This window comes from Brevundimonas sp. 2YAF1 (assembly GCF_052114745.1).
Lineage (GTDB): Bacteria > Pseudomonadota > Alphaproteobacteria > Caulobacterales > Caulobacteraceae > Brevundimonas.
This window is the reverse complement of the sequence record NZ_JBFRFI010000004.1, coordinates 56,270-111,053: the sequence shown is the minus strand read 5'-3', so window position 1 is coordinate 111,053 and position 54,784 is coordinate 56,270. Positions and strand designations below refer to the sequence as shown.

The 54,784-nt window shown below is 65.0% G+C and carries 57 protein-coding genes and 3 pseudogenes (2 of these 60 cut by a window edge); 35 read left to right on the top strand and 25 right to left on the bottom strand.

Annotated features, from left to right (window positions below; genetic code table 11):
• From AB4Y68_RS07395 to AB4Y68_RS07370, 6 genes and pseudogenes are all read right to left on the bottom strand, one after another.
• On the bottom strand, positions 1 to 1,073 hold the 5' portion of the coding sequence (locus AB4Y68_RS07395) for a hypothetical protein (protein WP_441454869.1). Its footprint begins 217 nt before the window's first position; 1,073 of the gene's 1,290 nt are visible here — the first part of the coding sequence; it begins with the start codon at positions 1,071 to 1,073; its stop codon lies off the left edge, out of view.
• 4 nt (positions 1,074 to 1,077) lie between these two features.
• Positions 1,078 to 2,013, bottom strand: a complete 936-nt coding sequence (locus AB4Y68_RS07390; RefSeq protein ID WP_441454868.1) for an ATP-binding protein — start codon at positions 2,011 to 2,013, stop codon at positions 1,078 to 1,080.
• Between the two features lie 361 nt (positions 2,014 to 2,374).
• Entirely contained in the window at positions 2,375 to 2,785 is a 411-nt protein-coding gene (locus tag AB4Y68_RS07385) for a response regulator (RefSeq protein ID WP_441454867.1), read from the bottom strand.
• Between the two features lie 77 nt (positions 2,786 to 2,862).
• Positions 2,863 to 3,915, bottom strand: a pseudogene (locus AB4Y68_RS07380) (ATP-binding protein); the annotation flags it as partial.
• A pseudogene (locus tag AB4Y68_RS07375) lies at positions 3,912 to 4,002 on the bottom strand (hypothetical protein); the annotation flags it as partial. The pseudogenes AB4Y68_RS07375 and AB4Y68_RS07380, both read right to left, overlap by 4 nt.
• Before the next feature lie 51 nt (positions 4,003 to 4,053).
• Positions 4,054 to 5,502 (bottom strand): annotated as a pseudogene (locus AB4Y68_RS07370) (PAS domain-containing protein); the annotation flags it as partial.
• A 227-nt stretch (positions 5,503 to 5,729) separates the two neighbouring features.
• Between AB4Y68_RS07370 and AB4Y68_RS07365 the strand changes: the two are divergent.
• From AB4Y68_RS07365 to AB4Y68_RS07355, 3 genes are all read left to right on the top strand, one after another.
• Positions 5,730 to 5,972: a hypothetical protein gene (locus tag AB4Y68_RS07365; protein ID WP_441454866.1), complete on the top strand. Its 243-nt coding sequence runs from the start codon at positions 5,730 to 5,732 to the stop codon at positions 5,970 to 5,972.
• Between the two features lie 268 nt (positions 5,973 to 6,240).
• Complete coding sequence (locus tag AB4Y68_RS07360; RefSeq protein WP_441454865.1) at positions 6,241 to 6,858, top strand: DJ-1/PfpI family protein; 618 nt, start codon at positions 6,241 to 6,243, stop codon at positions 6,856 to 6,858.
• A gap of 438 nt (positions 6,859 to 7,296) precedes the next feature.
• On the top strand, positions 7,297 to 7,923 hold the full coding sequence (locus tag AB4Y68_RS07355) for a DUF2200 domain-containing protein (RefSeq protein WP_441454864.1): 627 nt from the start codon (positions 7,297 to 7,299) through the stop codon (positions 7,921 to 7,923).
• A gap of 165 nt (positions 7,924 to 8,088) precedes the next feature.
• Here AB4Y68_RS07355 and AB4Y68_RS07350 read toward each other — a convergent pair whose 3' ends face one another.
• The 3 genes from AB4Y68_RS07350 to AB4Y68_RS07340 all read right to left on the bottom strand — a co-directional run bounded on the left by AB4Y68_RS07350 (position 8,089) and on the right by AB4Y68_RS07340 (position 10,833).
• Entirely contained in the window at positions 8,089 to 8,559 is a 471-nt protein-coding gene (locus AB4Y68_RS07350) for a hypothetical protein (RefSeq protein WP_441454863.1), read from the bottom strand.
• Positions 8,560 to 8,828: 269 nt separating this feature from the next.
• A complete protein-coding gene (locus AB4Y68_RS07345) occupies positions 8,829 to 9,461 on the bottom strand; it encodes a hypothetical protein (RefSeq protein ID WP_441454862.1) in 633 nt (210 codons plus the stop codon).
• Positions 9,462 to 9,552: 91 nt separating this feature from the next.
• Positions 9,553 to 10,833 carry a S8 family serine peptidase gene (locus tag AB4Y68_RS07340; RefSeq protein ID WP_441454861.1) on the bottom strand — a complete coding sequence of 427 codons (1,281 nt, stop codon included), beginning with the start codon at positions 10,831 to 10,833 and terminating at the stop codon, positions 9,553 to 9,555.
• A gap of 140 nt (positions 10,834 to 10,973) precedes the next feature.
• Between AB4Y68_RS07340 and AB4Y68_RS07335 the strand changes: the two genes are divergently transcribed.
• From AB4Y68_RS07335 to AB4Y68_RS07305, 7 genes are all read left to right on the top strand, one after another.
• Positions 10,974 to 11,477 carry an RNA polymerase sigma factor gene (locus AB4Y68_RS07335; RefSeq protein WP_441454860.1) on the top strand — a complete coding sequence of 168 codons (504 nt, stop codon included), beginning with the start codon at positions 10,974 to 10,976 and terminating at the stop codon, positions 11,475 to 11,477.
• A complete protein-coding gene (locus AB4Y68_RS07330; protein WP_441454859.1) occupies positions 11,474 to 12,202 on the top strand; it encodes a hypothetical protein in 729 nt (242 codons plus the stop codon). Before AB4Y68_RS07335 ends, AB4Y68_RS07330 begins: the two co-directional genes overlap by 4 nt.
• Before the next feature lie 1,027 nt (positions 12,203 to 13,229).
• Entirely contained in the window at positions 13,230 to 13,445 is a 216-nt protein-coding gene (locus AB4Y68_RS07325) for a hypothetical protein (protein ID WP_441454858.1), read from the top strand.
• A gap of 172 nt (positions 13,446 to 13,617) precedes the next feature.
• Positions 13,618 to 14,268: an IPTL-CTERM sorting domain-containing protein gene (locus AB4Y68_RS07320; protein WP_441454857.1), complete on the top strand. Its 651-nt coding sequence runs from the start codon at positions 13,618 to 13,620 to the stop codon at positions 14,266 to 14,268.
• A 1,246-nt stretch (positions 14,269 to 15,514) separates the two neighbouring features.
• On the top strand, positions 15,515 to 15,820 hold the full coding sequence (locus AB4Y68_RS07315) for an IPTL-CTERM sorting domain-containing protein (RefSeq protein WP_441454856.1): 306 nt from the start codon (positions 15,515 to 15,517) through the stop codon (positions 15,818 to 15,820).
• 1,040 nt (positions 15,821 to 16,860) lie between these two features.
• Entirely contained in the window at positions 16,861 to 17,106 is a 246-nt protein-coding gene (locus AB4Y68_RS07310; protein WP_441454855.1) for a hypothetical protein, read from the top strand.
• A 104-nt stretch (positions 17,107 to 17,210) separates the two neighbouring features.
• Positions 17,211 to 18,410, top strand: coding sequence for a tyrosine-type recombinase/integrase (locus AB4Y68_RS07305; protein WP_441454854.1), 1,200 nt, complete (start codon positions 17,211 to 17,213; stop codon positions 18,408 to 18,410).
• 890 nt (positions 18,411 to 19,300) lie between these two features.
• Here the strand turns inward: AB4Y68_RS07305 and AB4Y68_RS07300 are convergent.
• The 4 genes from AB4Y68_RS07300 to AB4Y68_RS07285 are packed head-to-tail and all read right to left on the bottom strand — an operon-like array spanning position 19,301 to position 22,865.
• Positions 19,301 to 20,233, bottom strand: coding sequence for a class I fructose-bisphosphate aldolase (locus tag AB4Y68_RS07300; protein WP_441454853.1), 933 nt, complete (start codon positions 20,231 to 20,233; stop codon positions 19,301 to 19,303).
• Complete coding sequence (locus tag AB4Y68_RS07295; protein WP_441454852.1) at positions 20,230 to 21,066, bottom strand: Cof-type HAD-IIB family hydrolase; 837 nt, start codon at positions 21,064 to 21,066, stop codon at positions 20,230 to 20,232. Before AB4Y68_RS07295 ends, AB4Y68_RS07300 begins: the two co-directional genes overlap by 4 nt.
• On the bottom strand, positions 21,063 to 22,658 hold the full coding sequence (gene zwf / locus AB4Y68_RS07290; protein ID WP_441454851.1) for a glucose-6-phosphate dehydrogenase: 1,596 nt from the start codon (positions 22,656 to 22,658) through the stop codon (positions 21,063 to 21,065). Before zwf ends, AB4Y68_RS07295 begins: the two co-directional genes overlap by 4 nt.
• A 3-nt stretch (positions 22,659 to 22,661) precedes the next feature.
• The gene (locus AB4Y68_RS07285) at positions 22,662 to 22,865 is read right to left on the bottom strand and encodes a hypothetical protein (RefSeq protein ID WP_441455008.1); all 204 of its coding nucleotides are present in this window, start codon (positions 22,863 to 22,865) and stop codon (positions 22,662 to 22,664) included.
• Here AB4Y68_RS07285 and AB4Y68_RS07280 point away from each other — a divergent pair.
• Entirely contained in the window at positions 22,776 to 25,109 is a 2,334-nt protein-coding gene (locus tag AB4Y68_RS07280; protein ID WP_441454850.1) for a glycoside hydrolase family 15 protein, read from the top strand. The genes AB4Y68_RS07285 and AB4Y68_RS07280 overlap by 90 nt on opposite strands.
• A 243-nt stretch (positions 25,110 to 25,352) precedes the next feature.
• On the opposite strand, the gene AB4Y68_RS07275 is transcribed toward AB4Y68_RS07280, so the two are convergent.
• The gene (locus tag AB4Y68_RS07275; protein ID WP_441454849.1) at positions 25,353 to 26,252 is read right to left on the bottom strand and encodes a S1/P1 nuclease; all 900 of its coding nucleotides are present in this window, start codon (positions 26,250 to 26,252) and stop codon (positions 25,353 to 25,355) included.
• 421 nt (positions 26,253 to 26,673) lie between these two features.
• Between AB4Y68_RS07275 and AB4Y68_RS07270 the strand changes: the two genes are divergently transcribed.
• From AB4Y68_RS07270 to AB4Y68_RS07255, 4 genes are read left to right on the top strand one after another with little or no spacing between them, the layout of a single operon-like run.
• A complete protein-coding gene (locus tag AB4Y68_RS07270) occupies positions 26,674 to 27,147 on the top strand; it encodes a helix-turn-helix transcriptional regulator (protein ID WP_441454848.1) in 474 nt (157 codons plus the stop codon).
• Positions 27,148 to 27,163: 16 nt separating this feature from the next.
• Complete coding sequence (locus AB4Y68_RS07265) at positions 27,164 to 27,337, top strand: hypothetical protein (protein ID WP_441454847.1); 174 nt, start codon at positions 27,164 to 27,166, stop codon at positions 27,335 to 27,337.
• Positions 27,310 to 27,687 carry a JAB domain-containing protein gene (locus AB4Y68_RS07260; protein WP_441455007.1) on the top strand — a complete coding sequence of 126 codons (378 nt, stop codon included), beginning with the start codon at positions 27,310 to 27,312 and terminating at the stop codon, positions 27,685 to 27,687. The genes AB4Y68_RS07265 and AB4Y68_RS07260 overlap by 28 nt, the downstream gene beginning before the upstream one ends.
• Before the next feature lie 23 nt (positions 27,688 to 27,710).
• A complete protein-coding gene (locus AB4Y68_RS07255) occupies positions 27,711 to 28,088 on the top strand; it encodes a hypothetical protein (RefSeq protein WP_441454846.1) in 378 nt (125 codons plus the stop codon).
• A 16-nt stretch (positions 28,089 to 28,104) separates the two neighbouring features.
• On the opposite strand, the gene AB4Y68_RS07250 is transcribed toward AB4Y68_RS07255, so the two are convergent.
• The 3 genes from AB4Y68_RS07250 to AB4Y68_RS07240 form a co-directional block, all read right to left on the bottom strand.
• Positions 28,105 to 28,404 (bottom strand): hypothetical protein, encoded by a 300-nt coding sequence (locus tag AB4Y68_RS07250; protein WP_441454845.1) that lies wholly within the window; start codon positions 28,402 to 28,404, stop codon positions 28,105 to 28,107.
• Between the two features lie 797 nt (positions 28,405 to 29,201).
• Positions 29,202 to 30,047 carry an SDR family oxidoreductase gene (locus AB4Y68_RS07245; protein WP_441454844.1) on the bottom strand — a complete coding sequence of 282 codons (846 nt, stop codon included), beginning with the start codon at positions 30,045 to 30,047 and terminating at the stop codon, positions 29,202 to 29,204.
• Between the two features lie 20 nt (positions 30,048 to 30,067).
• Complete coding sequence (locus tag AB4Y68_RS07240; RefSeq protein ID WP_441454843.1) at positions 30,068 to 30,856, bottom strand: DODA-type extradiol aromatic ring-opening family dioxygenase; 789 nt, start codon at positions 30,854 to 30,856, stop codon at positions 30,068 to 30,070.
• A 94-nt stretch (positions 30,857 to 30,950) separates the two neighbouring features.
• On the opposite strand from AB4Y68_RS07240, the gene AB4Y68_RS07235 reads away from it, so the two are divergent.
• The 6 genes from AB4Y68_RS07235 to AB4Y68_RS07210 all read left to right on the top strand — a co-directional run bounded on the left by AB4Y68_RS07235 (position 30,951) and on the right by AB4Y68_RS07210 (position 36,426).
• Positions 30,951 to 31,859 carry a LysR family transcriptional regulator gene (locus AB4Y68_RS07235; RefSeq protein WP_441454842.1) on the top strand — a complete coding sequence of 303 codons (909 nt, stop codon included), beginning with the start codon at positions 30,951 to 30,953 and terminating at the stop codon, positions 31,857 to 31,859.
• Positions 31,860 to 32,199: 340 nt separating this feature from the next.
• Positions 32,200 to 32,637, top strand: coding sequence for a DUF2231 domain-containing protein (locus AB4Y68_RS07230; RefSeq protein ID WP_441454841.1), 438 nt, complete (start codon positions 32,200 to 32,202; stop codon positions 32,635 to 32,637).
• On the top strand, positions 32,634 to 33,929 hold the full coding sequence (locus tag AB4Y68_RS07225; protein ID WP_441454840.1) for a PQQ-dependent sugar dehydrogenase: 1,296 nt from the start codon (positions 32,634 to 32,636) through the stop codon (positions 33,927 to 33,929). The genes AB4Y68_RS07230 and AB4Y68_RS07225 overlap by 4 nt, the downstream gene beginning before the upstream one ends.
• Positions 33,930 to 34,053: 124 nt before the next feature.
• Positions 34,054 to 34,686, top strand: coding sequence for an alpha/beta hydrolase (locus AB4Y68_RS07220; protein ID WP_441454839.1), 633 nt, complete (start codon positions 34,054 to 34,056; stop codon positions 34,684 to 34,686).
• A 79-nt stretch (positions 34,687 to 34,765) separates the two neighbouring features.
• A complete protein-coding gene (gene dinB, locus AB4Y68_RS07215; protein ID WP_441454838.1) occupies positions 34,766 to 35,845 on the top strand; it encodes a DNA polymerase IV in 1,080 nt (359 codons plus the stop codon).
• Entirely contained in the window at positions 35,842 to 36,426 is a 585-nt protein-coding gene (locus AB4Y68_RS07210) for an alpha-ketoglutarate-dependent dioxygenase AlkB (protein ID WP_441454837.1), read from the top strand. Before dinB ends, AB4Y68_RS07210 begins: the two co-directional genes overlap by 4 nt.
• 12 nt (positions 36,427 to 36,438) lie before the next feature.
• On the opposite strand, the gene AB4Y68_RS07205 is transcribed toward AB4Y68_RS07210, so the two are convergent.
• Positions 36,439 to 37,635, bottom strand: coding sequence for a DUF6880 family protein (locus AB4Y68_RS07205; protein WP_441454836.1), 1,197 nt, complete (start codon positions 37,633 to 37,635; stop codon positions 36,439 to 36,441).
• A 140-nt stretch (positions 37,636 to 37,775) separates the two neighbouring features.
• Positions 37,776 to 38,231 carry a thermonuclease family protein gene (locus AB4Y68_RS07200; RefSeq protein WP_441454835.1) on the bottom strand — a complete coding sequence of 152 codons (456 nt, stop codon included), beginning with the start codon at positions 38,229 to 38,231 and terminating at the stop codon, positions 37,776 to 37,778.
• Positions 38,232 to 38,428: 197 nt separating this feature from the next.
• Here AB4Y68_RS07200 and AB4Y68_RS07195 point away from each other — a divergent pair, with 197 nt between their 5' ends.
• From AB4Y68_RS07195 to AB4Y68_RS07170, 6 genes are all read left to right on the top strand, one after another.
• The gene (locus AB4Y68_RS07195; RefSeq protein ID WP_441454834.1) at positions 38,429 to 39,037 is read left to right on the top strand and encodes a JAB domain-containing protein; all 609 of its coding nucleotides are present in this window, start codon (positions 38,429 to 38,431) and stop codon (positions 39,035 to 39,037) included.
• Positions 39,034 to 39,315 carry a hypothetical protein gene (locus tag AB4Y68_RS07190; protein WP_441454833.1) on the top strand — a complete coding sequence of 94 codons (282 nt, stop codon included), beginning with the start codon at positions 39,034 to 39,036 and terminating at the stop codon, positions 39,313 to 39,315. The genes AB4Y68_RS07195 and AB4Y68_RS07190 overlap by 4 nt, the downstream gene beginning before the upstream one ends.
• A complete protein-coding gene (locus tag AB4Y68_RS07185; protein ID WP_441454832.1) occupies positions 39,308 to 39,499 on the top strand; it encodes a hypothetical protein in 192 nt (63 codons plus the stop codon). Before AB4Y68_RS07190 ends, AB4Y68_RS07185 begins: the two co-directional genes overlap by 8 nt.
• Positions 39,496 to 39,915, top strand: coding sequence for a helix-turn-helix transcriptional regulator (locus AB4Y68_RS07180; RefSeq protein WP_441454831.1), 420 nt, complete (start codon positions 39,496 to 39,498; stop codon positions 39,913 to 39,915). Before AB4Y68_RS07185 ends, AB4Y68_RS07180 begins: the two co-directional genes overlap by 4 nt.
• Positions 39,916 to 40,078: 163 nt before the next feature.
• Complete coding sequence (locus AB4Y68_RS07175) at positions 40,079 to 40,456, top strand: hypothetical protein (RefSeq protein ID WP_441454830.1); 378 nt, start codon at positions 40,079 to 40,081, stop codon at positions 40,454 to 40,456.
• Between the two features lie 160 nt (positions 40,457 to 40,616).
• Complete coding sequence (locus tag AB4Y68_RS07170; protein WP_441454829.1) at positions 40,617 to 40,913, top strand: hypothetical protein; 297 nt, start codon at positions 40,617 to 40,619, stop codon at positions 40,911 to 40,913.
• Positions 40,914 to 41,420: 507 nt separating this feature from the next.
• Here AB4Y68_RS07170 and AB4Y68_RS07165 read toward each other — a convergent pair.
• Positions 41,421 to 41,957 (bottom strand): hypothetical protein, encoded by a 537-nt coding sequence (locus AB4Y68_RS07165; RefSeq protein WP_441454828.1) that lies wholly within the window; start codon positions 41,955 to 41,957, stop codon positions 41,421 to 41,423.
• A gap of 227 nt (positions 41,958 to 42,184) precedes the next feature.
• Between AB4Y68_RS07165 and AB4Y68_RS07160 the strand changes: the two genes are divergently transcribed.
• A complete protein-coding gene (locus AB4Y68_RS07160) occupies positions 42,185 to 43,561 on the top strand; it encodes a transposase (protein WP_441454827.1) in 1,377 nt (458 codons plus the stop codon).
• Positions 43,562 to 43,683: 122 nt separating this feature from the next.
• Here AB4Y68_RS07160 and AB4Y68_RS07155 read toward each other — a convergent pair whose 3' ends face one another.
• The gene (locus AB4Y68_RS07155; protein ID WP_441454826.1) at positions 43,684 to 44,358 is read right to left on the bottom strand and encodes an ArsR/SmtB family transcription factor; all 675 of its coding nucleotides are present in this window, start codon (positions 44,356 to 44,358) and stop codon (positions 43,684 to 43,686) included.
• A 128-nt stretch (positions 44,359 to 44,486) separates the two neighbouring features.
• Between AB4Y68_RS07155 and AB4Y68_RS07150 the strand changes: the two genes are divergently transcribed.
• The 3 genes from AB4Y68_RS07150 to AB4Y68_RS07140 all read left to right on the top strand — a co-directional run bounded on the left by AB4Y68_RS07150 (position 44,487) and on the right by AB4Y68_RS07140 (position 45,743).
• A complete protein-coding gene (locus tag AB4Y68_RS07150) occupies positions 44,487 to 44,816 on the top strand; it encodes an NIPSNAP family protein (protein WP_441454825.1) in 330 nt (109 codons plus the stop codon).
• Positions 44,813 to 45,193 (top strand): antibiotic biosynthesis monooxygenase family protein, encoded by a 381-nt coding sequence (locus tag AB4Y68_RS07145; RefSeq protein WP_441454824.1) that lies wholly within the window; start codon positions 44,813 to 44,815, stop codon positions 45,191 to 45,193. The genes AB4Y68_RS07150 and AB4Y68_RS07145 overlap by 4 nt, the downstream gene beginning before the upstream one ends.
• Positions 45,194 to 45,302: 109 nt before the next feature.
• Positions 45,303 to 45,743: a hypothetical protein gene (locus AB4Y68_RS07140; RefSeq protein ID WP_441454823.1), complete on the top strand. Its 441-nt coding sequence runs from the start codon at positions 45,303 to 45,305 to the stop codon at positions 45,741 to 45,743.
• A gap of 98 nt (positions 45,744 to 45,841) precedes the next feature.
• Here the strand turns inward: AB4Y68_RS07140 and AB4Y68_RS07135 are convergent, their stop codons facing one another.
• Both AB4Y68_RS07135 and AB4Y68_RS07130 read right to left on the bottom strand, forming a co-directional pair.
• On the bottom strand, positions 45,842 to 46,264 hold the full coding sequence (locus AB4Y68_RS07135; RefSeq protein WP_441454822.1) for a hypothetical protein: 423 nt from the start codon (positions 46,262 to 46,264) through the stop codon (positions 45,842 to 45,844).
• A 31-nt stretch (positions 46,265 to 46,295) separates the two neighbouring features.
• Positions 46,296 to 47,888 carry a Fic family protein gene (locus tag AB4Y68_RS07130; protein WP_441454821.1) on the bottom strand — a complete coding sequence of 531 codons (1,593 nt, stop codon included), beginning with the start codon at positions 47,886 to 47,888 and terminating at the stop codon, positions 46,296 to 46,298.
• 543 nt (positions 47,889 to 48,431) lie between these two features.
• Here AB4Y68_RS07130 and AB4Y68_RS07125 point away from each other — a divergent pair.
• From AB4Y68_RS07125 to AB4Y68_RS07110, 4 genes are all read left to right on the top strand, one after another.
• Positions 48,432 to 50,993 carry a M1 family metallopeptidase gene (locus AB4Y68_RS07125; RefSeq protein WP_441454820.1) on the top strand — a complete coding sequence of 854 codons (2,562 nt, stop codon included), beginning with the start codon at positions 48,432 to 48,434 and terminating at the stop codon, positions 50,991 to 50,993.
• Between the two features lie 352 nt (positions 50,994 to 51,345).
• The gene (locus AB4Y68_RS07120; RefSeq protein ID WP_441454819.1) at positions 51,346 to 52,329 is read left to right on the top strand and encodes a proline iminopeptidase-family hydrolase; all 984 of its coding nucleotides are present in this window, start codon (positions 51,346 to 51,348) and stop codon (positions 52,327 to 52,329) included.
• A 175-nt stretch (positions 52,330 to 52,504) separates the two neighbouring features.
• Positions 52,505 to 52,765 carry a hypothetical protein gene (locus AB4Y68_RS07115; RefSeq protein ID WP_441454818.1) on the top strand — a complete coding sequence of 87 codons (261 nt, stop codon included), beginning with the start codon at positions 52,505 to 52,507 and terminating at the stop codon, positions 52,763 to 52,765.
• Positions 52,762 to 52,968 (top strand): hypothetical protein, encoded by a 207-nt coding sequence (locus tag AB4Y68_RS07110; protein ID WP_441454817.1) that lies wholly within the window; start codon positions 52,762 to 52,764, stop codon positions 52,966 to 52,968. The genes AB4Y68_RS07115 and AB4Y68_RS07110 overlap by 4 nt, the downstream gene beginning before the upstream one ends.
• A gap of 117 nt (positions 52,969 to 53,085) precedes the next feature.
• On the opposite strand, the gene AB4Y68_RS07105 is transcribed toward AB4Y68_RS07110, so the two are convergent.
• Both AB4Y68_RS07105 and AB4Y68_RS07100 read right to left on the bottom strand, forming a co-directional pair.
• A complete protein-coding gene (locus tag AB4Y68_RS07105) occupies positions 53,086 to 54,618 on the bottom strand; it encodes a nitrilase-related carbon-nitrogen hydrolase (RefSeq protein ID WP_441454816.1) in 1,533 nt (510 codons plus the stop codon).
• Between the two features lie 165 nt (positions 54,619 to 54,783).
• On the bottom strand, position 54,784 holds a 1-nt sliver of the coding sequence (locus AB4Y68_RS07100; RefSeq protein WP_441454815.1) for an SOS response-associated peptidase family protein. The gene runs 563 nt beyond the window's last position; only 1 of the gene's 564 nt is visible here; its start codon lies beyond the right edge, outside the window; its stop codon straddles the right edge of the window (only 1 of its three bases is visible, at position 54,784).

Here is a 54,784-nt window from a genome sequence, read left to right as displayed (position 1 = left end):
TCCAGTCGCGCAAGCGTCTCTCGCTCGGGTTGGGAGGAAAGGGCGGTGTAGATGACGCCCACGGCGCCGCAACGATTCCACTGGACCACGTCCCCGTTCCCCGGATCGACGCGGATATGGACGCCTCGGCAGAACGGCCGAAGCTGCCCGACAATCTCGGCCAGGCGGGCCTGAGGGATCGCCGGCGGGGTGTCGGTCAGTTCAATGAACAGGCGCTCGCGCCAGATCGCCGACACCTTCTTGAGCTCGGAGAGAATCTCGGTGCGCGTGCCGGTAAAGGACAGGCCGTTGATCGAAAGCGGCATGTGGATGGCGACGCGCGGGCCTTCGTGTCCGGCTTCGACGATTTCACGTACGAACTGCAAGCGTTTACAGGCGATGACGGTGTGAGTCCGCGGCGTGAGGTCGCGACGATCGATAGCCTCAAACTCGCCATTTGAGCCGGTCTGAACCGCGATGGTCCGCGCGACGAACGAGACGACCGCGCCCTGGGTCACATTCCAGATGGGTTCCAGGTAGAAGACGGCCTGGATGTCAGCGCCGCCAGGCCGGCGAATGCTGACGACCTTGCCTGCAGCGCGCGCGACCCCGAACCGCTCCCAGGGCGGCGAGCCGTCGATGCTGTGGGACATGTCTCGCCCGCGCTGGGCTGCGGCGGCTTCCAGATCCGCCTCGCTCAGACGCGTGGCCTCGATGCCGTCGTCGCTGAGCCGATCGACAATCGAGACGTTGATGTTCTCGCTCTTCACGGCGCCGAGGAAATAGCTGAGCGTTTCCCGCATCAGCTGGGACGCCCGGCTCAGAGCGCCCATGGGCTCCCGGCTGGGCTGGATCAGCATGAAGTCGGTTTCGTTCACCCTGACGATGAAGTCGTCTTCCCGACCGCCGCGCCGAAAGGAGCGGATCACGAAATCTTCGACCAGCGGATCATGCCGCGTCCATCTTTCCCCGACGGCGTCACGCACGGCGTTCACGCTGATGATGTGCACCTGGCCGCGAGCGGCCGCATCCGCGGCGCCGGCGTGACGGAGCATATCGGTCACCGAGGTGGAGACCGTCGCGGAATGCGTCATGGCCTCATGCCCGCATCGACCGCTGCGCCGTGGGCGCGCGCCTCAGGTGAAGAGTGACGGTCATTCCTTTGCCTGGCGGAGACGAAAGGGTCAGGGTCCCGCCGAAGCGAGCCATCAGGCTGCGGGCCATGGTCAGGCCCAGGCCCGAAGCCTCGTCCGTCGGACGGGTGGTGAAGAAGGGGGAGGCGGCGCGAACCAATGTATCGGAGGACATTCCCGGCCCGTCGTCCTCGACCTGGATCAGGACGGCCTCCTTTTCCGGGGAGGGGGGTTGAGAAATCATGACCTGCGCCGCCCCGGCCCGTCGTGCGTTCGCTTCGAGTTCGTAAAGAACAGCGCGGAACAGATCAGCATCGACCATCACGCGCCCGCCGGTCACATCGACAATGCGTATTGATTCGTCGGCTGATCGCGCGTCCCGCCACTGGGCGATCAAGTCGCCCAAATCCACCGCCTCGACGGTCGCGATCGATGTGTCGGCATAGGTCGCCAGCCGACGTACCACGTCGGCCGCCCCTTCGGCTTCCGTGATCAGCGCCTCCGCTCCAGCTTCGACCTCGGGCGCTGCGCCGGGGGCCTGCAGATTCTCGGCACGGCAGATGATGCGGGCAAGGAGGTTGATGAGGTCATGGGCCACGCTTCCGGAAACCTGGGCGACGGCTGCGGCGTGTTTGGCCCGGGCGCGTTCCTGTTCGGCGGCGCGCTGCGCCGTGACGTCGAGAAAAGTCCAGAGAACGCCCGGTCGGTTCCTGGGGAGCGGCCTTGCGGAAGAGGTGAAGCGACGGTCCCCGATCCGCAGGTCGCCTCTGGGGCGATCGCCCTTGACGACTTCTTCGAGACGGAACGGAATTCCGGCCGCATCGACCCCCCCAAGGATAGCCTTCGCCGCCGCCCCCTCGGGGATGCCGAAGAGGTCGCGTGCAGCGGCGTTGGCGACCATCTCCTTTTCGTTCTCGAACAGGAAGAGCAGCGGCGTCGGCAGTTCGTCGATAATCTCGCCCAGCGCCTCGGCGCCGGTGCGGCGCCAGAAGTCGTGCAGGCGGGGAAGGGCGCTGTGGGATGCAGGCCTCATCATGCCGTTTCCACCCACACGGCGTCGGGAGCGGAAGTCGCGCGGGCGAACGCAGCGACGAGCGCCATGGAACCGGCGAGGTCCGGTCGATGCTGGTCGGAGCAGGTCGCCGCGTCATGTCCGGGAGGCCGCAGGAGCGCAAAAGACGCGCGCGCGCGGCGCCCGGCTCTGGTCGCGTCCAGGGCGGACCTGAATCTCCCGCTGTCCCCGCCGTCGAGCGACCGCGCCCTCACGACCTGCATGCCTCGCTGTCGAGAAGCCTGATCGCCCGGTTCAGGATTTCCTGCGATCGGAACGGCTTCGCCATCACATCCGTGGCGCCCAGCCGTCTCGCCAGGTCAAGGAAAGCGCCGGCCTGGATCCGGCCGCCGCCCGAGATCGCCAGCACCGGAAGTTCGGGGGCCAGGACCCTGATCTCGCAGATGGTCTCGATGCCTTCCTTGTCCGGCATGATGATGTCCGTGATGACAAGATCAGGACGCTGCTTTCGAAACTGGCGCATGCCGGCTGCGCCTTCGCTCGCCACCGTGACGGCTGCGCCTGCGGCAGCGAAACGCTCAGCCAGCGTCTTAAGCAGGACGAGGTTATCTTCTATGATTAATACGCATTTACCATGAAGTGGTCGTTCTAGTTCAGACATTGTCTGTAATTTCCTCCGTGCTCTCAATATCTCTTGAAGCAGAAAAAGGAAACGCCAGAGCATACGTGCCCCAATTATTATGGACCAAGCAGGATTTCGCGGACTCTTGTTATCAGTTCCTGTCGGCGATAGGGCTTGCAGAGCCATTGGCCGGCGGGGATCCTGGAGGCAGCGTCGAGGGGCCCGATGAATCCGGAAGTGAAAAGCACCCGAAGATCCGGCGCGATAGCCCTGGCCTGGCGAGCCAACTCTTGTCCGTCCATGCCGCCAGGCATGACGACATCGGTGAACATGAGGTCGAACCCGGGTTCCTCCTGAAGGCAGGCGAGCGCCTCTGGGCCGTCCGCCGCCAGGACGATGCAATAGCCGACGGCGCGCAGTTGACGTACGACGTGATCGCGGACCAGGGGATCATCCTCAACGACGAGGATGCGTTCCCCTGTCCGTGGCGGCGACGTCGGTTCGGGTCGAGTTTCCGCCGGTGAAGTCGCCGCTTCCTCAGTGCAGGGCAAGAGCATGCGAACGGTGGTGCCGGCGCCGGGATGCGACGCGATGTGGACCGATCCCTCCGACTGCGCTGCAAATCCATAGACCGTGCTCAGTCCCAGCCCGGTGCCTTTGCCCACCGCCTTTGTGGTGAAGAAGGGGTCGAAGGCCTGACGTTGAACGTCCGGCGTCATGCCTTCTCCGGTGTCCGAGACGGATATTTCGAGCCAGGCTTTCGCAGCAACGTCGAAGGCGGGGCCGCGTCGACCTTCGGAGGCGCGCGCATCGGCTACACGCGCCCGAACCGTCACCTGGCCGCCTTTGGGCATGGCGTCGCGGGCGTTGACGACAAGATTGAGCAGGGCGGATTCAAGTTGAGACACGTCCGCGAGCACCGGCGGTAGGTCAGGCGCCGACTCTATTGCGAGAAGGATGTCGGCGTTGATCGTGCGCCGCAGCAGAGGTTCGAGCCCGACAAGAAGTTCTCGGACGTCGACGGGGCGCGGCGTCAGCGGCTGGCGCCGCGAGAAGGCCAGGAGCCGACCGATGAGATCGGCGCCCTTGGCGGCGGCGGTTACGTTCAACTGGGCCAGTTCGCGACTTTCGCTATCTATAGCGCTTTCCATCAGGGTCTCGGAATTGCCCATGATGACGGTCAGCAGATTGTTGAAGTCGTGGGCGATCCCGCCGGTCAGGCGACCGAGCGCCTCGATCTTCTGGGACTCCAGCAGCCGGGTTTCCATCTCGAGGCGTTCGCTGACGTCGGTCATGCTGCCGAGCATGCGTTGTGCGCAACCGTCCGGGCCCCGGACGATGGCGGCGCGGTCAATGACGTGGGCGATCGCCCCGTCGCCCTTGATGATGCGGTAGGCGCTGCTCCAGCCATCGGCGCCGTCGCTCACCGCCGCCTCCACCGTTTCCCGTACGCGCGATCTGTCCTCGGGGTGTACATTGCGCAGCCAGAAGTCAGGACGGTCTGCGGCGGCCTCGACCGGATGCCCGAACTGATGCGCCATGGGCTCGTTCCACCACATCCGGCCGGCGGCCAAGTCCAGATCCCAGAAGACGTCGTTGGTCACGCTGGCGATCAGGCGGAAACGTTCCTCGCTGGCTTCAAGATCCGCCTGGATCCGCTTGCGCTCGGTGATGTTCTGGAAATGGACGGCGAGTCCTCCCGCGGAGGGATAGGCGCGAATGTCGAACCAACCGAGATCGGGATAGAATTCCTCAAACGCCACGCTGTGACGACCGGCGACGGCGCCACGATATTTGGCTTCGAAGGGGCCGCCGAGCGCTTGCGGGAATTCCTCCCACATGTTGCGTCCCTGCAGGGAGCGCGGAGACCGTCCCAACATTCGTCCTGCAGCCTTGTTCACAAAAACGAAGCGCCAGTGCTCATCCAGCACTACGAACCCCTCGCGGCTGGCGTTGAGGGTCTCGGTAAGCTGACGTTCGACGGCTTCGGACTTGAGGCGGGTGCGTACGAGCTCATCGATGTCCTGGAAGCCGCCGCGCAGACCGGTGACCTGGAGGTTCGCGTCCCGCTCGGCCTCTCCGGTCGCGCGGACCCAACGACGTCGCTGGTCTGCCGTGACGATCTGCAGCACCTCGTCGAACGGCTCGCCGTCGCTCAAGCAGCGCTCCAGCATGGCTTCAACCGTCTCCCGGTGTTCGGGGAGATAATAGGCCAGGCAACGCTCTGGCGTGACCTGAGTGCCAGGGGTTTCGCCGTGGATGGCGGCGGTTTCGTCGCTCCATGTCAGGACGCGGGAGGGAAGTTCCAGTCGCCAGCCGCCGAAGCGGGCCACGCGTCCGGCCATGGCGAGGAGGTCGAGCGCGGCCTTCTGGGCTCGTCGGGCTTCCTCCTCGGCGATCTCTAAGCGGGCCAATTCGGTGATGTCGCGCACCGCGACGATTTTCGACGGTCGGCCCATGTAGATCATGCCGAACGACCGCACTTCGACGGTCATGATCTCGCCGTTGCGGGCGCGATGCCTCCAGGGACCGGAAATCTCGGGGCCTGCAGGAGAGCCTGCGACCGCCGCAAGCAACCGCGCCTGATCTTCCTGGGGGCGGATGTCCTCGATCGTCATGGCGAGGAACTCGGCTTCGCTGAAGCCGTATCGCCTTGTCGCCGCTTCGTTGACGACCTTGAAAGCGAGCGTCTCCCGATCATAGATCCACATCGGATCGGGACTGCAGCGAAACAGGAAATCTTGATTGTCCGGCATGAGGTCCGCTCGCGATGTTCGGACTGACTCTTCCCTGCAAGCCTCAATGATGTGTTGCTGGAACGGGGTTTCGGAATGATTCAGAGTAAAATGGGCTTGAGGGCGTGTTGGAAACCCCCTTCAAGAGGAGCCCCCAACGTTGAGTGGAGGGGGCAGAGGCCTGCCTTGGAGCGATGCGGAACCAAAGGCTCCCGCCAGACATGAATCCACCTGATCAGGAGGCGCTCATGTCGACAGTGACGAAGAAGCTGATCCGGGCTCAGGCCGGAGTGAAGCTGGAACGGATCGAACACCTGGCGGCCAGACAGCGAAGGGAGGTCTGCTTCAAGCTATCGAGCCACCGAGCCACGCCGGAGCGGATTATCGCTGACGAGGCCGAGGCGCAGAAAGCTTTCTCTCGTGAAGTGGGCGCCTCGCTGGAAGACGCCTTCGTGAAAGGCCTGATTAAGCAGGGCGGGCTCGACCACTGACTGCTGGTCTGGTTGCAAACCCAACGCTTGCGATTCTCATCGCCGATGCGCTGGCTATTAGGATTTGTTTGAATCCTAGTGCCGGCGTGCGCCAACACCGGACATGCCCGTCGGAGTAGAAAGGCGGCATTCGCGATCAAGGGAATGTCCGCTTGCCGGCGAGGTGCCATAGTCGCAATCCGACCCGTTTAAGACGTTGGCAAAGTCGGCTTGCGGCGCTGCCTGGCATCAGCAACCATGCTGCTTTCCCCTCTAGATTTCGAATAGCATGCAAATCGCCATCCTGACCCTCGACGGCTTCAACGAGCTCGATTCCTTTATTGCGGCCGGCATCCTGAACCGGATGAAGGGTCAGGGCTGGAAGGCATACATCACCTGCTCCACGCCCGAGGTTACCTCTATGGCTGGGGTGACTATCCAGCGCCAAAAGCCGCTGGAGTTTCTCACCGAGGCTGACGCGGTCCTGATCGGTAGCGGGATCAAGACCCGCGAGTACGCCGCTGATCCCTACTTCCTGGCGCGCATCACGCTTGATCCTTCGCGCCAGTTGATCGGTGCTCAATGCTCCGGCACGCTGCTACTGGCCAAGCTGGGCCTGATCGGCGAGCTGCCCGCCTGCACCGACCTGACTACAAAGCCCTGGGTCGTTGAGGCCGGCGTCAATGTCGTGGACCGACCCTTTGTCGCCCACGGCAATGTCGCAACGGCCGGCGGCTGCCTGGCCTCTCAATATCTTGCCGCCTGGATGATCGCCCGCCTAGCGACGCCGCAGGATGCCCAAGAAGCCGTCCACTATGTAGCGCCCGTGGGCGAGAAGGTCGAATACGTCGAGCGCGCCATGGCGGCGGTGACCCCGTTTCTCAACGTCTCGATGGCTGCTGCGTAAGGCGGCGTCATCCGCCTTCCGCCCTGAGCTGACGTTTGCGACGTCCGCTTCCAGCGCGGCCGGATTCTTCGGCAGGGTGTAAGCCAACAAGCAAAAGCCCGCCTGCCACATTGGGACTCAGACGGGCTCAATGAGCAGATTGCAAGCGTCGAGCCATCGGGCTCCGCTATCAGGCCCGCTCGGGTTCGCCGGGGCAGGCTTTCGTCGTTTCGGATGTCTTGTGTGGATGGCTCCCGCGTTGCAAGTGTCGATAGAACTTCTGACAATTTGGTCGGGTGCGGTCTTGTGTCCGGCCTGTTGATGCGGTCGTTTAAAGACCGCGGTTGGCGCGGCCGGCTCTGCTCTCTCAGCCTAGCCATCTTGGCCGCTCTCGGCGTCAGCATCTATCGAGCGCTGTTTCTGTGAGCCGGGCTGGATTCGCTATTGGGCGCAGCTTTGATGGTCGCCGGCAGCGAACGATCGGTGAAGATCTGCTCGCAACCGCAAAGCTGGACCGATCCTGTCTCTCCCAGCGTGGAGATTTCCATTCGGGGCAGAAAGGGAGAGGAGCGCCGTTGTGTTGGTCTTGAGTGGCGGCCTTTCAGCATGTTGGTCCAGAAAGCGGTTCCCTGCCGCCAGATGCTGGAAACGCGGCCGCTTGGAGCCATCATCGGATCCAGGCCCAGGGAGAATGACGCCGGAGCCCTTGCGACACGCCACGCGGAAACGATCATCATGACCAAGCACCGCATCTACACAACCAGCTTCGCTAGCGTCTATCCGCACTACGTCGCCAAGGCGGAGAAGAAGGGGCGCACGAAGGCCGAGGTCGATCAGATCATATGTTGGCTGACCGGCTTCAGCGAGGGCGAAATGAACGCTCACCTGGAGAAGAGAACGGACTTCGAGACGTTCTTCGCAGAGGCCTCCGAACCAAACCCTGCAAGGGCCAAGATCATGGGCGTGATCTGCGGGGTTCGCGTCGAGAACATCGATGAGCCGCTCATGCGAGAGATCCGCTATCTCGACAAGCTGATCGACGAACTCGCCAAGGGGAAAGCGATCGAGAAGATCCTGCGGGAATAGGGCGCCCGTCGCCGTTGAAGACGTCGATCCGCTCAGCCGCAAGCATAGTTTCGGCGCTGATGCGCGGCGTGCGGTTAGCGGAAAACCCCCATTTGTTAACGAGCCTGACAGCCCGCCTGCGGCCGACGCTGGCGGCCAGGCGACAGGCGACAGGAGCTGGGAGCGCTAGGGTTGCGGCGTCGTGGTGGTCACGACAGCAGCGTCGCTCGGGGGCGGCGGGACGGCCGTCGGGCGCTCAGGGATCACCGGCTCCGTAGCGCGCGCTTCGGCGGCGCGGGCCTCGGCGGTGGCGCGGATCGCCTCAGCGCGCGCCGTCGCTGTCTGGGCCTGGGCGAGGGCGACGCTGTCGCGAACACCGCTCATCTGGTTCTGCAGCATCGCCGCCTCGGCGGTCCGCCGAGCGTTCTCGGCGGCCGCTTCAGCTTGGGCGACCCGCAGATCCGCATCCGCAGCCTGTTCGGGGGGGCGCGTGAGGAACCACAAGAGCGCTACTACGGCCAGGACAGCCAAAACGCCGACGGCCCACCAGGCAGCGCTGCTGCTCTCTCTCTTAATGATCACCGTCTCTTCGACGCGGCGTTCCGCGCCTGTCAGGGGCGGAATGGCGTTCGGATCGTTTGGTTTGAAGTCGTCCACGGAGTCATCTCCTCGGTTTCGGGGTCAAACAGCGCCTCTTGGGCAATGGTTCCGCTTCGGGTGTGACGGCGGCGCTGATGACGGCGCGCCGGTGTCCTCGGCTCGGGGGTCGGCCTGTTCGATACGGCCTTCGGCGAGGGTAGGGACCTCGGGGCGGGTGTCGATAAAGGCCGTCGGCCGGACCTGGAAAGGCGGTTCCAGGCGTCGCCTCCCGACCCCGTCGACGAGGCTGACGGGGCCGGGAGATTACGCCGCGAGCATGAGTTCAGTCAGTGGTCGTGACCCAGGTTTCCGCTGGCGTTGGCGCCGATGTAGACCGAGGCGCCTTTGCGATCCGCCGAAGACGAGCGGCTCGCATCTACGGCCGAGGTCGGGGGAGAAGAAGCGGGTTGAGCGGGGGTTTGACCACGCCCTGCGGCCGAACCCGAGGCTGAACCCGACGCCGTACCGTTTTTCGCCGAGGCCGCGCTGTTCAACATGCCGGACGAATCGACCTGCAGGGAGCCGGTTGCGGCGTCGGCCGCGCTGCTGACGGCGCCTCGGGCGCTGGCGGCGGTCGCGGTCGCCGTGTCGCGCGTGTTGGAAGCGACCTCGCTTGCCCGTTGACGATTGCGCTCAGCCACAGCGGCGGCGCGCGTCTGGGTTTGCCGGGCGCGGCGCTCCGCGCGCGACAGAACGTCGGCGGTCCGTTCGCGCAGCATCGAGCCGTTGACCGTGCCGCCCAGACCGCCGGTCAGGGAGCCGGAACCGCCGACGGAACCCGTCAGGCCGCCGACCTGGCCGCCCAGGTTGCCGCCAAGGCCGCCCGTCAGTCCGCCCGAACCGCCCAGCACCTGGCCCTGGGACGCTCCAGCGATCGCCAGGGCGAAGCCGACGGTCGCCATCATCAGGGTCTTCTTCATGGTCGTGTCTCCTGCATGTCGTGGGCGAATTGCGCCCTCGCAGGGTCCAACGACCCGGTCTGCGGCTTTCATCCCTGGGACGAGATTATTTTCAGCGCCTCAGCCGGCCGCGCGCGCCCATCTCCTGCGGCGGCGTCCGCGACGCCGTGCCGACCAGCCCTGCTCCGTATACCGGATCCGGCCCCCGCGCCCCGAGGTCCCGCGCCGAACGGGACAGGGCCTCGATAGCGTCCGGGCCGCCCCCTCCGCGCGCCAGCAGGCCCGCGACGATAGGGGAGGCGAAGGAGGCGCCCCGAACCCCGGTCCAGGTTCCGCCTTGCGCAGCCGCCGCCATGTCCGCGCCCGGCGCGGCGAAATCGACCTGCGGACCGCGCCCGCCTTCCGGCAGGGCCCTGTCGCGCGCGCTCACCCCCGTCACGCCCACCACCCCTTCATAGGCGGCCGGATAGAGGGGCGGCGCGGCCGGACCGTCGTTGCCGACGGCCGCCACCACGGTGACGCCCCGCGCCTGGGCGCGCGCCACGGCCCGCTCGACCAGGAGGTTGCGCGGACCGACAAGGCTGATGTTCACCACGGTCGTCCGTTGCTCCACCATCCAGGCGAGCGCCTGGGCGAGGCCCGTCGACGATCCGCCCGCCGCCTGACCGCCGTAGATGTCGGCCACCAGCAAGGCCGCGTCAGGGAAACCGCCCGAGAAGGCTCCGCTGCGCCCGACCATCAGCGAGGCGACCGCCAAACCATGCGCGCCCATGCGCGGCGGCCCGGCGAAGCCGCGCTGGGTGATGCGCGATCCCGCCAGCGCCGGGTGGGCGGCGTCCACGCCCGTGTCGATCAGGCCGAGCCGCGCGTCGGGTTTCTCAAGGCCGGGCCGGGCCGGGCCGCCGTCCGCAATAGCCTCTTCCGCGCCCGCCGGCGCATGAACATGGTTGAAGGTGATCTCCGCCTCAGGATCCAGGTCGCGCAGCCGCTCCATGGCTTGCGACAACGACAGGCGGCGTGGGGGAGCCAGCACCGTCGTCGTCAGGTCCAGTGTTTCAAGCCGCTCTTCGCGCACCACGGTGAAGCCGGCGTCCAGGGCGCGGTCGCGCGCCGGCCTCGACAGATCGATGGCCACGATCTCGCCCGCCACGACCGGCCAGCCGAGGGGGTCCGCCTCCAGAACCCCGCCGGAGCTTCGGATCAGCCCGTGGAGCCGCGACGGCGCCTGCAGCGCACGGTTCACGACGCGGGCGCCCAGGCGGTCAATGTCGCCGACCGCCGGCAGGCGGTCGGCGACGCCCAAGCTGGGCAGCCCGAGCGGCGGCAGAGGCCCGATTTGCGCCCAGGCAGGCCCTGCGACGAGCAGCGCCGCCGCTCCGACCCATTCCGCCATCCGCCTCCCCATCCGCTGTCGTCGCGCCACGCCTCGTCCTTTCATATGCGCCCTTGCCTCAGGCGCGGTTTCACCCGTGATATGCCATGGATGAAACGCCTGGGTCCGGTCGTTTCATCCATTATGGACGAGGAAGGCGCTTGGACGATTTTCAAACCGGGCTGGTGGAGCTCCTTCCGCGCCTTCGCCGTTTTGCGGGGGTGCTTCGGACCCGCGACGCGGACGCGCAGGACCTCGTCCAGCAGACCGTCGAGCGTGCGCTGGCGGCGCGATCGAAATTCCGAGCCGGGACGCGGCTCGACAGCTGGGCCTTCACCATCATGAGACGGATCGCCATCGACGAGGGACGCTCGATCCTGCGATGGAGCCGCGTCGTGTCGCCGGAAAACGCGACCTCCGCCGGCGTGGCCGACGCAGCCCAGGCTGACGAAGACCTGCGCGCGGACGCCCTGGCGGTGCGCGACGCGATCCACGCCCTGCCGGAGCACCAGCGCCACGCAGTGGCGCTGGTGCTGGTCGAGGGGCTGTCCTATGCCGAGGCTGCCCAGGTGCTGGGCGTGCCGGCCGGCACCCTGACCAGCCGCCTGGTGCGGGGCCGTCAGTCCCTGATGCAGACCCTCGCCGCCCAAGGAGTGACGGGATGAGCCGGATCGACGACGATACCCTGATGCGGCGCATCGACGGCGAACTGTCGCCCCGGGAGGCGGAGCAGGTCGACGCGGCGGCCCTGGCCTATCCCGAAGTCGCGGCGCGGCTGGAAGACATGCGCCGGCTCCGCGCGACGGCTAGGGAGGCCTTTCCGGTCGCCGCCGATCCACGTGATCAGGCCCTCGCCCGCCTGATCGCGGCGGGAGCGGCGCAGTCCCGCTCTCCGCTCGCCGGCCTGGGTCGGGCCTTGGCCGACGCCTCCACGCCCCGACGGGCGGCGTTGTGGGGCGGCCTGGCGACAGCGGCGTTTGCCGGAGGCGTGCTGCTTGGTCCCTACTTAGGGCAGGCGGATCGCGGCTTTGCGGTCGGCGCCGGCGGCGCGCTGAAGAATGCGGGCCTTGTCCGCGTCCTGGATACCCGCCTGGCCGCCGATGGCGCGGACGCAGACGGCCGATCGGTCGGCCTGACCTTCCGTGACGACGAGGGACGATGGTGCCGGACCTTCCGGGCGGACGAGGCGAGGCTGGCGGGCCTGGCGTGCCGGGGGCATGACGGCTGGGCGATGCAGGCGCTGGCGGCGACCGATGGCGCTGCGAGCGAGGTCCGTACGGCCGCCGCCGACACGCCCGACGCGGTTCTGGCGGCCGTTGACGCCGTCATCTCGGGCGAGACCCTGGACGCTCCCGCCGAAGCCCGCGCGCGCGACGCCGGTTGGCGCTGAACGCCGCGGATCGGACGTGCAAACTTTCTCGGCGAATGACCGCTTGCCGCGCTAATGCGAACTTCCTCTGTTGGCGCGTTCCGGGCTTTCCGCCAGCGCAAAGATACGGCGAGGCGGAGCGTGCAGGACAAGTAACGATGGCGCCTTAAGATCGGGGCGAGTGCAGGGATCGGTCCAAGGCCCAGGGAGCGCCTTGAATCGCCAGGCGGCCGGTTTCAGTCAGTCGGTAGCCCGTTTCGGAGTCTCCCTCTGCGAACCCCCGACGCACCATCTCGTCAGAATGGCCCTGATGGATGATCCCTTCTCCAGGCCTGGTTTCCTCAACGTCGATCTCTCGCAACGTTTCCAGGTCGTCCATCGTCAGATGATCTCGCATGGCGTCCTCCTTCGTGGTCGCGCCTTAGTGAACAATGGTTTCGAAAAAGGCGACGCCCGGCCACAGCCACCGGGTTCATCCGACGCCTCGAGGGAATAGGAAAAGCCCCCGCCACGAGGGCGAGGGTTTGAGCAGCACGCAAAGAGAATGGAACTGATCAGGCTCCTTCAGCGGAATGGTCGGCCGCGGCTCAGGTTCCTTTGACCGGCTCGATTTCCGGTCGCCGGCTGGGCCGCAGCGCCAACTCGGTCCGGTTCGGATAATGCCCGTCGACGTCTTCTGATCAATGCATCGCTTTTGAACCCGCCGCAGATTGCCGGCCGTCGTATCCGCCTTTCAGGCGGTCGTGGTTCTTCCTTCTTGTCGTCGCCGCCTGCGCGGAGGAACGGCGCTGGCCAGAACAGGACCAGGGCTGACGCCCATGGCCCATGCGTCGCTATCGGCTTTCCAGCGCAGCCGTCCAGTAGCCTTCATCGACGCGTTGGCCGATCCGGAACGCCGCTCAAGAGTGGGACGCCTGGGGGGCGCAAAAAAGAAGCCCCCGCCGGCAAGGGCGAGGGGCATAGTCAATAGGAGGGGAAACCTAGAGAGCGGCGAATGTGTTCGGGCCGCCGCTGAACGCCCGGTACGACTCCACAATGAGAGAATGGCGTGTCAGGTTCCGCCCATGTGCAACAACTACCGCCTGCACGTCCCCGCCAATCAACGTCCGTACCGTTCCGCGACGCCGGCCAGGCCCTGGCCTTTCCCGGCGGCTTGCCAAACCTCGCGCCTGCCGACTACCGCATCGGCGACTGCGCTCCGGTCGTCACCCTGGTCGACGGCGCCCCCCAGCTGGTCATGTCGCCCTGGCGCCCGAGGCTCTGATCCTCACGCCCTCGGCGCCGGGGCAGCTCAACGTCACGCGTGTCTCGCCGGAATGACGAAAGCCGGCCCTTCGGAAAGGGCGTGAGGGCTGCTTGACCGTCGTTATAGCTGCCGACTAAGTGGGGCGCGCATGGAGACCATCCCATGATCGTGAATGGGCTGGGGGATTTCTATGTATCAACGTTTTCGTGCAGCGGTCGGCGCCTGCATCGCCTCTGCTGTCATAGGGCTCGCGGTGCTGGCGCCTGGCTACGCGTCGGCTCAGACGACGACGGTCTCAGTGTCAGGTCCGGATGCCAGTCAGTCAGGTGTGGGCTACGGAAATATCGTGGGTCAGATCGTGACCGTGCCGGCTGGCGTGACCACTTTGAACAGTTTCTCTCTGCGGGCCGCGGGCGGAGCCACGCCTTCCACCGTTCGTCCGGCTATTTATGTTTGGGATGGTGCTGACGTCGGCGCGCAACTTTTTGGCGCGGCGGCCCCGAGCCAGGTTGTGGCGCCATTTGCCTATCAGACACTTACTTTTGCCGTCGGCTTGGCCGTTTCTCCAGGGCAGCAGATCGTGATCGCAGCGCCCGTCGAGAACGCTGGCGAAGTCTACAACCTAGTTTTGGTGACGACTGATTCTTACGCGGGCGGCTCTCGCGTGGTTAAGCTGGGCGCTGCTCCAGCTAGCCCCAATCCCACTCAAGACTACGTCTTCTCAGCAGTGTTCCAAAACGCCACTCCAGTCCCCACGATGTCGGAATGGGCTCTGATCCTGCTGGGCGTCATGTTGGCGGGCGGCGCGGCGCTGACAATTCAGCGGCGGCGGACGGCCTGAAACGACGAAGTCCGCCCCGGAGAACCGGAGCGGGCTTTACGGTAGGTAGATCAGATACAGCGCGCGCGCTGCACTTGCATCTTTATGCTCACGAAGTCCCCGTGGTTCATGGGAATCCTGGCCTCGTTGTATTGGCCGTTGCTGTTGAACTCGCCGACCGCGACCACAGTCGGGCGACGGGCCTGCCATACCGTATGCCGCCTTCATCGTGATGCAAGTAAACGCCGCAACTGTTGAGGTCGGGATTGCCCGGCGGCGGCGCGACGGGAACCGGCGTAGCGCTAGACGCTAGGGCGGCTAGCGCGATGAGAGGTGCGACTATTCGTTTCATGACGGAGCGAACCCGACAATCGGACGAGAAACGATAACCGCCGTTCGGCCAAACAAGAAGGCCCGCCGCCCCGAAGGATGACGGGCCTTGATGCGGAGCCTGCCTATGGGCTCTACGCAATGATCAGTCCCGAACTAGCGCAAGACCGGGGGCCGATCACCAGCCGGTAGAACGGCGATAGCACGAGATGGTTGCTCTGACGTCATCTCCCACCTCCCATGATGAGAGCTTGGACGAGCGACCAGATGGCTCGACGCCCCCAGGATTTCGCATCAATCAGCGATGATGGCGCCCCGTCCTCGCGTGCGAGGGCCGGACGATGGTGAGCATGGGCGAGGTTCAAGCCAGGACGGTGATTGAACTTCTCGGCCGTCTAGAAGCTGAACTGAGCCAAAGCTGACGCTGGGATGCTGAGCACACCGCCACAAAGGGTAACCCAACAGGCAAGGGCAGAGGTTCGTTCATCGCGGTCTCCAATTTTTAAGGAATGGTCTGCTGCATGTCCCGCAGGATCACGGATCGCCGAAGGAGGTTCCGAAGCCAGTGCACCCGAAGTTCCGGGTTGTTTTGGCTTCAGATCGGCCGGATCGATATTGGATATTCAAGATCGAGGTGAACCATGAGGGCGACTGGTACCGTTTCGAGGATCGGGCATTCACGAGTGAGGCGGATGCTTTGGCTGCCATTCCCGATCTTCAAGCAAACGGCCGACTACCCACCAATATTGAACTGAACTCCTAGCCGGGAGCGAAGTCTGCGGCGCGCAGCCTCTCTTACACGATGCGGATGCTCGTCGCGGTCTCCAGTTCAGATTGGGCGTGAGGGAGGGCTCCCTCACGGCGAACCAGGCTCTCAAATTTTGAGACGCACAGATATCGCCCCGTTCTCACGTTGTGGGTAGGGGCCGCAGTTCGAATGGAGGGGGAAACCAATGAGAATGCAGTTTGGCCGACTGGCGCGCGCGGTTGCGGCGTCGGCCGGTGTTGCGGTTCTGAGCTTTTCGGCGGGGGCCTGCTGCAGCCCAGGCCGTCCAGCCGGTTCACTAGCGGGGCGACACCTGTCACACCTGTGCTGGTGTCCTTTACGCCCGCTCCCATCCCGACCATGACTGAATGGGCGATGGTCCTGTTCGGGGTCATGCTGGCGGGCGGCGCAGCTCTGACGATCCAGCGGAGACGAACTTCGATCCCACCGCGCAGCTTCTCATGTACAATGCGCTGATCATCGCGGGCGCTTGTTTGTAGGGGGGCAGCGCCATGCGGCAAAATGCATCGACAGCTTAACTTTACCGGGCGACCGCATCGCCTAGGCTGCAGCGTCTAGACAGGAGGCCGGATTGCAAATCGAGAGCGCCGAGAATCTTGCACCCCTGGACGCCCTTCGTCTGCGAGCAAGGACCGAACCCGGTCTCTTCCTGCAGGAGGCATGGCGGCTTGAGATGCTGGCGGCTATTGCAGCGGCGCGAGCCAATGGCGTGAGCTCATACGCCCTTGAGCCCTACGAGCAGTTGCTGGGAGAGGGCGCGGCGTAGCGCACGACGTGCGTCTTATTTCGGCGCCGGAACGGCGGAACAAAGTTCTTTTGGCCGGGTTCTCCGAAAGCGTCCCTCCCGGGGCGTTTTACGTGAGCCAGCCCTCTCTTGACTCATTTGCGCTCGATTGCGCTGCAGGGATCATTGCAATCGAGAGGCCGCATAGGCACGGCCAGACGGCCCGTTCGCATCAGTCCCCTGCGGCGCACCGGGCCGTCAAAAACCGCCGTTGTTCGGAAGTCGCCTCAATTGTTAAAGACTCTTGGCCGCGCTCTATGGCTTGGTGATTCGCGTGGCGTCCTTGGGATATGGACCGCGTGCTGAACGCGATGTGGCTTAGCCTTCACGTCCGCTAACGGCACATGCCGGATTAGCCCTCAAGATCATCCTGGAGAGCGAGACCCTCAATGAATGTGAAGACACGCCGACGCCGTCCAGCTTGGTCGCTCTCCGTATTTGAAGCGACGCTGCTCGCATTCTCGCTTGCCTGTTTCGCGGGATCAGTTTGGTCGTCGACGTTGCTCTAGGGGATAGCCGCCTTAGGCTTGGCCGCTGCCGTCCACCGGAGCTGTCGGTTGCGCTGCGGCGGCCGCATCAATCGCGCGGTTCGCCATGTCGCGATGGCCGGCGTTGACCACCTTGGCTGCGCCAGAATTGGTCGCAGACAATCCTTTTCCCGCCTTGCCCTGCGGCGAAACCGGTGGGACATCCCGGCCATGAGGAGAGCCGCATGTTCCTGACCAGGTCAGCCGTCGCCGCCATGATGATCGCACTCGTGGCGGGGGCCGGGACGGCGCGCGCCGGCGACGCCGAGATCCACACCTTCCACTGCCTTCATGGCTGTCCGATGGGGGCGTCCGCGACGAACGACCTGATCGTCCGGGAAATCTACACCCTGTCGACCAATGACCGGACGAAGTTCGCAGACTGGGTGTCAGCGGGAATGCTGTTTCAGGCCTTTTCACCCCATTGCTGACTACTGTTCAAACCCAGCGGTGGCTTGCTTATGATGGCTTCAGGCCATTTCGTGGAGTACCATCCAAGCGCAAATTTTAAGATGGGTCGGTTGATGGGTGTAGGATGCCGCGAAAGGCTCTAGAACTCGGTCCGCTCGCAGTGTCGAGATTGCGCCATCCCGGACTTCATTTTGTTGGGGGCGTAGCCGGGCTCGCCTTACAGGTTCTTCCAACAGGAGGAAGGACTTGGATACTTCGGGCGACCATAGGCGCGAAGCGGCGTGAGATGGGCCTCGGCGGCTATCCTGACGTGACCCTTGCCAGGGCTCGCGAGGCGGCGCGCGAGGCGCGCGACCAGATCCGTCGAGGCATTGATCCTATAGAGGAGGCACGAGAGGCGCGTAGCGCGCTTAAAGCATCCTCCCCAACCATCACCTTCAGGGCGGCGGCTGAAGCCTACATGGCGGCGCATGCAGCCAGTTGGAAGAATCCCAAGCATCGTGCGCAATGGGCGGCGACGCTTGAGGCCTATGTCTATGGCGTCATCGGCGATCTGGGCGTCGACGAAGTCGTCTTGCCCCATATCATGCAAATCCTGGAACCCATCTGGACCACCAAGACCGAGACCGCCAGTCGTCTGAGGGGGCGGTTGGAAATGGTGCTCGATTGGGCGACGGCGCGTGAGTATCGGGCCGGGCCCAACCCCGCTCGCTGGCGTGGACATCTCGACAAGCTTCTGGCGAAACCGTCAAAGGTCGCGAAAATCACCCATCACAAGGCGCTTCCGATCGACGACATGCCGGCCTTCATGGTGAAGCTGGGCGGCGTTTCCGGAGTGGGAGCGCGCGCCCTGGAGTTTGCGATCCTCACCGCCGCCCGATCCGGGGAAGTGCGCGGCGCGACCTGGAGCGAGATGGATCTTGATGCGGGCCTGTGGGTGGTCGCGGGCGAGCGGATGAAGGCTGGCAGGCAACATAGGGTGCCGCTTTCGCCAGCAGCCATCTTGCTCCTCAAGAAGATGTCTCGGCAGGCAGGAACGGATATTGTCTTTCCTGCCGAAAAGGGCGTTCCGCTTTCAGATATGACCTTATCTGCCGTGCTCAGGCGAATGAAGGTGGGCGCCGTGCCCCACGGCTTCCGTTCTACCTTCCGGGATTGGGTGTCTGAACGCACGTCTCACCCTCAGGAGGCCGCGGAAATGGCCTTGGCGCATACGGTCAGTAATAAGGTCGAGGCGGCCTACCGTCGCGGGGACATGATGGCCAAGCGTTTCCGTCTGATGGACGACTGGGCCGCGTTCTGCATGGGGGATCGCGACGCGTGAAGGTTCTCCCTCACCTGACCAGGATTGGCTCTCGAGAGCAAGACGAACCGCGACGGGGACACGGTCAGTCGCGCTCGGTTCAAGGTCCAGCATCGGGCATGGCCCTTGGCTGGTAAGCGGATGTCGACAACGTCAGCTATGGGGGGGTAGCGCTGATCGCCTGATCCATGATCTGCACAGGCGAGGGAACTCAAATGCTGCACGGTCAAGATTGGTGAGCCGCGCCAGCGGCCAAGGCGGAAGTGCTCGAGCAGCTACGGCAAATCTCGCCGGTCGAACTGCCTAGAAGTTATTTCAGCCTGCTTGCCTTCAGCGATCGCGGAGAGGGTCCACTTCCCGCATCACCATACATCCTTTGTCTCGATGTCGCCGGAGAGGTCATTGAGGCCGTTTTCGCTGAAATGTCTTGAAACGGTTTGGGGCCCTAAGGCGTGTTCTGACCCGAAGAGATCACCCGCCCTTTATCGAGTCCTCGCTACTTCGGCACATCGGCGAAAGTGTTTGATCGGCGCAGGCGGAACCAGTGCGAACAGAAAGAAGCCCCCACCAGCTTGGCGAGGGCTCCTTACAAGGCTCAGCGATATCGCGCGCGCTCTTCGTTGATCTGGTTGATGGAGTAGGGATCGGATCGGGGGCCAGAGGTTGTCCAGCCGCTCTGGCGATCGGCTTCGCCTCGCGTAGCCGCATCGAACCCCCGGCGGCTCTGGAGAATGGTTTCGACCCGGGCCCTTCTCGGCGACCGCGATCCCCGGGTTCGTCGGTGGCCGGCACAAGAGGGTGGTCCATCACGTCGATAGGGTCAGCCGCGCGCACTTTCTCAACCAGACGACCGAAGCCCGCCGAAAGAATCGACGGCGCAACGATGATCGCGTTCTGGGGCGCCGAGCGGGTCAGGCGGGGGGCGGCGAGCCCGCATAGATGTCCATCACCTCGCCCAGCATCTTCAGGGCCTGCGGCTTGGCGCGCTGAAAGGCGTTGCGGCCTATAATAGAGCCGAACCCGCCGCCGGCATGGATGGCGCGGATTTCGCCCAATAGCGTCTCGTCGTCGGAGACGGCGGCGCCGCCGGAGAAGATGACAATCCGGCGGCTGGCGAAGGCGCAATCCACGATATGGCGCACCCGGTCGGCAGCCGTGGTGATGGGGATCTTCTGATCCGCATAGACTTTGCGCGCCGCCGCCTGTTCGACGTGGGGGGCGGGCAGCTTGACCTTGATGATATGGGCGCCGAGCTGGGCGGCGATCTGCGCGGCGTAACCCACGACGTCGATCGCGGTCTCGCCCTCCTTGCTCAGGCCCGAGCCGCGCGGATAGGACCAGACCACGACCGCCAGCCCGGCGCGCTTGGCTTCTTCGGCATAGGCGCGAAGCTGGCCATACATCCGCAGTTGGTGCGCCGAGCCCGGATAGATGGTGAAGCCCACTGCGCAGCAGCCTAGGCGTAGCGCGTCCTGGACGCTGGCGGTCAGAGCTTGATCCGGATCGGCGTCCTCGCGCAGGCTGTCGCTGTCATTGAGCTTCAGGATCAGCGGGATTTCGCCAGCGAAGTCGCGGGCGCCGGCCTCGATAAGGCCCAGCGGCGCGGCATAGGCATTGCAGCCCGCCTCAATGGCCAACTCAAAGTGATAGCGCGGATCATAGGCTGGCGGATTGACGGCGAACGAACGCGCCGGACCATGCTCGAAGCCCTGGTCGACGGGGAGGATCACCAGCTTGCCGACGCCAGCCAGTCGGCCATGGTTGAGCAGGCGCGACAGGTTGGTCACGGTCCCGACCGTCTCGGAGGCGTACCAGCTCAGGATCTCTCTTACGCGCGGGGTCATGATCGTTTTCCTGCGGGGGCGGACGGCAGGAGGAAACGCCTGACCGCCTTGGCGAACCCATCCTCTTCGTTGCTGTCGGTCACGACGCTCGCCTGCGCCTTGACCGGGTCGCTGGCGTTGCCCATGGCGATGGAGAAGCCGCTTTTCTTGAACATCATGACGTCGTTGGGCATGTCGCCGATGGTGGCGATCTGTTGGGGCGCGATGTTCAGCCGCCTGGCCAGGGTGAGAACGACGGCGCCCTTGTTGGCCCTGGGATGGGTGACGTCGAGGAAGTGTGGTTCCGAACGGGTGGCGCTCGCGCGGTTGCCGAGCGCTTTCTGGGCTTTGGCCTCGCAGGCGGCGACCAGGGGCAGATCGTCTGATACGCCGACGATCTTCAGGGGCTGGGCCAGGTCGTCGTCGCTGAAATCGGTCACGACCTTGGCGTCGAACTGCAGGATCCAGGCCTCGCGCGCCACGTGCGGCCCATTGGGGTTGCAGACCATCCAGTCCTTTTCCGTATAGACCCAGACGTCCAGGCCCTCGGCGAGGAACAGGTTCACGGCCGTCCTGGCCGTCGCGGCGCCGATCGCATGGCGCCGGATCACCGACAGGTCGGGCCGCACGTAGAGCCCGCCATTGAAGCCGGCCAGGACGGTCTGCAAGGCCAGCGGCTCAATCAGCATGCGCATGCCGCGCGGCGGCCGGGCGCTGGTCAGGGCCAGGGCAATGCCGGCGGCGCCCAGATCCCGCGCCGCAGCCTTGGCCGCCTCGGTCAGCACCTTCTCCTGGGTGACCAGGGTGCCGTCGATGTCGGCGAGCAGCAGGCGTATGTCGGGGCGCCCGCTCATGGCTTGTGCGCCCCGGGCTGAGCCAGCGGCCTCCAGCGTCGCGGGCCGTCGCTGGCGATCAGGACGTCGGCCGCCGCGGGGCCGTCGCTGCCGGAATCGTAGTCGGGAACCTTGGCCCTGGCGCTCGCCCAAGCGTCCAGCACGGGTTGCACGATTCGCCAGCCGTGCTCGACCATATCGGCGCGCATGAACAGCGTCTGGTCGCCGATCATTACGTCGTGGATCAGCGTCTCGTAACCGACGTTGGCGGCCTTGGGGAACCAGTCATCGTAGTGGAATTCCATCTTTACGGCGACCAGGTCCATGTCTGGTCCCGGCCGCTTGACTTCAAACTGCAGGGAGATGCTCTCGTCGGGCGCAACGCTCAACACCAGCCAGTTGGGCCGCAGGCTCTCGACGGGGGTGTCCTGGAAGGCGGCGTAGGGCGCCTGCTTGAAGCGGATGGCGATCTCGGTGGTCCGCTGCGACATGTGCTTTCCGGTGCGGAAGTAGAACGGCACGCCAGCCCAGCGCCAATTGTCGATCTCGAACTGCAGGGCGACATAGGTCTCCACGTTGGAGTCCGGCGCGACATCCGGTTCCTGCCGGTAGGCCTTCGCCGCCTTGCCGAGCACTGTTCCGGCCCCGTACTGGCCCCGCACCGCCCGGTCGGGCGGCACGGCTGGCATGGCGGCGAACAACTCGGCCTTTTTGGTGCGGATCGTGGCGGCGTCGAAGCCCACGGGCGGCTCTATGGCCACCATAGAGAGCAGACTGAGAGCATGGTTGGGGGCCATGTCGCGCAGGGCCCCGGTGGCTTCGTAGAACTGGCCGCGCGCCTCCACCCCGACGGTTTCGGCCGCAGTGATCTGGACGTGGTCGATGCGGTCCCGGTTCCAGATCGGCTCGAACAGGCCATTGGCGAAGCGGAACGCCATGATGGCCTGGACGGTGTCCTTGCCAAGGAAATGGTCGATGCGGAAAATCTGTACTTCATCGAGGGTATGCAGCAGCTTGGCGTTCAGCGCGCGCGCCGAGGCCAGGCTATGGCCGAACGGCTTTTCAACCACGACCCGCCGCCAGAAGCGGGGCGCCTGGCCGGGCCGATTCTGACCCTGATCCGTCAGTCCGACATTGGCGAGATGCTCGGCGATAGGGCCGAACAGTGAGGAGGCGACCGCCAGATAGAAGATGACGTTGCCCTGGACCCCTCGGGTCTTTTCCGCGTCGAGGGCCTCGGTCAGGGCGGCATAGACCTCGGGCTGGGTCAGGTCGCCGCTGATGTAGGTCATGTTCCGGGTCAGGAGCCGCCATGCGCCTTCGTCGATATGGTCGATTTCGAATTCGCCGGACGGATCGCCCACATAGCTCTTCAGCCTGTCGTAGAGTTGATCCCCCCAATCCTGTGTCGTCTGCTCGGTGTGCGCCACGCCGATCAGGGCGAATTGGTCCGGCAATGCCTTGGAACGCGCCAGGTTGTAGAGCGCCGGCAGGATCAGGCGCTGGGTCAGATCGCCGGTGGCGCCGAAGATCACCAGCGCGCAGCCGGCGGCCGAACGCCGGGGGGAGGGGGGCTCGCCCGGGGGCTCCGGATTGGCTTGGTCGCTAAACACGTCCTAGTCCGCCGAGCCGCCGACCAGCATCGAGGCGTGCGCGTCGGACAGCACGAAGCGGTCGCGGTTTGGCCGGAGCGGATCCTTGGATCGTAACGCAGGAAGCGCTGCTACAAGATGTGGGGCCATCGGCGTGCGGGGGTGGCTGGACTCGGCCTTTTCCGGTGTCCATCGACAAGGTGCGGCTGGTGTCGATGCAAGGCTGATCGATCAAGAAGGTGCTCGGCCTCAATGTCTCGTCTGCGGCAATGGTCACGACACCCTGTCCCGCCTCGATGCGATCCGGCTGCCCCATTTCGAAACTCACACACGAAAGGGAGGTTGCAGCTTCGCGTTGGCCTCTGGTCCGGATGTGGAACGCCCGGTGAGCGTATCGGTTACGAAGCATGGCAACCTTCACCATGTCCTCAAGATTCCCTGAGGTCGCCGACGGCGATCTCCATGTGCGAGGCTTCTCATGATCATGCCCGGGGTGGCTGGCGCATTCCGCGACGATCTGCGGGGCCTGGGGAACCAGGCGTTCAGGCGACGTCCGGACGGCGTAAGGATGATCATCGATTTCGGGGCCGAATGATGCCGTCGCCCATCGAAGATTACGCTCTCGTGGGCGATTGCGAGACGGCGGCTCTGATCTCGCGGGACGGGTCGGTGGACTGGCTGTGCTGGCCCCGCTTCGACTCCGCCGCCTGCTTCGCCGCCCTTCTGGGAGAGTCTTCGCACGGCCGATGGAAGATGGCATCCGTCGACCCGCAGTCGCGGATCAGTCGGCGCTACGAGCCTGACACCCTGATCCTGGAAACCACCTTCGAGACCTCGACCGGCGTGGCGGCCCTGTTCGACTTCATGCCGCCGCGCAAGCGTTCTTCGGATCTGGTCCGGCTGGTCGTGGGTCGGGCCGGTCGTGTCGACATGCAGATGCAACTGATCCTTCGGTTCGGCTACGGGGCGGCGATTCCATGGGTGACGCGACAGGACGACGGCGCCTTGAAGGCTGTTGCCGGTCCCGACATGGCCATCCTGCGCACGCCCGTGGCGATCCGTGGCGAAGCCATGACCACGGTGGCGAATTTCACAGTCAGTGCGGGCGAGACTGCGCCCTTCGTACTGTCCTATGGTCCTTCGCACCGGCCCGTTCCCCCCGCCATCGACGCACAGGCGGCCCTGGGGGTCACGCGACGATTCTGGACTGGCTGGTCGGCGCGCGGCGAGGTGCGGGGGGCCTATTCACAGGTCATGAAGCGTTCCTTGCTGACCCTGAAGGCTCTGACCTACGCCCCGACCGGAGGGCTGGTGGCGGCTCCGACGACGTCACTGCCGGAGGCGCTCGGCGGCGAGCGAAACTGGGATTATCGCTACTGCTGGATTCGCGACGCCACCTTGACCCTGCTGGCTCTGATGAACGCGGGGCATTTCACGGAAGCCAAATCCTGGGCCAGGTGGCTGCAGCGCGCCGTGGCAGGCGCGCCGGCGGAGATGCAGATCATGTACGGCATCGCCGGCGAGCGGCGGCTGATGGAATGGAAAGCCGATTGGCTGCCTGGCTATGAGGGCGCTGCGCCCGTCCGGGTCGGCAACGCCGCGCACCAGCAGTTCCAGCTCGATGTCTACGGCGAACTGATGGACGCCTTCCACCAGGCGCGACGCTGGGGCTTGCTGGAGGAATCCAGCTGGGCGCTGGAGCGGGCGGTTATCGATCACGTGGTCACGGTCTGGGACCAGCCCGATGAAGGCATTTGGGAGGTGCGGAGTGGTCCCCATCACTTCACCTTCTCCAAAATTATGGCCTGGGTGGTGCTGGATCGGGCGGTAAAAGCTGTCGACGAGCACGGTCTCGATGGTCCTGTCGAGGAATGGCGCACCCTCCGGGAGACGATCAAGACTGCCATCTTCGACAACGGCTTTGACGCCCGGACAGGCGCCTTCAAGCGCGCCTATGATGATCCGAGTGCTGATGCGAGCCTCCTGCTCATCGCCAGCCTGGGCTTCATCAGCCATGACGATCCACGGTTCGCCGGCACGGTCGCCGCCGTCGAACGCGAACTGCTGACGCCCGAAGGCTTCGTCATGCGCTACGACACCCATCGTGTGAACGACGGCCTGCCGCCCGGCGAGGGGGCGTTCCTGCCATGCAGCTTCTGGTTGGCCGACGCCTATGTCAAGCTCGGTCGCACGGAGGACGCCCGGCGCCTGTTCGAACGCCTGCTCGCTCTTTGCAACGATGTCGGCCTGTTGTCGGAAGAGTTCGACACAAAGGTCGGTCGGCAGGTCGGCAACTTCCCCCAAGCCTTCTCCCACGTGTGCCTGTTGAACACGTCGCTGAATCTGACCCGAAGCTGCAAACCTAGCATCCAGCGCTCGAGCAAGAGTCGCCGTCGGCGTGACGTGTCTGCGAAGCCAGGGACGACGCCGCACCGCACAGAATTACCGCGACCGACGCGACCGCTCATCTAGCCCGACTGAAGGGAAACAACGGCGGTGGCGCGATCGTTTGAGGGACCGCGCCACCAAGCAGCCGACCGGCGAGAACAGCGTCTTCGCGCCAACGAAAGACGCCGCATCTGACCGGCCGCCATCTCACCAACGGCTCGGAAGTGTTTGTGAAGCTGCGACAAGCCCAGAAGATCCTGGTCCGCGCCACGCGTCCGGGGATCCGAACCCGCGTCGCGGGGTGCGAAGTCTTTCAGAGTGGAGGTCTCAACGGGCGGGCAGATCGGTCTGGGCCGCCGCAGCGCGCTCCAGAACCTCAGTCAGGCGGACGACGGCTTTCCCAAGCTGTTCCCGGACGATTGGCGCGGCGCCCTCGACATAGGCTGTGGTGATCTGCCCGCCGTCAGCCGGCGCCTCGCCGCAGTTGGGCGAAGAGGCAAGCTGCGGATAGGCATAGTCGCGGCTATGAACGAAAGCCTCCCGAGCCCAGGTTTCGATGGGCTGACCGCGCCATTGCGCCTCCCGGGACGCAATAAGGGTCCGCAATTCGTCTACACGTTCGCGCTGGTGTCCGATCGTGACAGCCACGAGATCCCCGTCCCAGAGCGAGTGAAGATTGCGCGCCCGGCCGCCTTCTATGGTCGTGATGGTGACCTCATTGCCGCCCTGGTCGGCGTTCTGCCCCACATGAAGGGGTTGATGCAGGTCCTGAAGGAAATGGGCCAGTTGCTGAAGAGCAAGGAGTTTGGTCAGGTCCGAAGCCGTGTTGTCGCTGAGGATCGCCTCTGAGCGCCGCACGGCCTCGGTGACGCAGTTGCCGTCCGGACAGAAACTTCCAATAGGCGCCGCCTCACAGACCGGCGCGCTCACATAATGCAGTTCGGACATGTAGCCGAAGCTCGCCAATCGCGCGCCTCGCACACAATCGGCCCAGACCGAGGCATCGGCCAAGGACGCGACGGGGCAGACGTCAGCACCTTCCTGTCGCGGGGCGGCAGCGATCAATCGATCCACCATGGCCTTGGCCTCAGGCGATAGCCGCTCATAGGTGAGATCACCGATCAACCGGTGGCCTGCGCCTCCCCACGCCTGAGCGGGCCCCGCGAGACCGAACAGGGTCAGCGAAAGACAGAGTGCGGCCGGGATGGCTGCAAAACCGTTCAACATCAAAACTTCTCTCATGGCGTCGGAAATAGAGACCACGCATTAGCAACACACCATGACAGATCCTTTGTCCGGGCCTCAGCGCTGAAACCAGACATTGGCATCCAGGCCAATGAGCGGACTTCGCTTTCGTCAGCTAGGGGTGGCTATTCGCCGCATATCTTGCGGTGAATACCCTTGCTTGCCACGGTCATTAAGATCGCTCAGCGTTAGCCCGAAAGGTTCAGAGGGCCGGGTGCGGTCGTATTTGCGCCATGGCTTAGCCAACGAACAGCCGGCCGACCTACGGGATTTCGCGTTTGCGCCTGCTCGCCAGATGGCGCCATCTGTACTGCCTGAGGCGTGAAAACCCCCTGTTGCGTGTGTCCACTGGACGACTCGCAGCTGCGCCGCATTACTTCCTGCCGGCGCAGGGGAGCGGTCGATGCCTGAAAGGCTGTCTCATAGGCAGGCGGAGTGCCTGAAGCTCTCTGCCTTCATGAGCGACAAGGAGATCGGGCGGAAACTCGGCCTGTCGCCGCATACCGTCGAGAACCACATGAGGGAAGCCAAGCGAAAGCTCGGCGTCTCCAGCCGGAAGAAGGCGTTGGAACGCCTGACGGAGATTCCGTCAGACGGGTTTGGGGGCATGGCGGGCGCCGGTGAAAGCGGTCCAGCTCCAGGTGTCAGCGAGGCGTCTGTCGCCTTCGAGCACAAGTCGGACAGCCCTTCTCCTGGGACGCCATATGGCGTGTACTCGGGACTGGGGCACTGGCGCACGACGGCCGGGTGGCGGGGGCCGAAAAAATTGGCCCTCATCGTCTTCCTGGCCCTGGGGATAGCGATCGCGATCGGCGCCATCCTCGCCATAGGTCTGATGGTGTTCGGGGTCGTCGCGACGTTTTTGAGCTGGCGTTGAAAGAGGGGCATTCGCCATGCGTAACCAGACCGATACCGCCGCGACCATCGGCTCCATCGTCGCTCACGACCTCATCGACTTCGAGCACGCTCTGGATCAGGCGTTCTTGAAAGCCAATCAGCTCTCGATCAGCATGATCGAAGGGCGCCTGTCGGCTCAACTATCCGCCGGTCCTCCTGGCCTGCCCTGATCTCATATCTGAGGGCGAGCCTTCAGTACGAGATCAAGGAGCAGACGCGGATCCTGTTCCTCGACAAGAGGAACGCCCTCATCAAGGATGAGGTGGCCGGCAGGGGGACGGTGGATCATGCGCCGATGTACGTAAGAGAGGTAATTCACAGGGCCTTGGACGTAGGGGCGTCAGCCATTGTGCTGGCCCACAACCATCCGTCCGGCAACGTAAAGCCATCGCAGGCGGACAAGAGCCTGACGAAGCAGATTGCAGAGGCATGCAGGGTGATGGGTATCGTCATGCACGACCACGTCATCATCGGAGCTACAGGCGAATACGCCTCGTTCAAACAACTGGGTCTGATCTGAACATCGCAACCATTGGAGGCGAAATGTCGGTATGCATCGTTCCAGATCGAACCATTGGTCTCGTGGCAGGGTTTGTGACCAACCAGCCTAATATTCTCCCGTCGGGATGGAGTGTCCGGACGTTGTCGCAACGCCTGCGGGCTCTGAATGAACTGACGTTTCGTGAGCGCTATCCGCAGGCGGCCATCGACCGTGAATGGTCCGAGTGTCCAGAGCCGGTCTTGAGCGCCAGTTTGCCGCAGATATTCCGTGCGCTACAGGATGTCGTCTACAGTTCGAATCTTGCTGCTGACCGAGAAGCGGCTCTCATCGTGTCGTCCATTCTTGGGCGTGCCATAGAGCTATTGCCTGAGGGCGCCGACAAATCAGGCAATCATGAGCCAGAGGTGTTCTCTGTCTGATTTTCGGGGCAATGGGTCAGCGGGGTTTCAGCAGCCTGCGGCCATTGCCGATCAGGACCAGCGCTGCGCCTGCCAGGATCACGCTGCCGATGAAGGTCGCCTGGATCGAAAAGCCATCCAGCAACCAGCCGCCCGCCACGGCGCCGAGCAGGATCGAGGTCTGGACCGCCGCGACCATCAGGCTTCCTGCGGCTTCCGGGGCGTCGTCGGCGTTTTGCGACATCCAGGTCATCCAGATCACCGACATGGCGGTGTTCATCGCGCCCCACAACGCCAGCAGCAGTCCGGCCGTGATCGGTGCGCTGCCCAGGAACACAAGCCCCAGGGTGCAGACCGACGACGCCGGTCTTGCCCACTCCGGTCGTCACTTCATAGCCATGGTCGGCGAGATGCCTGGCCGCGAGGGCGGCCGTCCGGGTTTCCTGCATCGAGAGTTCGGGGTGTGCGTGCACGTCCTTGTAGACCGCCTCCAATGTGGGAAGCAGATCAGACAATCCTGCCAGAACGCGGTTCAGGGTGTTCGCCGCTGAATCATTCATTCGCCATTCCCGACGATCAAGAACTGGGGTCCAGTCTTGCGTGACAACCCGTCAATGGCGCTTCCGTTTCCTGCGTCGTCTCTGCATGGCCGGAAATCGTTCCCATGCCGCATTGGGAGGGGCCAGGACGCCGGGACCGCCATGATCGACCACCGTCGGCGAGGTCCTCGATCACGTCGCGTCGCCTTTTCGCGGCTGTCGGATCGATCAGCCGGATTCCGGTCAAACCTCACGCGATCCTCGCCCGGGAGCAGGGCGGCTCTGTATCCGGCGGAATTCCAGGCCGTCGCCTGGAGGCTGGGCGTTCCAGAATCCGGGTGATCGGACCACCAACCCGGATGTGCGGCGCTCTTGGGCAGGGCGAATTGAGCGGAGGCTGTCAAAACAGCGTCCCGACAGGGTCGGGGAGGCCGTCATTTCCCTCGCACCAGGCGGGAAACGATCCTGCCCGAGAATACGAAGAGGAGGAAGGCGGGGTCGCCGCCGTTGTAAAATCTGGGATGCGTGGCCGATGAAGTAGACGAAGGCCTTGGAGCGTACGCGCGGCGAGTTCGCCGCGCGCCTCTTCGAAAGGTTACTTCAACGCCGCGGCGACCGAGACGGAGAGCGGCGTGGTCGGGCGGCCGATCAGCTTCGAGAGCGCCCGCCGGTCGTCGAACAGGGCGTCGCGCGAGGCGTCGACGTCCCAGCCGGCGATGGCCTGGCTCAGGGGCTCGGGCAGGCCGAAGCCGGTCAGGGCGGCGGCATAGTCGACTTCGGACAGGTTCCGGTAAGGGATGGTCCGGCCGGTCTGGCGGCTGATCTCCGCCGCCAAGTCCGCGAGCGTCCAGGCGTCGTCGCCCGCGAGCTCGTAGGTCTTGCCGTCGTGGCCGTCGCTGGTCAGCACGCCGACGGCGGCCTCGGCGAAGTCGGCGCGCGGGGCCGCCGAGATCCGGCCTTCGCCGGCGCTGCCGATGAAGGCGCCGCCGGCCAGGGCGCCGGAGATCGAGCCGGTGTAGTTCTCGGCGTACCAGCCGTTGCGCAGGATGGTGTGGGCGATGCCTGACGACTTGAGGTCGGCCTCGGTCTGCCGGTGTTCTTCGGCCAGGCTCAGCGGCGAGGCGTCAGCGTTCAGCAGGCTGGTGTAGACGATGCGCTGGACGCCGGCCTGTTTGGCGGCGTCGATGACGTTGCGGTGCTGGACGGCGCGCTGGCCGACCTCGCTGGAGGAGACGAGCATCAGAGTATCCACGCCCTCGAGGGCGGGGGCGAGCGTCTCGGGTTTGGCATAGTCGAACGGCCGGGCCGCGACGCCGAGGTCGGCCGCCTTCTCGGGCGAACGGACAAGGGCGACGATGGATTCAGCGGGAACCTTCGACTTCAGCTTCTCGACGATGAGGCGGCCAAGATGGCCGGTCGCGCCGGTGATGGCGATGGTCATGGGAAGTCTCCTTGAGTGGATCAGTTGAACTGGAAGCCCGAGATGGCGGTCTCCATCACCTTTTCGGTGTAGATTCGTTGGCCGGGTCCCTCGGCTGCGCCGGCGGCCACCATCAGGGGCAGCAGGTGCTCTTCCTGAGGGTGGGACAGGCGTCCGGCGGGCGCCTCATCCCAGCGTTCGAGCGCTGCGGTGCGGGCGTCGTCCGGCGATTGGACGGCGTCTGTGAGCCACTGGTCGAAAGCCTGCGATGGCTCCGTGAAGCGGGGATCTCCGTAGCCGCGCATGTTGTGGAAGCTCATGCCCGAGGCCAGGATCAGCACGCCCTTGTCGCGCAGCGGGGCGAGGGCTCGACCGGCGGCGAGGTGAAGCGCCGGGTCGAGATTGCGATCCACCGACATCTCGACGACCGGAACGTCGGCGTTCGGGAAGGCCACCTTCAGCGGCACGAAGACCCCGTGATCGAGGCCGCGCTCGGAATCGACGCGCGCCTTCAGGCCCGCAGCGGTGAGAAGGGTTACGGCCTCTTGCGCCATCCCCGGGGCGCCGGGCGCGTCGAAGCGCAACTGGTAGGTGTGAGGCGGGAAGCCGTTGTAGTCATAGATCAACCCCGGCTTTTCGGCGCCGGTCAGGGCGAAGCCGTCTGTCTCCCAATGGCCCGAGACGACCAGGATGGCGGTCGGGGTCTCGGGCAGCCGATCAGGCAGAGCGCGCAGGAAGGCTTCCATGCCGGTCCATGTTCCGCGCGGGTCGTCCATGAAGAAGCAGGGGCCGCCCCCGTGGGGGATGAAGAAGGTTGGCTGGCGAGTCATGGTGCGTCCTTTCGAAACAGACATATGCGCTTTCGACTGATGCGTGATAATCGGGTAATTATGAGAATGACCTTGAACCTTGGGTGTGAAATCCTTGGCTGATCGGCTTACCGGCATCGAGGTCTTCGTGCGGGCTGTCGCGCTGGGCGGACTCTCCGCCGCCGCTCGGGACATGGGCATGTCGCCGACGATGGCGGCCAGGCATCTTAACGCGCTGGAGGCGCGGCTGGGTGCGACCCTGGTCAATCGCACCACGCGCCGCCTTGCGCTCACCGAGGCGGGCGCGGCCTACCTCGACAAGGTCGAGCACATCCTGGCGGAGCTCAGGGAGGCGGAAGCCGAGGTCTCTGCGCGCACCCTGGCCGTGGAGGGACTGCTCAGGGTCAGCGCGCCCGCTGCGTTCGGGGTGTTGCACCTGGGCGAACTCATCGCCGAGTTTCATCAGTTGCATCCCGAGGTGACGATCGAATTGGGGCTCAACGACCGCTACGTCGACCTCCTGGAAGAGCGCTGGGACATGGCGATCCGGATCGGCAAACTTGCCGACAGCAGCCTGGTGGCCAGGAAGCTCGCGGACGCCCGCCTGAACATCTGCGCCTCGCCGGCCTATCTGGCGGCGCGGGGCACGCCACGCACGGTGGCCGACCTCGCGACACACGACTGCCTCGGCTACACATTGTCGGCGCTCATCGGGACATCGCACTGGGGCTTTGGCGCCGACGGCGGCATCCGGCAGCCGGTTCGAGGCTCATTCCACGCCAACAACGGCGAGGTGCTGGTGCAGGCGGCGGTGGCGGGCCAGGGCCTTGTCTATGGGCCACGCTTCCTCACCGCCAAGGCGGTAGCGGAGGGGCGACTCGTCGAGATCACCCTCGATGCGCCCTTCATGGAGATGGGGGCGATCCACGCCATCACCCACGCGGCGCGCAAGCCGGCGGCCAAGACCCGGGCGTGGATCGATTTCCTGTCGCACCGGTTGCGGGTGATGGCCGTTGCCTGGTGACGCGGTCGCCCCTCTGACGACGTGTTCTCCTGATGGCATCCCCCTTTCCATCATCTAGCTATCCGGTCGACTATGCCGTTGCTGCGTAAACTTTCGTCGCGCGGCGGACAGAAAGGCCGGCGTGTTCATAATGGGGAGACCAAGATCAACTCCCATCGACATGTTCGAGTTTGAAGCCTGCATCAACGGCTTCCCCGGTCGCCGCTGGTGAAGCAGCGCGGCATGGCTGTTCGTCGATCCGCCCGTGGAAGCAGAGGCGACCGGCGCCCACGATGAAACCAATCGCGTCGTGGCGTATTGAGAATCCGGCCTCCAAGCTCTGCCATGGAAGGAATCCGGCATGACCGCATCACTGAAGGCAGAAGGACCGCTATTGCGCCCGCTCAACGCCCTGCTCCTGAGTTTCCCCATCGCCCTGTTCAGCGCGGCGCTCGCGACCGATATCGCCTACCTGCGGACGGCCGAGATCCAGTGGACCAATTTTTCGGCCTGGCTGATCGTCGGGGCGCTGGTGTTCGGAGGACTGGTTCTGGCGTGGGCCCTGATAGTTCTTCTGCTGGGCTGGCGTGAACCCGACCGAAGACGACGCGTGATCCTGGCCTGCGGGCTCGGCCTCATGTGGATTCTGGGCCTGATTAACGCCTTCAAGCACAGCCAGGACGCGTGGAGCTCTGTCGGCGTTTTCGGTTTGTCGCTCTCGATCGCCTGCACGCTGCTGGCGCTCGGGGCCGGATTCATCGCCTATTCCGACCATGGATACCGGGAGAGTGCGGGATGATCCGTACCTTAATGGGCGCAACCGCCCTGGTTGTGGCGCTGGCCGGCTGCGGCCGTAGCGACCCGGGTCTGAAACAGACTGGGCCCAACCCCGACCTCCCGGACATCCGCCAGACCCTGGTTCCGCCGATGAGGATCGCCAAACCTGTGGGCTGGGGCGATCGGACGCCCACGGTCCCGGCCGGCTTCACGGTCACGGCCCTCGCGACCGACCTGCAGATTCCGCGTCAAATTCTCGTCCTGCCCAACGGAGATATCCTCGTGGCGGAGGGCAGGGGCGGCAAGGCGCCCAAGGTCAGGCCCAAGGATGTGATTGCGGGCTTCATCAAGAAACAGGGCAACACCCAAGTGGCCGGCGGCAACCGCGTCACCCTGTTGCGCGACGCCGACAACGACGGCCGACCGGAGGTGCGCAGCGTCTTTATCGACCATCTGGACGCGCCCTATGGTCTGGCATTCGTCGATGGTTCGATCTACGTCGCCAATCAGGGCGCGCTGCTGCGCTTCCCCTACCAGACCGGCCAGACCCGTATCACGGCGCCGGGCGTGGAGTTGACCAGACTCCCGTCGCGGATCAACCATCACTGGACCAAGTCCCTGACAGCCAGCGCCGACGGGATGACGCTGTATGTGGGAATTGGCTCCAACAGCAATATCAGCGAGCGCGGTCTGGCGGTCGAGGAGGAGCGGGCTGTCGTCTGGGCGATCGACCGCGCCACCGGCGCGCGCCGTACGGTCGCGACCGGGATCCGCAATCCAACCGCCCTCGCGATTGAACCGCAGACCGGTGCTCTATGGGCGGTCGTCAACGAACGCGACGAGATCGGACCGCAACTGGTTCCCGACTACCTGACCTCGGTGCGAGAAGGCGCTTTCTACGGCTGGCCTTACAGCTACTGGGGACGCAACATCGATCCGCGCGTCCGGCCGCAGAACCCGGAGATGGTGGCGCGCGCCGTCGCCCCGGACTACGCGCTGGGCTCGCATGTGGCGGCGTTGGGTCTGTCGTTCGCGGCAAATGGAGGTTTCGGCGGGGCCTTCTCGCAAGGCGCCTTCGTCGGCGAGCACGGCAGCTGGAACCGCCAGGACCTGTCCGGCTACAAGGTCGTGTGGATTCCCTTCGCCGACGGACGCCCGGCGGGACAGCCAGTGGATTTCGTCACCGGCTTCCTGACCGACGACGGTCAGGCGCGCGGGCGGCCCGTCGGCGTCGCCTATGATCCGGAACGACGCATTCTCCTGGTTGCAGACGACCTGTCCAACACCGTGTGGAGGGTCGCGCCGAGCCGCTGATCTCACTGAGCTTGGGCGGCGTGATCCTGGAGGCTGTCTGATGAGTGACGCACTTGTGGTTTTCCTCCACGGGGTCGGATCCAACGGCGCTTCCCTGGCGCCCTTGGCCAGGGTCTGAGCGGACGTGCTCCCAGGTGTCGCCTTCGCTGCCCCTGACGGACCTTTTTCCTTCGATCAGGGAGGCTCCGGACGGCAGTGGTTCAGCGTCGCTGGCGTGACGCCCGCCGATCGGGCGGAGAGGATTGTTGCGGCGCGACCCGCGTTCGATTCCGTTCTCGAAGGCTTGATCGCCGCCCACGGATTGTCCGACCGGCCCGAGCGAGTGGCGCTGGTCGGCTTTTCTCAGGGGAGGATCATGGCTCTGGACGCCGTGGTGTCGGGCAGGTGGCGCGTAGGCTGCGTTGTCGGCTTCTCGGGGCGATTGGCCAGCCCGACGCCGTGGCTCCCGACTACGACGCCCGTTCTGCTGATTCACGGGACGGCGGACGCGGTGATCCCGAGCGCCGAAGGCCAGGCCGCCGCCGCCGCGGCCCTGGCTGAACTCGGAGCTCCGGTCGAGACCGTCTGGGTTGAGGGCGGCGGTCACGAGGTGCAGGCGGCCGGAGCGGCCGCTGCCGGGCGGTTCCTGGCGAAGACACTGGGCGAGACGGCTGATAGAAGGCGGCGCCTGTCGCCGCCGCCGCTTCCTTTCGCAGGACAAGGCGGCGCGGGCGGCTCAGGTCCTGACCGGGGGAGGGCAGGCGGCCTGACGCTGTGACGGGGCGGTCTGGCTGAATGCGTCCACGCGAACGGCAATGGGTGTTCCCGTTTTGTTCGGATTTTGCTAGGTGTCGGCCATGGGAGCCGCAACGCCTCGCAAGATCATCCACGTGGACATGGACGCCTTCTTCGCCGCGGTGGAGCAGAGGGATGATCCGAGCCTGCGCGGGCGGCCGGTCGCCGTGGGCCATGCCGCCTCGCGCGGCGTGGTCGCCGCCGCCAGCTACGAGGCGCGTCGGTTCGGCGTGCGATCGGCCATGCCGTCGAGCACTGCCTTGCGACGCTGCCCGGAGTTGATCTTCACGCCGCCGCGCTTCGAGGTCTATCGCGCCGTTTCGGCGCAGATCCACGCCATCTTCGCCGACTATACGCCCCTCATCGAGCCGCTTTCCCTGGACGAAGCCTATCTGGACGTCACAGCCAACCTAAGGGGGCTGCCGACGGCTACCGCCACCGCTGCTGAAATCCGGGCCCGCATCCTGGAGGAGACCGGACTGACGGCTTCGGCTGGGATCTCCTACAACAAGTTCCTGGCCAAGCTGGCCTCGGACCAGCGCAAGCCGAACGGCCAGTTCGTGGTCCCGCCGGGGCGGGGAGAGGCTTTCGTCGAAACCTTGCCTGTCAAGCGCTTCCATGGCGTCGGACCGGTGACGGCGGAGAAGATGCACCGGCTCGGGATCGAAACGGGCGCTGACCTGCATCGCCAGTCGCTGGCCTTCCTCCAGCATCATTTCGGCAAGTCGGGACCCTGGTACTACGCCATCGCCCGCGGAGAAGATCAGCGGCCGGTCAATCCGGATCGCGAGCGAAAGTCGAGCGGATCCGAAACCACCTTCGCGCGGGACCTCGTTGATCCCGAGGCGATCGAGGCCGGCGTCGGGGAGATGGCGGACGAGGTCTGGGCCTGGTGCGAGAAGTCCGGCACGTTGGGACGAACGGTGACGGTGAAGGTGAAGTGGGCCGACTTCCAGCAGTCGACCCGCAGCCGGTCCTTCGCCGAGCCGGTCGGTTCGAAGGCCCGCCTCAGGGAGGTCAGCCGCCTGCTGGTGCGGTCGCTCTATCCGCCGACCAAGGGGGTTCGGCTCGTCGGGGTCGCCATCTCCAATCTCGAGAAGGCGCCGCCCGAGGCCGCCGGTGGCGAACTGGCGCTGTCATGACCGAGGCCCAGGCCGACCTGTTCGGACACGACCCCGTCCTGGCTCCCGCGGCGGGGCCGGACGGCTTCGGCTATTGGCCCGGCGTACTGTCCGCCTTGGAGCAGGCTGAACTGGTCGAGCGGCTGCAGGGACTGGTCTTCAAACCCTATGAACACATGGGATACGTTGGCTTCCGGCGCATCGCCGCCTTCGGCCGCCGTTATGACCCCGACAGCCGTCGGCTTGAGGCCGTAGATCCGTGGCCGGACTTTCTGCAATCATTGCTGGGCCGGCTGGCAGGACGGCTTGAGATTGACGGGGCGGCCTTCGTTCAGGCCCTCGTCAATGAGTATGCCCCGGGCGCAGGCATCGGCTGGCATCGCGACCGGCCGGTCTACGGGGACATCCTCGGCGTCTCTCTTCTGGCGCCCTGCGTCATGCGCCTGCGTCTGAAGCAAGGGTCGGAGTGGCGCCGGTTGGCGGCGCCGCTCGCACCCGGTTCCGTCTACCGGCTCTCGGGCGAGGCGCGGAGCCTCTGGGAGCATTCCATCACGCCGATGACGGCGCTGCGGTATTCGATCACCTTGAGGACCCTGGCTTGAGACGGCCGGGGTCTAGTCCGCCAGGAGGTCGGCGGCCTCCGGAAAGCGCTGTGCCAATCGGGACGCCCAGTCCCTGGCGATAGGCCCGACCTTGCGGGCCTCGCGCGGTCGGGCCTGAACCAGGCTCGCCGCCTCGCGGTGCGCCGGCCAGTCCATGAGAAGACGCATGGCCGCCTCGAAGTCGGGATGGGCGGCGGCGTGGGCGAAGGCCCGGTCCAGGGCCTCGACGTCGTCGAAGTCGGGAAGACGGGCGAGATAGCCCCTCAGGACCTGAGCCGAGAGGTCGCGTTCGAACAGGTTCCAGCGCAGATCCTGGGCCTCCTGGCGGCGGCCCTCGGCGTCCAGCACGTCGATGGAGGCGGCCTCCCAGGCCGGCGTCAGCCTGGGGGCGCCGTCCGCGGGGTTTCGACCGAATGTCCAGCGACGGTTCGCGGGAGAGAGCGCCAGCGCGCCTTCGAGGGCGGCTCGCGCCTCGACAAGTCGGCCGGCGGCAAGGAGCCGACGCGCGATGTCGGCCGCCACATCGGGCGATCCGGCCTGTTCGGGCGTGACGAGGGACAGCCAGAGATCGAGGTCCTGGGCTCGGTCCGCAAGACGGCGGACGAGATTGCGCCCGGCAGGCGTCTTCCTGGCCGAGGCGTCGAGACTGTCGAGCAGACGGCGCGCCAGATCGGGGCCGACCGTGTCGCCGGCGGCGGCGATCCACCGGCCGTAGTCGAGAGGGCGACGGCGAAGCGCGTCCGCCAGCTCACGGGCGGCGGGTTCGCCCGCCGTCTCGGCGAGGATGAAGAGATCGGGCGCGGCCGCCTCGAAGACGACGACCAGTTCGCCCTTGGCATCCTTCACGCGCGCGGCGAGGCCCGGATAGAGGTCGAACCAGCGGACGAGGATGGCGAGCGCCTCGGCCGGGGCTGCCGGCGCCAGGCGCTCGACGATCATTTTCCGGTGGGCTTCGAGGTCCTCGATCAACTCGCCCCGCTTGCGCCAGGAGATGCGGGTGCGGGCCGCCGCGAGCGCCGACAGTCGCTTGTCGATCTCCAGGGCCAGCAGTTCATGACCCGCCTCTGCGGCGAGTTCCAGGCGGAGCCGACGCTTCAGGTTGGCGTTCCCCGCGCCGGCCTCGATCAGCAGATCCGCCAGGCGCGGGGCGCCGAGGTGGACCAGACTGGCTGCGGAAAGCCGGGTCGAAATCCGTGATTGTCGCGCCATGACGCCCTGCGATGGAGGCGACGGATCGCCCGGTACGCCGCCTATAACACGCAGGCGCTTGAGGCGCTTCGGTCTGCGGCCCCTTGGGCATGGCCCCAGGTCGCCACGCGAAGACGATCCGGTTCACGCCGTCGTAAATATCAGCGCCCGCATAGTGGCTTTTTCCGATCAAACGTCTCCCAGACCAGGGTCGTGCCGCTCGCCACCATGGCGCAATTGATCTCTTCGCCCGACGGCGCCCAGCAGATAGCGGTGACGCGGTTGTAGCTTCGGCCGGTCTGTTCGCAACGAAGGGTCTTGCCGGCGGCAAGCCGGTTCAGCTCGGCTGTAGCGGAAGCGGCGCTGGCTGTCGGGCAGGGGTGGCCCGGCGAACAGGTTTCGTCGGTCTCCCGCGCCGCGACGGCGTGGAGCCTGACCCTTGTGCCGTCCTTGCATCGTAGGGTGTCGCCGTCGTTCACATAGGCCACATCGCACAGGAAACCGGTCTCGGTCGGCGAAGATGTAAGGGCGTCTTCAGCGGCTGCGGGAGGCGGCGAGGTGCGACTATCGGCGTCAGCCTCGGGCCAGTTCAGGGCGGCGATGAAGGCGACGGCCATGATGGTCGCCGTCATGGAGAGAAGGCGACTGTTGCGCCGCACCTGCCAGCGGGAGCCGGTTGAACGGGATGGTTTCGAGCTCATCGAGACAGGCTAGGGCCAATGGGTGAACGGGCCGTGCACCGGCCAACCCGATGAAAGGAAAAGGAAGGGCGGCTGGGAGCGCTCCGATCGGGAGCGGCAGACAGGAGGACGTCATGTCGTCCCGACCCGCGTCGACCATCCGTGAACTTGGCCCTGCACCAGCCTCGACCGTCGGCGACAGCGACCTTGACCTGCTGGCGGCTATCCTTGCGCGAAGCCGGTCGCCTGCCGCCTGCCGGGCCGTCGCCGCCGACCTGATCGCGGCCTTCGGCGGCCTGGCCGGCGTCGCCGCGGCCGATGAAGCCGCCCTGCTTCGTGCCGGCCTCGCGACGGCCGCGGTCGCCGACCTGGGGCAGGTCCGGGCCCTGGCTGTGGCCATGGCGAGGGCCGAGGCCCTGCGCCGACCGGTCCTGTCGTCCTGGACCGCCCTGACGTCCTATCTCCGCGCAGATCTGGCGCATGCGCCTCGAGAGCAATTTCGCGTCCTCTACCTCGACCGTCGCAACATCCTGATGAGGGAAGAATGGCGCGCGGACGGGACGGTCGACCATGCCCCGGTCTACAACTCAGGGCCGGGCCGGGTTGCGCGCCTCGGCCGTGTGCCGGACATCGCCGAGACGCGGGCTTATGTGACGACCGTCGTCGACTGTTTTCTCGCGCTCACCGCCGGCCGGGGCGTCACGAACTCACGCCAGTGCCCGGCAGAAGGGACGCTGCTATGATCCCCCATGTTTCGGGCATCGAGGTCGAGGCTCCGTCCGGCGACGAAGGCCTGCTGACGCGTGCCGAAGCGTCGGCTTTCCTGGCGCTTCTGGGCGTCCGCCTCAAGCCCGCCACCCTCGCGCGCCTCTGGTCGACGACGTCCAACGGGCCGCCCTGCCGTCACATTCGGTCCAGGCCCTACTACCCGCGCGGACTGCTGCGGGAGTGGGCGAAGACCCAGATCACCGAGGTGAGGACCGGGGCCCCGCCGGCGGCGAGGAGCCGAGGCCGTGCGTGAGATGAGGTCCATCGAATATCCGACACTGGAGGGGCTGCTCGCAGATCCGGCGACGAGCTTCGCCCTGAAGGCCGTGATCGAGGCCTGGGCAGGACGGGATTGCGTGGATGCGGCGCATGACGCCCGTCTACTGCATGCAGCCACCGCCTTGAACGCCGACCGTCGACTGGCGCGCGCGCCGTGAGCTTCCGGGTGGACGGAGAATTCGTCGATACAGGCGGACCGGAAGACCGGTTGCTGCCCTGGGGCCGAGTCCGGGACATCGCGGGTATCAGTCGGTCCACGGCGTGGCGGATGCAGCAGTCCGGAGATTTCCCGACGCCGGTGGTAGTTTCTCCAGGTCGTGTGGGATGGTGGGAGAGCGAACTTACAGCCTGGAAGGGAGCGCGTGGGACGGCCAAAGCGCTGAAGCCGCCCTTGAGGCCTAGGCTGGGGGGCATGCCGCGCCGGACGCCTATCCGACCGGCGGCGGGGGCGTCGGATGGAACCGGTGTTCAGGCGGGCGTGTCGGATCAGCCGATGAAAGAACTGACTAGGCGGCCTGAAGGCAAGCGTCGCGCCCGCCCGGTCCATGTCGACCAGATCGACTTCGGCTTTTGAGGGACGGACGCGCCGCTCGCCTGCGTTGGGCTCTATTGCCATTTCCAGGAAGCCGGGAGGCCGATATCCGCTTTCGGCGCCAAAGCCCCAGGACCGAAATCGACCCATTGCGGCCAAAGCGATGCCCACCGCATGATGACCGTCCCAATCGGAGGCGCGCCTCATGAAAACGCTGATGCTGAGTTTCGGAACTGGTGAAAGTGTTGATCTCAATGGACATCGAGATGACGGCCGCGCGCGCCGCTTCGCAGCCTTTCGGGCGGCTTTCGAGCTAGGTCCCGCGTGGCACGGTGGGCAGGACGCACTCTTTCTCAGGACGGACAAGACTGTCGAGGAAGTCGTTCAACACGTCCTGCGCTTGATGGATGATCGCGATCTGCTCTTGGTCGTGGAAATAGTCGATGGCGCAGACGTCAGGTTTGCAGGCACGCGTTTCGACGAGGATGGGTTCGACGGAATTTTCCCGGACGCGACAGAGGTCGAGCATCCGAACGTGTGGGGCCCCTACGGTCCCCACCTGAGAGAGGCTGATTTCCGCTAACCAACCTTAGGTGACTCTCAGCGCGTCGGCTGTTGGGCGCTGCGGCCAATGTCCGAATTCGGTGTCGAAGCCTAAGACTAAAATCGACCCATGGCGGAAGTTGGCCAGTGCTTGCGTTTCAACACCTCCTCCTTGAACGTGCCGCTGAACGGGAAACAAGATGATGTTGAAGTGGGCGGTTCGATATCATCGCTACCTTTTGTCCAAGGGGGAGGCATGGTCCGAGGAAAATCCCCTAAATGGGCTGTATCGGGTGGCGATGCCTTGGCTGCTCGCAATGCTCGGACTGTCGATTTCGGGGATGGCTTTTGACCCAGAGAACGTCCCGCAATTGATCGTCATGATGGCGGCATGGGGTCTGGCCGCTTTCGGCTTATTTTACGCGATCGTTGCGTTTGGAGCGGGCGCGATAGGCGCGCATCGCGCCCGCCAGAGGCAGAAAGCCGACGACCGCTAACCACCCACAGCGGACGACGACGACGACCGCTTTCCGGCCTGACGGCCAACGTCCGCTTTCGGGGCGGGAGCCCAGGACCGAAATCGACCCGTAGGAGACATCACCGGCCCCACATCCTGTAGGGACATTCAATGACTTGGTTCGGCAAAACGCGACGGGCTGTGTCGTATTCCGCGCAAAGTTTCTGGACCCGCCGATCTTCCATGATCATCGACCCCGCGATGACGACGAACGGCAGGAAAACAATGGCCAAGCTCAAGTACATGAGCAGCCGCTCTCGAAGCGTATAGTTATTTCTAGGGGGCATTGGTGAAGCCTGCGCCAAAGTCATTATAATGGCTACCCTATTGATCGTCCGCAAATACCCCTAGCCGAGGTCGGCAGAGCTCAACTTCCGCTTCCCGCCCCTAGCCGAAGTTCCGAACGTCCGCTTGTCAGCGGCGCGGTCAATGTCCGGTTCCAGGCTGGGTGCCTATTTCGCAAACCGACCCGTTGCGGACGTTGCCGTCACGGGAACGAGGAGGAGAATCCGAGCCCAACGTAGCTGCGAAGTTGCAATGCCTTCACAATCGTTTCGCCGTCCAGCGTGGTCATCGACGTGATGCCAAGCGGACCGCAGTTCAGATAAGTGAACCAAACCTCCCGGCCTGGGTGCCGGGCAGTGAACCGATCGCAGCCTTCATGTGCAAGCACTGATCGCTCCACTCCGTATCGCCACCCGTCCAGTTCCAACGAGGTTAGTGGATCGGCAAATACCACCAAAGGACCGGGCGCTTCCTCGATTCGGATGCAGTAATCGCCCGCCGCACACGCTCGAATTTGACCATATCCGCCTATGCCGACAGAGGTATTGTCTCTTCGGGCAATCGCCGTAATTTTCAACGCGTCATCGTATAGGTAGACTAGAACTTCGGAAGCTTCGAGAACGCGCCCCCGCTCTGAGACGAGTTGATACGCGGCTGGAAATTTTGGTTGTTCTGGTGTGTGATTTGCGCAACCGCTTACGGCGGATGGCAATGTCGCAAGTAAAAACCATCGTCTCATTCTGCGCTCCAGCATTGCAGATATTGACAGTTTATGCGCAGCCCGTCGATGTCCGCTCCCCACCCTTAGCTGACGTCGAAGGCGACCGCTTTCCTGCCTGGCGGCCAACGTCCGCTTTCGGCGCCGAAGCCCAGGGCCGAAATCGACCGATACTGTTGAAAAAGTCGCCAATTGCCAAGGTCGTCCCAGGCTGATTCACTCTGGTCGTTGAGGCTGGAGGCAGCGCGATGATGGGCGAGCGGAGGGTCGATCAGGCGGCCCTGTTCTACACTTTCTCGCTGGAAGACCACGTCCCGGCGAGCCACCTGCTGAGGTCGATCGACCGGTTTGTGCAGTTGGAGGGTCTGCGAGCGCATCTGGCTCCGTTCTACAGCGCCATGGGGCGTCCTTCGATTGACCCCGAACTGCTGATCCGGATGCTGCTGGTCGGTTATTGCTTCGGCATCCGGTCGGAGCGCCGGCTGTGCGAGGAGGTCCATCTGAACCTGGCCTATCGCTGGTTCTGCCGGCTGGGTCTGGAAGGCGCCGTGCCGGACCACTCGACCTTCTCCAAGAACCGTCACGGCCGCTTCAGGGAGAGCGACCTGCTGCGCCAGTTGTTCGACACGGTCCTGCGCCGGTGTATGTCGGAAGGCCTGGTCGGCGGCGAAGGCTTCGCCGTGGACGCCAGCCTGATCAAGGCCGAGGCGAACCGGGAGCGCAGCGTGCCTGGCGATCCTGGTCTGCCGCCCGAGGCATCGAGCCGAGCCATCGACGAGTACCTAGCGGTCCTGGATGATGCGGCGTTTGGTGCGGCCACGCCGGTGACGCCCAAGTTCATCTCGCCGGCAGATCCGGCCGCGCGCTGGACCGCCGCCAACAAGGGACCGGCCTTCTTCGCCTATGCCACCAACTACCTGATCGACCTGAAGCACGCCGTCATCGTTGATGTCGAGGCGTCCACCGCCGTGCGGCCGGCCGAGCTGACCGCGGCCCGCACCATGATCGAGCGGGTTCAGGATAGGCATGATCTCCACCCCGATCGCCTTGCCGCCGACACCGCCTATGGCTCGGCCGAGATGCTGGAATGGCTGGTCAACGACCAAGGGATCGCACCCCACATCCCGATCATCGACAAGTCTGCCCGGACGGACGGGACCTTCTCCCGAGCCAACTTCACCTATGATCCCGCCGCCGACCTTTATCGCTGTCCGGGCGGCAAGGAACTGAAGCAATATCGGCGAGCCTTCCGCGCCGATCACCCCGATACCCCGCCGGATGACACCTATCGGTATCGCGCCTCCGAGATCGATTGCGACGCCTGCGCGCTGAAGCCCAATTGCTGCCCCAACGGGCCGGCTCGGAAGGTAACCCGTTCCATCCACGAAAACGCCCGGGACGTCGCCCGCGACATCGCCAAAACCGACGCCTACGTCACCTCTCGACGCGAGCGGAAAAAGGTCGAGATGCTGTTCGCCCACCTCAAGCGCATCCTCAGGCTCGACCGACTGCGCCTTCGCGGTCCCTGCGGCGCCCGAGACGAGTTCCTCCTCGCCGCCACCGCCCAGAACCTGCGCAAAATGGCCCGCCTGATCCCCTTACAGACCGCACCGGCGCCCGCCTGAAGGCCTGAAGCGTCGCGAACCGCGTCACAGCCTGACCACGCCGCTCTTCAAACCTATCAGCCGGGCGACTTTTTCAACGGTATCGACCCAGTGCGGACCTTCAGGGGACGATAGTGGTTGGCTCAGAGACCGTAAGCGGCGTTGAATGATCTCGCTCCCGTATCACTAAACGTCACCACGCGCCCTTGCCCGCGTCGTGCCCAGCGTTGATCAAGGGCATGGCTGAGCATCGCCGCGCCCAGCGCGCCCCCTAGGTGATGGCGACGCTCGCTCCAGTCCAAGCAGGTTCGGCACAGCGGGCGCCTACCGCGTTCGAGGGCGAGAACGTCTATGCCGATTGCGGTCAAACCATCGCGGCCGGTCGCGGTCAGCACAGGTGGGTCCGCATGTTCGAGCCATCCTGTTTTGATGAGGGTCTGGAGCAGCAATACGCCCTGTTGCCCGGCCAAGTGGTCGTAACATACGCGCGCGGTTCGCATAGCCGCGTCTCTCGGTCCGGTTCGGACGCGAACGGCCCCAGTTCTCTGGGCCAGCCCCATCAACGCTTCCAACACATGCGCCACATCGTGGTCAGCGAGCCGATAGTATCGGTGCCGACTTTGCTTCTCCACGACCAGAAGCTTGGCGATGCGGAGTTTGGATAGATGGCCACTGGCTGTCGGCAGAGCGACCCCCGCCGCTTCAGCGAGTTCCGTCACCGTCAGAGCGCGCCCGTCCATCAGGGCCGTCAGCATGTTCGCGCGTGCAGGATCCCCAACAAGCGCCGCCACTTGGGCGATGAGAGGTCCATCCTTCATATTCGCCACCTCGCAGGGATTGAGCGTTCAAAATAGCATGCCCGCAACGAGCATGCTTCGGTCGCGACCAAAGCGTTGGCCCTGCATCTCAAGATAGGTTCATGGGGAGCGTACGGAGGCGCTAACCCATGATCACCTGCTTCATTCGTTATGAAATCAACCCGTTCAAAATCGACGCCTTCGAGACCTATGCGCGCAATTGGGGCCAAGCGATTCCACGCTGTGGAGCTGATCTTGTGGGCTATTTCGGGCCGCACGAGGGCTCGTCCACCACGGCCTACGGTGTGTACAATATCGAGAGCCTTGCCGCCTACGAGGCTTACCGCGCGCGGTTGCGCGATGACCCCCTGGGTCAGGAGAACTACGCCTTCGCAAAGCAGGAACGGTTTATCCAAAAGGAAGACCGCTTGTTCCTGCGCCTGGCCTCAGGGCCGCATGCACCACTGGTTGCACCATGATCGCGGTCATTTTTGAGGTCTGGCCTGCGGAAGGCCGGATGCAGCAATATCTCGACCTGGCTACGGCCTTACGGGATGAACTCGAAACCATTGATGGCTTCATTTCCGTAGAACGGTTTCGCAGCCTCAATGAGCCCGACAAGCTGCTTTCGTTGTCCTTCTTTCGGGACGAGACGGCTGTCAGGACGTGGCGTGAGCGTCCTCGCCACCGCGCAGCTCAAGCCAATGGACGTGCTGGGGTGTTCCGTGATTACCGACTGCGGATCGCCAGCGTCTTGCGCGACTATGGCATCCATGACCGCATGGAAGCGCCTGCTGATAGTCAAGCCGCTCATCAGCGGCTGACGCCAAAACGTCCGCTAGCCACCCCCAGCTGAAGTTGTGGGCGTCCGCTTTCGCGCCGTCTGGCCTAGGTCCGGTTTTGGGCCAGATGCCTATGTCGCAGATCGAACCGTTGCGGTCTCTTGAGCTCACTGCCACCCTGACATGATCATGCTGATCAAGGTCCAAACCAGAAAGTCTCTATTTTTCGTAGTGCTCACCGCAGCTTGCATGGTGGTCGGCCTATCACTCGCCATAGTGTTCCCACGCGAGAACGCCAGAGTACTCATGACCTTGACGCTGCTGATTTCTGCGCCGCTAACGTTGGCTGCTAGAAAAGCCCAACGTGAAGCTACTGTCGATTTTTCTTCCGTGCCCGCAGAGGAACGGAAGGCCTTCCTCGTCCAAAATTCGCTTTGGCTACTCACCTTTCTAGCTGGTCTTGGAGCAGTAGGGTGGTGCGCCGTTGTTGGCCCGCCGTTTGGTTCGCGTGCGGCCTTCGGCTTTGCTGCATTTGTGGTTGGCGCCGTGGGTTGGGGCATGATGTGGAAAACGTCGATTGAACACGGTGCGAGACTTATCGCGACGCGCAGCGATGTCCGCTAGCCACCCCTAACGGAATTTAGGAGCGTCCGCTTGCTGGCCCGTGGAGGGAGCCGTGGACGCCGCCAAAACACAAACTTGGCGCGCGCTGTCCACGTCGATCAGATTGTTTCTGCCTGTTGGGCAGGGTCCGGATCAGGCTCATCGAGGTCGCGCCCGGCTAGTCGACGGCGGACCGTCTTCATCAGATCGGTGTTCAGGCGCGGTCTATCCCAGGCGCCGGTAGCTGTCCGTACGCCCGCCAGTTCTTCAGGGAAGCTCAGATAGGTGAAAACCCGATCAACGACCTCGATCATCAGGGCCTTCATCTCGTCGTCGGAGATACGGCTGACATCCGTCCAGGGAATTTCTCCATAGGGCGTCATGACCGTCACGTCGGTGTAGTCTCCGGCTGCCGAGCGCGGGAAGGTCCCGGCGTGCAGGGTCTCAAGGCCTGTGTTGCGGACGCAGGTTTCCACGATCGCCAGCGCGAGACGCTCCGTGTCGCGCCGCTCCTTCGCAGTCGTTTCATCGGTCAACAGCATGCCTTTCCTGTCAGATCTCATGTGATCCGCCTCATGTCCCCGAGCGGAAGGCTGGAGGACGTCCCTCCGTTCGTCCGGTCGGTCGGTCGGCGGCGGGCGCATCCCGCCCCACCATATCCCCCAGGAATTCGGCGAACGGGACGATGTTCTGGTTGGCGCTCGCTTCTTCCAAAGCGGCCATATAGCGGTCGCGTTCCTGGACAGGGATCACCGTCCATGGATATCCGCCGGCCGCCAGCATCAGATTCATCAGAAAGCGGCCGGTGCGGCCGTTTCCATCGATATAGGGATGGACATAGACGAAGATGAAATGGCCCAGGACCACGCGGACTGCCGGGTCAGGTTCGGCCGCCAGCAGTTCGAAAAGGACCGGCATGACGTCCCGGACTGCGTCGGCGTTCATCGGCGTATGGCGGGATCGGCGGATGAAGACCGGATCGCTGCGGTAGCCTGCGAGACTGGCGGCGCCGACAAGACCGGCAGTGACGCTGGGGGTGAAAAGCTCCCGATACCAGGTTCCGTGATCGTGATCGGCGACGTCGCCTGGATTGTCGCCCTTGAGCACCCGCTCCAGGCTCGTCTTGACGGCCTGGAAGGCCTGCCAGTAGCCCCGGGCGGCCAAGGCGTCCCTATGCACCCGGTCCGCCGCATCGATGTCGGGGTTCCACTCGCCTGAACGGACGCGCTGGATCAGGGCGGCGCTGACCCGGTAGCCTTCGATCGACAGCGAATGATAGGCGTCGGTCTCGTAGAGATCGTCCACATGGTCGAGATAGGCTGCGATCCGAGCTGTATCGACCGGGCCGGGCGAGATCGGGAAGGCCGCCGGAATGTCGCGACGCATCGTCTCCCACATCATCCTGATGCGCTGGACGTGGGGGGAGGTTTCGCGGCGAGGTCCGACGGGCTCCAGTCGGGCTTCGAACGGATCATGCTCGCGAACGTCGTAGCCGGCGGCCTTCATGGCCGAGAGGATGTCGTCGGCCTCGCGGGTGCGGCCGATGTTGCGAAACGCCCCCGCGAGCCGGCCGGCCACAGCCGATCTTCCCCCCTCAAGCAGACGTTCCAGCACGCCGGAGGCGTCGCGCTGCATGGACAGGACGGTCCGGAGTTCGGTGGGGCTGTTTACGAAGGCCGAAGGGGCGGCCGCCACCAGGGCCGCCTCGGCGCGATAGACGCGCAGACCGTTCAGCACGTCCTGATCACGGCCCTCGGCAGGTGCGACCCGCAGGTCGTAGATCGAGGTGTCATGCAGGAAACTGGTGGGATGTCCGCGGCCCTGGGGGCTGCGCACCAGGAGTTGCCGCGGCACCGTCCACTGGCCGGCGTGCAGCAGGAGGGACTGTTCGGGCGATAACGACCAGGCCTCGCCGAACCGTTCCGTCAGATAGTCCCGCACGAAATCCCAGTAGGAGGCGTACCAGGCGGTGCTTTCTCCGACGCTCGCGTCGGGCCGGGTTGCGATATACCAGCCCTTGATGACCGGCTGCAGGAAGCCGCTGCGGACGAGCAGGGCGCGGTCTTTTTCCCTTAGAGCGTCCGAACGGATGGCCTGGCGACCGGCTTTCTGAAACCCGTGGAGCGCCTCAAGGGCATTGGCCAGCTTTTCCTGAGGGGTGGCCATGGCGTTTGGAGAATCCTGTCGGAGAGCGATTTGTACCGATAAATCGTGCGGAGATAATTTCGCTTTTAATGACGTATCATATTTCGCTTATTCAACGAGTAAAAATTCACTTTTAATGCGCGCGATATTTCGCGTTTAGCCGGAGTTGGCATTTCTGCCGTAGGCCGCGGGCCCCTCTGCCCATCACGGGACATTGGGGGCGAGCCTGCAAGGAGACGTCGTCGGCGTGTATCCAACTGTGCCTGCGGGCGCATGTCGAATAACCCCGTTCCGTCCGTTGGGGCAGTATGTCGCCATCGGCTACCTGCCTGATATGCAGGATGGAGGAGGGAGGGCGACAGACGATAAACGACATGCGAGCCGTCGGTGCTGACCTCTTAACCAATTTGACATACCGCCGATACCGGCGCGATGTGTCCGACTTGCGGGGGGAATGCGATGATCCGGCGTGGTTGGCTTCCATTTACGTGCGCCGCGGCCCTGGCCATGGGTTCGGCTGGCGCGGCGTCAGCCGCTCCTGCGCCGGCAGGGGCGATGGAGATCGTGGGCGCTCGCGAACGGGAGGTTCTTCCTGCGAACGCCCGCCCCGAACGCTACGCCATCGAACTGTCGCCGAACCTCGACACCCTGACCTTTACCGCAAAGGCCCGGCTTGCGTTCCAGGTGCTTCAGGCGACCGACAGGATCACGGTCAACGCCGTCGACCTGACCTTCATCAAGGCCGGCCTGGTCGATGGCGGGGCCGTCGCCCGGATCGAAACGGACCCCGCGCTGGAGCGCGTCAGCTTCGTGTTCGATCGCCCGCTGGCGCCGGGAGATCATGTCATTGAGGTAGCCTACGGCGGCAAGATCAACGAAAGCGCCACTGGCCTGTTCGTCAGCCGCTACCAGATGGACGGCGTGGCCAAGACCATGCTCATGAGCCAGTTCGAAGCCGGCTATGCGCGGCAGTTCGCTCCGATCTGGGACGAACCAGGTCTGAAGGCGGTCTTCGAACTGGCCCTGGTCGTGCCGGACGATCTGGACGCCGTGTCCAATATGCCCGTGGCGTCCGTGGCCCCGGGCGACGCGGGAATGAAGCGCGTGACGTTCCAGCCCAGTCCGAAGATGTCGTCCTATCTGATGTTCGTCGGGGTCGGCGAGATGGATCGCATTACGACGACCGTCGCGGGGGTCGAGATCGGGTCGGTGACCCGACGCGGCGTCGGCGAACAGGGGCGATACGCGCTGGGCGCGCTGGGCCAGATCCTGCCCTTCTACAACGATTATTTCGGCACGGCCTTTCCGCTGCCGAAGCTGGATCAGATCGCCGCCCCCGGTGCGGGCACATTTGGCGCAATGGAGAACTGGGGCGCCATCCTCTATTTTGAACGCGTCATGCTCGTCGATCCCGCGCTGACCACCGAGGCCGACAAGCAGTATGTCTATGTCGTCGTCGCCCACGAGGTCTCGCACCAGTGGTTCGGCAATCTGGTGACCATGGACTGGTGGGACGACCTCTGGCTGAACGAGGGCTTTGCCTCCTGGATGAAGAACAAGGCGACCGACGCCTTCAATCCGGACTGGAACATCTGGCTGCAGACCCAGTCGACGGTTGATCAGGCCATGGCGCTCGACTCCCTGACCGGCACCCATCCCATCGTCCAGCGCCTGTCGACGATCCGCGAGGTCGACAGCGCCTTTGACCAGATCACCTACCAGAAGGGCCAGGCCGTCATCCGGATGCTGGAGGCCTATCTAGGTGAAGCGGCCTTCCGGGACGGCATCCGCGCCTATATGGCCGAAAGCGCCTATGGCAACACCGTCACCGAAGACCTGTGGCGTTCACTGGAGGCCCATTCCGACACGCCTGTGACCGCCGTCGCCCGCGACTTCACCACCCAGGCGGGCGTCCCGTTGATCACGGTGGGCTCGATCCGCTGCGACGCGGGTACATCGGTGGTCGCCCTGACCCAGTCCCGGTTCGGGGCTGATGAATCCTCCAGAGCGCCCCAGACCTGGCGCGTGCCCGTCATGATCCAGACCGTCGGTTCCGACGTTGTCGCCCGGGCGGTGATCGAGAACGGCCATGCCGAGGTGCGGGTCCCGGGATGCGGCCCCGTGAAGGTCAACGCCGGAAGCACCGGCTACTTCCGCACGGCCTATCCCGCCGAGGCGATGGCGAGGCTTGAGGCGGCGTTCGGCGAACTTTCCGGGCTCGACCAGATCGGCTTGCTCAATGACGCCTGGGCCCTGGGCGCGGCCGGCTATTCACCCGCCTCGAACTATCTGGCGCTGGCGGCGTCGCTGGAAAACACCGCCGACCCCATGATCTGGAACGAGACGGCCGGCACCTTGGCCACCTTGGCCGACCTCTATGACGGTCAAGCCGGAGAGGCCGCGTTCGACGCCTTTGCACGCGACCGACTGTCGCCCTTGCTGGCTCAGATTAGCTGGGAGGTTCAGCCGGGCGAGCCGGCCAATGCGGCCATATTGCGCGAACGCCTCATTGGCGTCTTGTCCATGCTCGACGATCCTGCGGTCATCGCCGAGGCAAGACGCCGCTACGCGGCGGCCGACGCCGACCCGTCCGCTCTCCCTGCGGGCTTGCGAAACGTGGTGATCCGCGTGGTCGGAGCCCATGCTGACGCCGCGACATTCGATGATCTGTTGCAGCGGTCGCAAACGGCCGCCAGTCCGTTGGAGCGGAGCCTCTATCAGACCGCCCTGACCAGGGCCCTGGATCCGGCGCTGGGCCAGCGCGCCATCGATCTGGCCTTCAACAGCCAGACTCCCGCTCAGGACGCTTTTCTGATGGTGGCGAACCTCATTTGGCGCCACTCCGACCTGCTCTGGGACAAGACCATGGCCGACGCGACCAGGTTCCAGGAAATCACGCCGGAAGGCTTCCAGGTCGCGCTGCTGTCCAACATGGCCGCCGAGTCGCGCCGGCCGGGCCAGATCGATCTATTGCGGGCCTATGTAACCGCCAACTATCCCGGCGCGCCGCTCGGCGAGGTTGAACAGGCCGCTTCCAAGGCGGCGTTAGATCATCGGATCCAACACGATCAACTGCCGGAAGTGACGTCCTGGCTGAACAGCGACAAGAGCGTCGGTCGGCCCTAAGCGACAGCGGCCGGCCTAGCGTCATTTCACCCTCGGCTGAGGCGGCGCCGACCAGCCAGGATTCCAGGGGCGCATGGGCCTCCAGTCCCCCAGCCCGACCTTCTAAACGTCCGCTTCCGGCCGTTGAGGTCGATGTCTGCTTTACGGCGCCAGGCAGGGGGCCGTACTGGACCGAGGCCGTGTAAAAATGGCCTTGGCGGGGGCAGGTCGTAGGTCGCAGTGAGGCGCTGAGTTTGATCATCCGCGCTGATTGAGCCAACCTTGCTAAGGTGCAGGGGGCTCACTGATGGACGACGTAAAGACGCGGCGTGTCCTCAGGCGAACCGTCGCACCGACTTCGGGGAGACACGACATGACGCACCTGAGCCGTCGCACGCTCCTGGGGTTCGCGGGAGCGTTGGCTGTGGCGCCGCCGACTTTAGCGCGATCAGCGGCCTATCCCGACCCCGAGCGGGAGTTGATGGTGCCGGTCCGTGGCGGTCAGATATTCGTCAGAACAAACGGACCTTTAGACGGTCCCCATCCGCCACTGGTGGTCGCTCACGGCGGGCCGGGCGGCACTCATGGTTCCTACCTCGAACTCCTGCCGCTCATCAACGAGCGAGGACTGATCCTGTACGATCAGCTTGATAGTGGCCGGTCGGACCGGCCGAACGATCCGGCGAACTGGACCGTCGATCGCTTTGTCGACGAACTTGAACCGATCAGGGAGGCGCTGGGCGTGCCCCGCTGGCACGTGATGGGTCACAGCTGGGGCGGTACGGTCGCGCTGGAGTATGGCGCGCGCCAGCCCCCCGCGTTGGCGGGGTTGTGCCTCGCCAGCCCGTTGATCTCTACGCGAAGCTGGCTGGGCGACACGAACGCCCTGCGTCGGACCCTCCCGGCTGACATTCAGACCGAGCTCGCAGCCTGCGAAACACCAGCGCCGCCGCCGGTTGATCGCTGTAGCGCGGCTGAGACGGAGTTCCTCAGGCGCTTCGGACAACGCCGCCCCGCGCCGGAGGCCTTGACCGCCTATCAAGGTCGCCCCGGAAATCGCGGCTCCAATCAAGATCTTTCCCGGGCCATGTGGGGATCCACAGAGTTCACCGCCACCGGCTCCCTGAAGGCCTACGACGGCGAACCGCTGCTGGCGAGGCTGGACGGGCCGCGCACCTTGTTCCTCGTAGGCCAGTACGACGAGGCCCGGCCTGCCACCGCCGCCCTGTTCGCCGAGCGCGTACCCGAGGCGGAGTTCGCTGTCGTTCCCGGGGCTGCCCACAGTCTGCATGTCGACCGCCCTGACGAGACCGTCGCGGTCCTACGCGCCTGGCTCCGTCGCCAAGACCTGCTGTAACGAAGCTTGAGCCATGCACGCTCCGGTCTCATCGCGAGCGCACAGCCTGGGGGTTTGCCCGTCGCAGGAGCGCGGCCGATCAACAGCCGGCTTTGGTCGCCTGGCGGCCCAGGACGACTGGATGACGTTCCGGACCACGCGTGGCCAGCCATGGGGCAAGCCTTGGGGAGTGATGATGACTGAGCTGGAGTTCTACCGTCTGGCAGCCCAGCCCGCGATTTTCGCCCTGGCGATGCTGTCGTTCCTGAAGGCGCCGTGGAGGGTTCGGCTTCTCGCCGCCGCCGGCGGCGCCGTGGCTGGCTTGGCTATCGGTTTGATCGGCATGTGGGCCGAGCGATCCGGCACGCCCTGGTGGCTGGGCTGGGCCGTGGCGGCGCCATTGGCGGCCCTGGCTGGTTGGCGCTGGATAAAGCGCCGAAAGGTCGGCGCGGGATGAAGCGGCTCAACCGCCTCTCTGATCAAGGAATCCATGCGCAGATCGTGGTCGGCCTGGCTCTAGCAGCAGGCGGCGTTCTCGTCGGCACGGGAGGCCGGACGCCCGCGCTGTTCCCTGCCGTGATGATCGTGGCGGGCGTGGTCGTGGGGATGTCCGGGGTGTTCGCGCTGATACGGCCGTCGGGCGCAGCGAATGATCGGTGACGTCTGGAGGAGGGGGGAGGCGCTTGGACAGGACAAGACCTCAGTCCTGGGTCACCGGCGGCGTGGTCCTGGTTGCTGCTGCATTCTACGGGGCCATCGGAAAGCGGCCGGCATGGCTCACGGGGGTGACGGCAGCTGCTGGCGCGCCATTGGCGGTCGCATCGTGCTGATGCAGCGGCCCAGGGGCCACAAAAGCAGTCCAATCGTCACCATGAAGCAAAGCCAGCCGAAGAGATCGCCGATCACCCGGTAGGGCGTCATGACAGGAGCCAGGGCGATCTGGCTGTGCAGGGTCGTAATCCCGTCGCGGACGTCCCGTTCTGCAAGGACGCGCCCTTGAGGGTCGTAGACGCCAACCTTTCCGTTTCGGGCGCTCCTCGCCACGGCGTAACCGTTCTCGATGCCGCGGAAGGCGGTCATGTGCGCGCCCATGTCCCCGTCGTTGCCGAAATCCCAAGCCGGCACCACCACGAGGCCTGCTCCGGCATAGGCAGCGCCGATGGACGGGATGTGCATGTCCTTGCAGATGGCCACGCCGACCTCACCGCCGGCGAGAGGCCAGCGCAGGGGTGTCTTGCCCGGCTGGTCCCGATCCTCTCTCCCCGGCACGAGCCTTTGCTTGTCGTACCAGCCGGTACGGCCGTCCGGCCAGGCGACCAGCGCCCGATTGCGATAGACCGGGCCGTTCTTGACCTCGATGCCGACGATGATCGTCGCCCCGCTGGTCACGGATGCATGCGAGACCTGAGCGGCGGCCCGTGCGGCCTGGTCGGCGTCGAGCAGGGCGATTTTCTCCGGAATGACCACCACGCCGCCGGGCGTCGCGGCGCCGGGAATGGCGGGACCGTAGAGCGCCCAGACGAGGTCCCACCGGTGCGGGATGCCTTCGAACCGGTTGCTGGCCACGATCCCGATCGGGACGGATGGGCCGAGAGGCGCAGCGCCCAACCGGGCCGCTGAAAAGAGGGCCGCCGCAAACAGAACGAGACCGGCCGCCAGGCCAGCGCGCAGGGCTTCCGCCCTGGCGGGCCGGTAGGCGAGGATCAGGCCGGCCATCGACCCCGGAAGCAAGATGAGAAAGACGACGGCTGGCACGCCGCCGATTGCGCCGCCCTGGGCCAGGGCCGGCATCCCCATCTGACTGTAGGCGAGACTGCCTGCGGCGCCATGGGGAGAGACGATCAGCGTCACCATCTCCATCGCCGCGACCGCAGTGGGCAAGACCATGCCTGCGAGAAACACCGGCAACCGCCGCGTGGCGGATATCGTCAGCCGGGTCGCCAGCATCCAGGCGCCGATGCGCAGGCCCGCGATCGCGGCGGCGCCGACCCAGCCGGTCTGCTCGACATAGTAGGAAAGCACGCTGGTGACGGCGATCGCCCCGGCGAGGGCTCCGACGATCCGGCTGGCGCGCGCGGACTGCGCCGCAGCGATCAGCAGGGGGATTGGCGCAAGCCACGGCGCCCACCACAACGGATGCAGGGCATAACCGGCCGCCAGGAGGCCGCCGGCGACGCTGGCTAGACCCAATCCCGCGAGCCAGCTGATCCGGCCGGTAAAGCTCAGCGGCATTCCCGACTTCAACTCCAGGGCGCCGCTGCCTGACGGAGGCGGCGAGGGCGTCGGGCAGTTCTCAACAGGCTGCTTCAAGGCTCGTCCCTGATGCGTTCCCATTCCTCCGGCGTCAGCGCGGCGCTCATGACCGCGTCGACCTCCGGCAGGTAGGACATCCACATCGGTCTCCCCTCGGAGGAGGCGTCCGCCGGACGTCATGGAGACGGCAAAGGGCGCGGGCGGCGCGGTCGCGGCGCGGTTT

Coding starts and splice junctions, on each gene's coding strand:
- AB4Y68_RS07140 (WP_441454823.1), top strand. CDS start 45,303: ATGATCATGCTGATCAAGGTCCAAACCAGAAAGTCTCTATTTTTCGTA.
- AB4Y68_RS07175 (WP_441454830.1), top strand. CDS start 40,079: ATGAAAACGCTGATGCTGAGTTTCGGAACTGGTGAAAGTGTTGATCTC.
- AB4Y68_RS07155 (WP_441454826.1), bottom strand. CDS start 44,358: ATGAAGGATGGACCTCTCATCGCCCAAGTGGCGGCGCTTGTTGGGGAT.
- AB4Y68_RS07320 (WP_441454857.1), top strand. CDS start 13,618: ATGTATCAACGTTTTCGTGCAGCGGTCGGCGCCTGCATCGCCTCTGCT.
- AB4Y68_RS07230 (WP_441454841.1), top strand. CDS start 32,200: ATGACCGCATCACTGAAGGCAGAAGGACCGCTATTGCGCCCGCTCAAC.
- AB4Y68_RS07280 (WP_441454850.1), top strand. CDS start 22,776: ATGTGGGGCCATCGGCGTGCGGGGGTGGCTGGACTCGGCCTTTTCCGG.
- AB4Y68_RS07240 (WP_441454843.1), bottom strand. CDS start 30,856: ATGACTCGCCAGCCAACCTTCTTCATCCCCCACGGGGGCGGCCCCTGC.
- AB4Y68_RS07115 (WP_441454818.1), top strand. CDS start 52,505: ATGACTGAGCTGGAGTTCTACCGTCTGGCAGCCCAGCCCGCGATTTTC.
- AB4Y68_RS07365 (WP_441454866.1), top strand. CDS start 5,730: ATGTCGACAGTGACGAAGAAGCTGATCCGGGCTCAGGCCGGAGTGAAG.
- AB4Y68_RS07195 (WP_441454834.1), top strand. CDS start 38,429: ATGTCGTCCCGACCCGCGTCGACCATCCGTGAACTTGGCCCTGCACCA.
- AB4Y68_RS07265 (WP_441454847.1), top strand. CDS start 27,164: ATGCGTAACCAGACCGATACCGCCGCGACCATCGGCTCCATCGTCGCT.
- AB4Y68_RS07300 (WP_441454853.1), bottom strand. CDS start 20,233: ATGACCCCGCGCGTAAGAGAGATCCTGAGCTGGTACGCCTCCGAGACG.
- AB4Y68_RS07170 (WP_441454829.1), top strand. CDS start 40,617: ATGATGTTGAAGTGGGCGGTTCGATATCATCGCTACCTTTTGTCCAAG.
- AB4Y68_RS07355 (WP_441454864.1), top strand. CDS start 7,297: ATGGTCGCCGGCAGCGAACGATCGGTGAAGATCTGCTCGCAACCGCAA.
- AB4Y68_RS07360 (WP_441454865.1), top strand. CDS start 6,241: ATGCAAATCGCCATCCTGACCCTCGACGGCTTCAACGAGCTCGATTCC.
- AB4Y68_RS07200 (WP_441454835.1), bottom strand. CDS start 38,231: ATGGCCGTCGCCTTCATCGCCGCCCTGAACTGGCCCGAGGCTGACGCC.
- AB4Y68_RS07145 (WP_441454824.1), top strand. CDS start 44,813: ATGATCGCGGTCATTTTTGAGGTCTGGCCTGCGGAAGGCCGGATGCAG.
- dinB (WP_441454838.1), top strand. CDS start 34,766: ATGGGAGCCGCAACGCCTCGCAAGATCATCCACGTGGACATGGACGCC.
- AB4Y68_RS07160 (WP_441454827.1), top strand. CDS start 42,185: ATGATGGGCGAGCGGAGGGTCGATCAGGCGGCCCTGTTCTACACTTTC.
- AB4Y68_RS07210 (WP_441454837.1), top strand. CDS start 35,842: ATGACCGAGGCCCAGGCCGACCTGTTCGGACACGACCCCGTCCTGGCT.
- AB4Y68_RS07165 (WP_441454828.1), bottom strand. CDS start 41,957: ATGAGACGATGGTTTTTACTTGCGACATTGCCATCCGCCGTAAGCGGT.
- AB4Y68_RS07130 (WP_441454821.1), bottom strand. CDS start 47,888: ATGGCCACCCCTCAGGAAAAGCTGGCCAATGCCCTTGAGGCGCTCCAC.
- AB4Y68_RS07120 (WP_441454819.1), top strand. CDS start 51,346: ATGACGCACCTGAGCCGTCGCACGCTCCTGGGGTTCGCGGGAGCGTTG.
- AB4Y68_RS07340 (WP_441454861.1), bottom strand. CDS start 10,833: ATGGCGGAATGGGTCGGAGCGGCGGCGCTGCTCGTCGCAGGGCCTGCC.
- AB4Y68_RS07390 (WP_441454868.1), bottom strand. CDS start 2,013: ATGGTCGCCAACGCCGCTGCACGCGACCTCTTCGGCATCCCCGAGGGG.
- AB4Y68_RS07135 (WP_441454822.1), bottom strand. CDS start 46,264: ATGCTGTTGACCGATGAAACGACTGCGAAGGAGCGGCGCGACACGGAG.
- AB4Y68_RS07275 (WP_441454849.1), bottom strand. CDS start 26,252: ATGTTGAACGGTTTTGCAGCCATCCCGGCCGCACTCTGTCTTTCGCTG.
- AB4Y68_RS07255 (WP_441454846.1), top strand. CDS start 27,711: ATGTCGGTATGCATCGTTCCAGATCGAACCATTGGTCTCGTGGCAGGG.
- AB4Y68_RS07310 (WP_441454855.1), top strand. CDS start 16,861: ATGTTCCTGACCAGGTCAGCCGTCGCCGCCATGATGATCGCACTCGTG.
- AB4Y68_RS07295 (WP_441454852.1), bottom strand. CDS start 21,066: ATGAGCGGGCGCCCCGACATACGCCTGCTGCTCGCCGACATCGACGGC.
- AB4Y68_RS07385 (WP_441454867.1), bottom strand. CDS start 2,785: ATGTCTGAACTAGAACGACCACTTCATGGTAAATGCGTATTAATCATA.
- AB4Y68_RS07270 (WP_441454848.1), top strand. CDS start 26,674: ATGCCTGAAAGGCTGTCTCATAGGCAGGCGGAGTGCCTGAAGCTCTCT.
- AB4Y68_RS07345 (WP_441454862.1), bottom strand. CDS start 9,461: ATGAAGAAGACCCTGATGATGGCGACCGTCGGCTTCGCCCTGGCGATC.
- AB4Y68_RS07330 (WP_441454859.1), top strand. CDS start 11,474: ATGAGCCGGATCGACGACGATACCCTGATGCGGCGCATCGACGGCGAA.
- AB4Y68_RS07150 (WP_441454825.1), top strand. CDS start 44,487: ATGATCACCTGCTTCATTCGTTATGAAATCAACCCGTTCAAAATCGAC.
- AB4Y68_RS07225 (WP_441454840.1), top strand. CDS start 32,634: ATGATCCGTACCTTAATGGGCGCAACCGCCCTGGTTGTGGCGCTGGCC.
- AB4Y68_RS07305 (WP_441454854.1), top strand. CDS start 17,211: ATGCCGCGAAAGGCTCTAGAACTCGGTCCGCTCGCAGTGTCGAGATTG.
- AB4Y68_RS07315 (WP_441454856.1), top strand. CDS start 15,515: ATGGAGGGGGAAACCAATGAGAATGCAGTTTGGCCGACTGGCGCGCGC.
- AB4Y68_RS07245 (WP_441454844.1), bottom strand. CDS start 30,047: ATGACCATCGCCATCACCGGCGCGACCGGCCATCTTGGCCGCCTCATC.
- AB4Y68_RS07110 (WP_441454817.1), top strand. CDS start 52,762: ATGAAGCGGCTCAACCGCCTCTCTGATCAAGGAATCCATGCGCAGATC.
- AB4Y68_RS07205 (WP_441454836.1), bottom strand. CDS start 37,635: ATGGCGCGACAATCACGGATTTCGACCCGGCTTTCCGCAGCCAGTCTG.
- AB4Y68_RS07190 (WP_441454833.1), top strand. CDS start 39,034: ATGATCCCCCATGTTTCGGGCATCGAGGTCGAGGCTCCGTCCGGCGAC.